This is a genomic window from Mesorhizobium sp. M0968 (assembly GCF_040319065.1).
In the GTDB taxonomy this organism is placed as follows: Bacteria; Pseudomonadota; Alphaproteobacteria; order Rhizobiales; family Rhizobiaceae; genus Mesorhizobium.
The window spans coordinates 272302-327381 of sequence record NZ_JAMYNL010000005.1 but is presented as its reverse complement, the minus strand read 5'-3'; the positions used below and the strand labels follow the sequence as shown (position 1 = coordinate 327381).

59 protein-coding genes, 1 tRNA gene and 1 pseudogene (2 of these 61 cut by a window edge) are annotated in these 55080 nt (G+C 62.1%); 38 read left to right on the top strand and 23 right to left on the bottom strand.

Annotated features, from left to right (window positions below; all coding sequences use genetic code 11):
• The 12 genes from glyA to NKH67_RS12010 all read left to right on the top strand — a co-directional run.
• Window positions 1-981 carry the 3' portion of a serine hydroxymethyltransferase gene (gene glyA / locus NKH67_RS12065; RefSeq protein WP_352449301.1) on the top strand. The gene continues 333 nt to the left of window position 1, outside the view, so the window shows 981 of its 1314 coding nt (coding positions 334-1314); the start codon falls outside the window, past its left edge; it ends in the stop codon at window positions 979-981.
• A gap of 69 nt (window positions 982-1050) precedes the next feature.
• Complete coding sequence (locus NKH67_RS12060; protein WP_352501512.1) at window positions 1051-1635, top strand: hypothetical protein; 585 nt, start codon at window positions 1051-1053, stop codon at window positions 1633-1635.
• 153 nt (window positions 1636-1788) lie between these two features.
• Entirely contained in the window at window positions 1789-2298 is a 510-nt protein-coding gene (gene nrdR, locus NKH67_RS12055; RefSeq protein WP_352501513.1) for a transcriptional regulator NrdR, read from the top strand.
• Window positions 2299-2300: 2 nt separating this feature from the next.
• Entirely contained in the window at window positions 2301-3431 is a 1131-nt protein-coding gene (ribD, locus tag NKH67_RS12050; protein WP_352501514.1) for a bifunctional diaminohydroxyphosphoribosylaminopyrimidine deaminase/5-amino-6-(5-phosphoribosylamino)uracil reductase RibD, read from the top strand.
• 30 nt (window positions 3432-3461) lie between these two features.
• Window positions 3462-4079 carry a riboflavin synthase gene (locus NKH67_RS12045; RefSeq protein ID WP_352501515.1) on the top strand — a complete coding sequence of 206 codons (618 nt, stop codon included), beginning with the start codon at window positions 3462-3464 and terminating at the stop codon, window positions 4077-4079.
• Window positions 4080-4209: 130 nt separating this feature from the next.
• A complete protein-coding gene (gene ribH, locus NKH67_RS12040) occupies window positions 4210-4704 on the top strand; it encodes a 6,7-dimethyl-8-ribityllumazine synthase (RefSeq protein ID WP_352501516.1) in 495 nt (164 codons plus the stop codon).
• A complete protein-coding gene (nusB, locus tag NKH67_RS12035; protein WP_023674496.1) occupies window positions 4701-5201 on the top strand; it encodes a transcription antitermination factor NusB in 501 nt (166 codons plus the stop codon). The genes ribH and nusB overlap by 4 nt, the downstream gene beginning before the upstream one ends.
• Window positions 5198-6415, top strand: a complete 1218-nt coding sequence (locus NKH67_RS12030) for an MFS transporter (protein ID WP_352501517.1) — start codon at window positions 5198-5200, stop codon at window positions 6413-6415. Before nusB ends, NKH67_RS12030 begins: the two co-directional genes overlap by 4 nt.
• 159 nt (window positions 6416-6574) lie before the next feature.
• Window positions 6575-7486 (top strand): glycine betaine ABC transporter substrate-binding protein OsmF, encoded by a 912-nt coding sequence (gene osmF, locus NKH67_RS12025; RefSeq protein WP_352501518.1) that lies wholly within the window; start codon window positions 6575-6577, stop codon window positions 7484-7486.
• Window positions 7487-7529: 43 nt separating this feature from the next.
• Window positions 7530-8705, top strand: coding sequence for an ABC transporter permease (locus tag NKH67_RS12020; protein WP_352501519.1), 1176 nt, complete (start codon window positions 7530-7532; stop codon window positions 8703-8705).
• A complete protein-coding gene (locus NKH67_RS12015) occupies window positions 8702-9640 on the top strand; it encodes an ABC transporter ATP-binding protein (protein WP_352501520.1) in 939 nt (312 codons plus the stop codon). Before NKH67_RS12020 ends, NKH67_RS12015 begins: the two co-directional genes overlap by 4 nt.
• The gene (locus NKH67_RS12010) at window positions 9637-10386 is read left to right on the top strand and encodes an ABC transporter permease (protein WP_352501521.1); all 750 of its coding nucleotides are present in this window, start codon (window positions 9637-9639) and stop codon (window positions 10384-10386) included. The genes NKH67_RS12015 and NKH67_RS12010 overlap by 4 nt, the downstream gene beginning before the upstream one ends.
• 27 nt (window positions 10387-10413) lie before the next feature.
• On the opposite strand, the gene NKH67_RS12005 is transcribed toward NKH67_RS12010, so the two are convergent.
• The gene (locus NKH67_RS12005; RefSeq protein WP_023674502.1) at window positions 10414-10647 is read right to left on the bottom strand and encodes a hypothetical protein; all 234 of its coding nucleotides are present in this window, start codon (window positions 10645-10647) and stop codon (window positions 10414-10416) included.
• A 79-nt stretch (window positions 10648-10726) separates the two neighbouring features.
• Between NKH67_RS12005 and NKH67_RS12000 the strand changes: the two genes are divergently transcribed.
• Entirely contained in the window at window positions 10727-11227 is a 501-nt protein-coding gene (locus NKH67_RS12000; RefSeq protein WP_352472005.1) for a DUF2165 family protein, read from the top strand.
• Window positions 11228-11478: 251 nt separating this feature from the next.
• Window positions 11479-13620, top strand: coding sequence for a sodium-translocating pyrophosphatase (locus tag NKH67_RS11995; protein WP_352501522.1), 2142 nt, complete (start codon window positions 11479-11481; stop codon window positions 13618-13620).
• Window positions 13621-13743: 123 nt separating this feature from the next.
• On the opposite strand, the gene NKH67_RS11990 is transcribed toward NKH67_RS11995, so the two are convergent.
• Entirely contained in the window at window positions 13744-14277 is a 534-nt protein-coding gene (locus NKH67_RS11990; RefSeq protein ID WP_352472003.1) for an outer membrane protein assembly factor BamE, read from the bottom strand.
• Window positions 14278-14391: 114 nt separating this feature from the next.
• Here NKH67_RS11990 and NKH67_RS11985 point away from each other — a divergent pair, with 114 nt between their 5' ends.
• The 7 genes from NKH67_RS11985 (at window position 14392) to NKH67_RS11955 (ending at window position 19327) form a co-directional block, all read left to right on the top strand.
• Window positions 14392-14931 carry a ubiquinol-cytochrome C chaperone family protein gene (locus NKH67_RS11985; protein ID WP_352501523.1) on the top strand — a complete coding sequence of 180 codons (540 nt, stop codon included), beginning with the start codon at window positions 14392-14394 and terminating at the stop codon, window positions 14929-14931.
• A gap of 40 nt (window positions 14932-14971) precedes the next feature.
• Complete coding sequence (locus NKH67_RS11980) at window positions 14972-15520, top strand: YceD family protein (protein WP_352501524.1); 549 nt, start codon at window positions 14972-14974, stop codon at window positions 15518-15520.
• A gap of 123 nt (window positions 15521-15643) precedes the next feature.
• Window positions 15644-16714 (top strand): phosphate acyltransferase PlsX, encoded by a 1071-nt coding sequence (gene plsX / locus NKH67_RS11975; RefSeq protein ID WP_352472001.1) that lies wholly within the window; start codon window positions 15644-15646, stop codon window positions 16712-16714.
• 9 nt (window positions 16715-16723) lie between these two features.
• Window positions 16724-17695: a beta-ketoacyl-ACP synthase III gene (locus tag NKH67_RS11970; protein WP_352501525.1), complete on the top strand. Its 972-nt coding sequence runs from the start codon at window positions 16724-16726 to the stop codon at window positions 17693-17695.
• 104 nt (window positions 17696-17799) lie between these two features.
• Window positions 17800-18123 carry an integration host factor subunit alpha gene (locus NKH67_RS11965; RefSeq protein WP_023717292.1) on the top strand — a complete coding sequence of 108 codons (324 nt, stop codon included), beginning with the start codon at window positions 17800-17802 and terminating at the stop codon, window positions 18121-18123.
• 245 nt (window positions 18124-18368) lie between these two features.
• Window positions 18369-18911 (top strand): MerR family transcriptional regulator, encoded by a 543-nt coding sequence (locus NKH67_RS11960; RefSeq protein WP_023674511.1) that lies wholly within the window; start codon window positions 18369-18371, stop codon window positions 18909-18911.
• A 74-nt stretch (window positions 18912-18985) separates the two neighbouring features.
• Window positions 18986-19327 (top strand): hypothetical protein, encoded by a 342-nt coding sequence (locus NKH67_RS11955; protein ID WP_352501526.1) that lies wholly within the window; start codon window positions 18986-18988, stop codon window positions 19325-19327.
• A 126-nt stretch (window positions 19328-19453) separates the two neighbouring features.
• Here NKH67_RS11955 and NKH67_RS11950 read toward each other — a convergent pair whose 3' ends face one another.
• Entirely contained in the window at window positions 19454-19645 is a 192-nt protein-coding gene (locus NKH67_RS11950; protein ID WP_023674514.1) for a hypothetical protein, read from the bottom strand.
• Between the two features lie 317 nt (window positions 19646-19962).
• Between NKH67_RS11950 and NKH67_RS11945 the strand changes: the two genes are divergently transcribed.
• Together NKH67_RS11945 and NKH67_RS11940 are read left to right on the top strand one after the other, a co-directional pair.
• Window positions 19963-20241, top strand: coding sequence for a helix-turn-helix domain-containing protein (locus tag NKH67_RS11945; protein WP_352471998.1), 279 nt, complete (start codon window positions 19963-19965; stop codon window positions 20239-20241).
• A gap of 119 nt (window positions 20242-20360) precedes the next feature.
• Window positions 20361-20819: a YbaK/EbsC family protein gene (locus tag NKH67_RS11940; RefSeq protein ID WP_352501527.1), complete on the top strand. Its 459-nt coding sequence runs from the start codon at window positions 20361-20363 to the stop codon at window positions 20817-20819.
• A 38-nt stretch (window positions 20820-20857) separates the two neighbouring features.
• Here NKH67_RS11940 and NKH67_RS11935 read toward each other — a convergent pair whose 3' ends face one another.
• The 7 genes from NKH67_RS11935 to NKH67_RS11905 form a co-directional block, all read right to left on the bottom strand.
• Complete coding sequence (locus NKH67_RS11935; protein ID WP_352501528.1) at window positions 20858-21052, bottom strand: hypothetical protein; 195 nt, start codon at window positions 21050-21052, stop codon at window positions 20858-20860.
• Between the two features lie 147 nt (window positions 21053-21199).
• Window positions 21200-21433 (bottom strand): hypothetical protein, encoded by a 234-nt coding sequence (locus tag NKH67_RS11930; RefSeq protein ID WP_352471996.1) that lies wholly within the window; start codon window positions 21431-21433, stop codon window positions 21200-21202.
• A gap of 765 nt (window positions 21434-22198) precedes the next feature.
• A tRNA-Pro gene (locus NKH67_RS11925) sits at window positions 22199-22275 on the bottom strand.
• Between the two features lie 36 nt (window positions 22276-22311).
• Entirely contained in the window at window positions 22312-23601 is a 1290-nt protein-coding gene (locus tag NKH67_RS11920) for an O-antigen ligase family protein (RefSeq protein WP_352501529.1), read from the bottom strand.
• Window positions 23598-25133: an undecaprenyl-phosphate glucose phosphotransferase gene (locus tag NKH67_RS11915; protein WP_352471993.1), complete on the bottom strand. Its 1536-nt coding sequence runs from the start codon at window positions 25131-25133 to the stop codon at window positions 23598-23600. Before NKH67_RS11915 ends, NKH67_RS11920 begins: the two co-directional genes overlap by 4 nt.
• Before the next feature lie 116 nt (window positions 25134-25249).
• Window positions 25250-26374, bottom strand: coding sequence for a glycosyltransferase family 4 protein (locus NKH67_RS11910; protein ID WP_352501530.1), 1125 nt, complete (start codon window positions 26372-26374; stop codon window positions 25250-25252).
• A 12-nt stretch (window positions 26375-26386) separates the two neighbouring features.
• Window positions 26387-26950: a polysaccharide biosynthesis/export family protein gene (locus tag NKH67_RS11905; RefSeq protein ID WP_352471991.1), complete on the bottom strand. Its 564-nt coding sequence runs from the start codon at window positions 26948-26950 to the stop codon at window positions 26387-26389.
• A gap of 255 nt (window positions 26951-27205) precedes the next feature.
• Between NKH67_RS11905 and NKH67_RS11900 the strand changes: the two genes are divergently transcribed.
• Window positions 27206-29455, top strand: a complete 2250-nt coding sequence (locus NKH67_RS11900; RefSeq protein WP_352501531.1) for a GumC family protein — start codon at window positions 27206-27208, stop codon at window positions 29453-29455.
• A gap of 23 nt (window positions 29456-29478) precedes the next feature.
• Here NKH67_RS11900 and NKH67_RS11895 read toward each other — a convergent pair whose 3' ends face one another.
• On the bottom strand, window positions 29479-30711 hold the full coding sequence (locus NKH67_RS11895) for a GNAT family N-acetyltransferase (RefSeq protein ID WP_352501532.1): 1233 nt from the start codon (window positions 30709-30711) through the stop codon (window positions 29479-29481).
• 90 nt (window positions 30712-30801) lie between these two features.
• Here NKH67_RS11895 and NKH67_RS11890 point away from each other — a divergent pair, with 90 nt between their 5' ends.
• Window positions 30802-31860, top strand: a complete 1059-nt coding sequence (locus NKH67_RS11890) for a polysaccharide deacetylase family protein (protein WP_352501533.1) — start codon at window positions 30802-30804, stop codon at window positions 31858-31860.
• Here NKH67_RS11890 and NKH67_RS11885 read toward each other — a convergent pair.
• Window positions 31857-32084, bottom strand: a complete 228-nt coding sequence (locus NKH67_RS11885) for a DUF2842 domain-containing protein (protein ID WP_023674629.1) — start codon at window positions 32082-32084, stop codon at window positions 31857-31859. The two genes, NKH67_RS11890 and NKH67_RS11885, sit on opposite strands and share 4 nt — an antisense overlap.
• 151 nt (window positions 32085-32235) lie before the next feature.
• Here NKH67_RS11885 and NKH67_RS11880 point away from each other — a divergent pair, with 151 nt between their 5' ends.
• Window positions 32236-33324 carry a COX15/CtaA family protein gene (locus NKH67_RS11880; protein WP_353030958.1) on the top strand — a complete coding sequence of 363 codons (1089 nt, stop codon included), beginning with the start codon at window positions 32236-32238 and terminating at the stop codon, window positions 33322-33324.
• 7 nt (window positions 33325-33331) lie between these two features.
• On the opposite strand, the pseudogene NKH67_RS11875 reads toward NKH67_RS11880, so the two are convergent.
• From NKH67_RS11875 to speB, 3 genes and pseudogenes are all read right to left on the bottom strand, one after another.
• Window positions 33332-34159, bottom strand: a pseudogene (locus NKH67_RS11875) (aminoglycoside phosphotransferase family protein); the annotation flags it as partial.
• Window positions 34160-35086 carry an N-acetyl-gamma-glutamyl-phosphate reductase gene (gene argC, locus NKH67_RS11870; protein ID WP_352501535.1) on the bottom strand — a complete coding sequence of 309 codons (927 nt, stop codon included), beginning with the start codon at window positions 35084-35086 and terminating at the stop codon, window positions 34160-34162. It lies immediately after the preceding pseudogene.
• 29 nt (window positions 35087-35115) lie between these two features.
• Window positions 35116-36123: an agmatinase gene (gene speB, locus NKH67_RS11865; protein WP_352471982.1), complete on the bottom strand. Its 1008-nt coding sequence runs from the start codon at window positions 36121-36123 to the stop codon at window positions 35116-35118.
• Between the two features lie 305 nt (window positions 36124-36428).
• On the opposite strand from speB, the gene NKH67_RS11860 reads away from it, so the two are divergent.
• Window positions 36429-37487 carry a glycerophosphodiester phosphodiesterase family protein gene (locus tag NKH67_RS11860; RefSeq protein WP_352501536.1) on the top strand — a complete coding sequence of 353 codons (1059 nt, stop codon included), beginning with the start codon at window positions 36429-36431 and terminating at the stop codon, window positions 37485-37487.
• A gap of 355 nt (window positions 37488-37842) precedes the next feature.
• Here NKH67_RS11860 and NKH67_RS11855 read toward each other — a convergent pair whose 3' ends face one another.
• Window positions 37843-38721, bottom strand: coding sequence for an aldo/keto reductase family oxidoreductase (locus NKH67_RS11855; RefSeq protein WP_352501537.1), 879 nt, complete (start codon window positions 38719-38721; stop codon window positions 37843-37845).
• Window positions 38722-38798: 77 nt separating this feature from the next.
• Here NKH67_RS11855 and NKH67_RS11850 point away from each other — a divergent pair, with 77 nt between their 5' ends.
• Window positions 38799-39707 carry a LysR family transcriptional regulator gene (locus NKH67_RS11850; protein WP_352501538.1) on the top strand — a complete coding sequence of 303 codons (909 nt, stop codon included), beginning with the start codon at window positions 38799-38801 and terminating at the stop codon, window positions 39705-39707.
• A gap of 87 nt (window positions 39708-39794) precedes the next feature.
• Here the strand turns inward: NKH67_RS11850 and NKH67_RS11845 are convergent, their stop codons facing one another.
• From NKH67_RS11845 to NKH67_RS11830, 4 genes are all read right to left on the bottom strand, one after another.
• Complete coding sequence (locus NKH67_RS11845; protein ID WP_352501539.1) at window positions 39795-40322, bottom strand: hypothetical protein; 528 nt, start codon at window positions 40320-40322, stop codon at window positions 39795-39797.
• Between the two features lie 224 nt (window positions 40323-40546).
• Window positions 40547-41029: a 30S ribosomal protein S9 gene (gene rpsI, locus NKH67_RS11840; protein ID WP_023674644.1), complete on the bottom strand. Its 483-nt coding sequence runs from the start codon at window positions 41027-41029 to the stop codon at window positions 40547-40549.
• A 1-nt stretch (window position 41030) separates the two neighbouring features.
• A complete protein-coding gene (gene rplM, locus NKH67_RS11835; protein ID WP_023674645.1) occupies window positions 41031-41495 on the bottom strand; it encodes a 50S ribosomal protein L13 in 465 nt (154 codons plus the stop codon).
• Window positions 41496-41708: 213 nt separating this feature from the next.
• Window positions 41709-42173, bottom strand: a complete 465-nt coding sequence (locus NKH67_RS11830; RefSeq protein ID WP_352471978.1) for a PaaI family thioesterase — start codon at window positions 42171-42173, stop codon at window positions 41709-41711.
• Window positions 42174-42329: 156 nt separating this feature from the next.
• Between NKH67_RS11830 and NKH67_RS11825 the strand changes: the two genes are divergently transcribed.
• From NKH67_RS11825 to NKH67_RS11805, 5 genes are all read left to right on the top strand, one after another.
• Window positions 42330-43151 carry an enoyl-CoA hydratase gene (locus NKH67_RS11825; protein ID WP_352501540.1) on the top strand — a complete coding sequence of 274 codons (822 nt, stop codon included), beginning with the start codon at window positions 42330-42332 and terminating at the stop codon, window positions 43149-43151.
• A 9-nt stretch (window positions 43152-43160) separates the two neighbouring features.
• Window positions 43161-43583 (top strand): VOC family protein, encoded by a 423-nt coding sequence (locus NKH67_RS11820; RefSeq protein ID WP_352471976.1) that lies wholly within the window; start codon window positions 43161-43163, stop codon window positions 43581-43583.
• A 76-nt stretch (window positions 43584-43659) separates the two neighbouring features.
• A complete protein-coding gene (locus NKH67_RS11815) occupies window positions 43660-44181 on the top strand; it encodes a CoA-binding protein (RefSeq protein ID WP_352501541.1) in 522 nt (173 codons plus the stop codon).
• A gap of 152 nt (window positions 44182-44333) precedes the next feature.
• Window positions 44334-45614, top strand: a complete 1281-nt coding sequence (locus NKH67_RS11810; RefSeq protein WP_352501542.1) for an O-acetylhomoserine aminocarboxypropyltransferase — start codon at window positions 44334-44336, stop codon at window positions 45612-45614.
• A gap of 5 nt (window positions 45615-45619) precedes the next feature.
• Window positions 45620-45970, top strand: a complete 351-nt coding sequence (locus tag NKH67_RS11805; protein ID WP_352501543.1) for a cupin domain-containing protein — start codon at window positions 45620-45622, stop codon at window positions 45968-45970.
• Between the two features lie 155 nt (window positions 45971-46125).
• Here the strand turns inward: NKH67_RS11805 and NKH67_RS11800 are convergent, their stop codons facing one another.
• Window positions 46126-47583 carry an LVIVD repeat-containing protein gene (locus NKH67_RS11800; protein ID WP_353030955.1) on the bottom strand — a complete coding sequence of 486 codons (1458 nt, stop codon included), beginning with the start codon at window positions 47581-47583 and terminating at the stop codon, window positions 46126-46128.
• Between the two features lie 109 nt (window positions 47584-47692).
• On the opposite strand from NKH67_RS11800, the gene NKH67_RS11795 reads away from it, so the two are divergent.
• On the top strand, window positions 47693-48607 hold the full coding sequence (locus tag NKH67_RS11795) for a LysR family transcriptional regulator (RefSeq protein WP_352471971.1): 915 nt from the start codon (window positions 47693-47695) through the stop codon (window positions 48605-48607).
• Window positions 48608-48767: 160 nt separating this feature from the next.
• Here NKH67_RS11795 and NKH67_RS11790 read toward each other — a convergent pair whose 3' ends face one another.
• Window positions 48768-50015: a cytochrome P450 gene (locus tag NKH67_RS11790; RefSeq protein ID WP_352501546.1), complete on the bottom strand. Its 1248-nt coding sequence runs from the start codon at window positions 50013-50015 to the stop codon at window positions 48768-48770.
• Between the two features lie 97 nt (window positions 50016-50112).
• On the opposite strand from NKH67_RS11790, the gene NKH67_RS11785 reads away from it, so the two are divergent.
• Window positions 50113-51216 carry an NAD(P)/FAD-dependent oxidoreductase gene (locus NKH67_RS11785; protein ID WP_352501547.1) on the top strand — a complete coding sequence of 368 codons (1104 nt, stop codon included), beginning with the start codon at window positions 50113-50115 and terminating at the stop codon, window positions 51214-51216.
• A gap of 7 nt (window positions 51217-51223) precedes the next feature.
• Here NKH67_RS11785 and NKH67_RS11780 read toward each other — a convergent pair whose 3' ends face one another.
• Window positions 51224-51814 carry a hypothetical protein gene (locus NKH67_RS11780; RefSeq protein ID WP_352501548.1) on the bottom strand — a complete coding sequence of 197 codons (591 nt, stop codon included), beginning with the start codon at window positions 51812-51814 and terminating at the stop codon, window positions 51224-51226.
• A gap of 374 nt (window positions 51815-52188) precedes the next feature.
• On the opposite strand from NKH67_RS11780, the gene NKH67_RS11775 reads away from it, so the two are divergent.
• The 3 genes in view from NKH67_RS11775 to NKH67_RS11765 are tightly spaced (at most 14 nt apart) and all read left to right on the top strand, a layout consistent with a single transcriptional unit that may run on beyond the window.
• Entirely contained in the window at window positions 52189-53583 is a 1395-nt protein-coding gene (locus NKH67_RS11775; protein ID WP_352501549.1) for a TackOD1 domain-containing metal-binding protein, read from the top strand.
• A complete protein-coding gene (locus NKH67_RS11770; RefSeq protein ID WP_352501550.1) occupies window positions 53580-54854 on the top strand; it encodes a glycosyltransferase family 2 protein in 1275 nt (424 codons plus the stop codon). The genes NKH67_RS11775 and NKH67_RS11770 overlap by 4 nt, the downstream gene beginning before the upstream one ends.
• Window positions 54855-54868: 14 nt before the next feature.
• A protein-coding gene (locus NKH67_RS11765) for an HlyD family secretion protein (RefSeq protein WP_353030952.1) crosses the window boundary here: on the top strand, window positions 54869-55080 show its start. It continues 799 nt past the right edge of the window; only the first 212 of its 1011 coding nucleotides appear in the window; it begins with the start codon at window positions 54869-54871; its stop codon lies beyond the right edge, outside the window.

Sequence of the window (55080 nt, the reverse complement as noted above, 5' to 3'; positions counted from 1 at the left end):
ATGAACCAGGCGGTGTTCCTGGCGTTGCTGCAGCCCGGCGACACCTTCATGGGCCTCGACCTCAATTCCGGCGGACACCTGACACATGGCTCGCCGGTCAATATGAGCGGCAAATGGTTCAAGGTCGTCTCCTATGGCGTACGCCGGGACGATCATCTGCTCGACATGGATGCGATCGAGAAGACCGCCCATGAGACCAGGCCGAAATTGATCCTGGCCGGCGGCACAGCCTATTCACGTGTCTGGGACTGGAAGCGTTTTCGCGAGATCGCCGATTCGATCGGTGCCTATCTGATGGTCGACATGGCCCACATCGCCGGCCTGGTCGCCGGCGGCATGCATCCGTCGCCGCTGCCGCATGCCCATGTGGTCACCACCACGACGCACAAATCGCTGCGCGGGCCGCGCGGCGGCATGATCCTTTGCAACGACGAGGATATTGCCAAGAAGATGAATTCGGCCGTCTTCCCCGGCCTGCAGGGTGGACCGCTGATGCATGTGATCGCCGCCAAGGCGGTGGCTCTGGGCGAGGCGCTGAAGCCGAGCTTCAAGATCTATGCGGAGAGCGTCGTCGCCAATGCCAAGGCGCTGGCCTCCAGTCTGCAGGAAACCGGTCTCGACATCGTCTCCGGCGGCACCGACAACCATCTGATGTTGGTCGACCTGCGTCCCAAGAACGCAACCGGCAAGCGCGCCGAGGCTGCCCTTGGCCGCGCCAACATCACCTGCAACAAGAACGGCATCCCCTTCGATCCGGAAAAGCCTTTCGTGACATCGGGCGTTCGGCTCGGCACGCCGGCCGGCACCACGCGCGGCTTCGGTCAGGCCGAGTTCCGCGAGATCGGCAAGCTGATCGCCGAAGTGCTGGATGGACTGAAGGTCGCCAATTCCGACGAAGGCAACGCGGCCGTCGAGGCAACCGTGAAGGCCAAGGTGGCGGCATTGACGGATCGTTTTCCGCTTTACCCGTACCTTGGTTGACGCAGGGCGTCAGCCCCCAACTGTGACGGCGCCGATCAACTGGCCACGGCTGCATCTCGGAGACGTTTGATGATGATGCGAATTTTCCGTTTCACCAGTGTTGGCGCTGCCTTGCTCACCTTAGCGACCTCTCAGCTACTCGGCGCGGCCTTGGCGCAGACCGAGCCGACGCCGGCAGCACCCAAGACAGAGACTTTTGGCAGGTGGTCCACCACGGTGGACGAGGTCAACACCGGTGAGGACGTGCGCAAGACCTGCGCCGCCTCGACGGTCTTTTTCGACGCTAACGGCACCAGTGGCACCCTCACGCTGGCCATCTCGAATGGCGACGTACTGCCACCCGAGGGCTATCCGAGCCTCATCGTCGCCGTGAGAAACAGTGACTTGCCCAAGGGGGACAACATCCCGGCGGTGTTCCGCGACGTCAACGACAAGATCAAGGCTGGCTTTCATATTATCGCCGACGGACAGTGGATGATGGACAACAAACCCGAGACCACGGTTGCCATACTGCGTGCCATGCGCCGTACCAGCGCCCTCGATGTCAGCTTCGCCGACAAGCCGGTCGCGACGATATCGATGGACGGCTTCACCAAGGCCTATCGCTATCTCGGCACGTCCTGCGGCTTCCCGACCGGCGACGTCGCTCCCTGATTGGCGTATTGCCGTCCAACTAATTGCCGCTCTCGCAATTTTCCTCGTGCCTCGCTATCTCTGAGACGCGATCGGTCATCGGCCATACTTTGCCATCGTGGCAAAAACCTCTAAGCCGTTCGCACTACGAGAATCGCGAACCGAAGGCTCTCCATGCGCTGTCCCTACTGTCAGTCCGAAGATACGCAGGTGAAGGATTCGCGCCCTGCCGAAGACGGTGCAGCGATCCGCAGGCGGCGCGTCTGCCCGGATTGCGGCGGCCGCTTCACCACTTTCGAGCGCGTCCAATTGCGCGATCTCGTCGTGGTGAAGAAGTCTGGACGCAAGGTGCCGTTCGACCGCGACAAGTTGCTGCGCTCTGTCGAGATCGCGGTACGCAAGCGCAATGTCGACCCGGAACGTATCGATCGGGCGGTGACCGGCATCGTGCGCCAGCTCGAAAGCTCGGGCGAGACCGAGGTGGCCTCGGGGGAAGTCGGCCGGCTGGTCATGGAGGCGCTTAAGTCGCTCGATGATGTCGCCTATGTGCGCTTTGCCTCCGTCTACCGCAATTTCCGCGAGGCCAAGGATTTCCACGACGTGTTGGGCGAACTCAAAGGCGACGAGCTCAAAGCCGACGAGCTCAGGGGCGAAGAGCTGAAGAGCGAAGAGGACGCCAGCTGAGCATGGCAGGGTCCGGACGCCGCACGGCTGAACAAGAGGTCCTCGATCGCCGCTATATGGCGGCAGCCCTCAGGCTGTCGCGCAAGAATGCCGGGCGGACCTCGACCAACCCTTCCGTCGGCACGCTGATCGTGCGCGATGACGGCGACGGGCCGATGATCGTCGGCAGCGGCGTCACCGCCGTCGGCGGCCGGCCGCATGCCGAGACCGAGGCTTTGGCAGAGGCCGGCGAACTGGCGCGCGGCGCCACCGCCTATGTAACGCTGGAGCCCTGCGCCCATCACGGCCGCACGCCGCCTTGCGCCAATGCGCTGGTCAGTGCCGGCGTGGCGCGTGTGGTCGGCGCTGCCAGCGATCCTGACCCGCGTGTTTCCGGCAAGGGCTATGCAATCTTGCGTGCCGCCGGCGTCGAAGTGGTGGAAAAAGTGTTGGCGGCCGAGGCTGCGGAGCAGATGGCCGGCTATTTAATTCGATCTCTGAAAAAACGCCCGGAAGTGATCCTGAAACTTGCGCTTTCGAGCGACAACAAGATCGGCGTGAAAGGCGAGGGACAGCTCTCCATCACCGGCGATATCGCCCGACGCGAAGTCTATCTGATGCGCGCCGAAGCCGATGGCATATTGATCGGCATCGGCACGGCACTGGAGGACGATCCGGCGCTGACGGTTCGGCTTCCGGGACTGGAGAGCCGTTCGCCGGCGCGCATCGTACTCGACCGTCAGATCAGGCTACCCGAGACTTCGAAACTGGTCGCCGGCGTCGACCGTGTGCCGCTCTATGTCGCTGCCTGCGCCGAGGCCGATCCGCACCGGCGCGCCGCGCTCGAACGTGCCGGCGTTCGCTTCATCGGTACTGAGACCTATGAAGGCGATATCGCGCTGCCGGAACTGTTCGAGGATCTGGCGGCGCTCGGCATGGCAAGCGTCCTGGTCGAGGGCGGCGCGAGGGTGGCCAAGGCGTTCCTCGACGAACAACTGGTCGATCGTATCGTGCTGTTTCAGGGGCCGGACGCGATCGGCGAGGGCGGCATTGTATCGCCGATCGATGCCAACAATATCCCGCCGGGATTTCGCAAATTGCGCAACATGCGTTTCGGCGAAGATACATATGCGGAATGGATAAGAGACATCTAGGACCGACCTGATGTTCACGGGGCCAAACTAATGTTCACTGGAATCGTCACCGATGTCGGCACCGTCGCTGCCGTGAAGCCGCTCAGGGAAGGCGTCGGTTTGCGTATCGACACCGCTTACGATCCGCAGACCATTGCCATCGGTGCCTCGATTTCCTGTGGCGGCGTCTGCCTGACGGTGACGGGATTGCCGGAAGACGGCGCCAACGCACGCTGGTTCGAGGTCGAGGCCTGGGAAGAAGCACTCAGGCTGACGACCGCGATGGGCTGGAAATCCGGCACGCGCATCAACCTGGAGCGGGCGCTGAAGATCGGCGACGAGCTTGGCGGCCATATCGTTTCAGGCCATGTAGACGGCATGGCCGAGATCGTAGGGCGCAAGGAGGAAGGCGACGCCGTTCGCTTCACCCTGGATGCACCGCGAGAGCTGGCCAAATTCATCGCCCCCAAGGGCTCCGTCGCACTCGACGGCACTTCGCTGACCGTCAACAAGGTCGAAGGCAGCCGCTTCGACGTGCTGTTGATCCACCACTCACTGACGGTCACCACCTGGGGCGAACGCCAGGTCGGCGATCGCGTCAATCTCGAGATCGACACCATGGCCCGCTATGCGGCGCGACTGGTGGAGGCGGCTAAAGAGGGGCTTTGAGGCGCTCGTCCATAAAGCCCATTCCCTGGTGCGACCGCCGCCGAGTTGGCCTTGAAAGTTCCTTCGGCAATCTTCCGCTTGCGATCAAACCGGCTTCGGCCTAAGTCACCGGCGATCCCCGGAGACATCTATGGCAGGCACATCCCAACACGGCAAAGCGTTCATCCGTCCGAAGAAGAAGGCCCACGTTCTTGTCATCGAGGCGCGCTTTCACGACGACCTTGCCGACGCGTTGCTCGAAGGCGCGACAAAGGCCCTCGAGGAAGCGGGCGCGACATACGATGTCGTCACCGTTCCGGGCTCGCTCGAAATCCCGGCGGTGATTTCCTTCGCGCTCGACGGTGCCTCCGAAGGCGGGACGAACTATGACGGCTTCGTCGCCCTCGGCACGGTGGTCCGCGGCGACACCTATCATTTCGATATCGTCGCCAATGAATCCAGCCGTGCCCTGATGGACCTGTCCGTGCAGGATGCGGTCTGCATCGGCAACGGCATCCTGACCACCGAAAACGACGAACAGGCCTGGACACGGGCCAGGCGTTCGGAAGGCGACAAGGGCGGCTTTGCGGCGCGTGCGGCGCTGACCATGATCGCTCTAAAGGAACAGCTGGGAGCGCCCTCGTGAGCGAACCCGCTTCGCCCGGCCAGCCCACGGTGCGCCACGCCAACAAGCGCGGTGCTGCCCGTCTGGCCGCCGTGCAGGCGCTCTACCAGATGGATGTCGCCGGCAGCGGCGTCTTCGAGATCACCGCCGAGTACGAGGCGTTCAGGCTCGGCAAGGAAGTCGACGGCGCGCTCTATCGCGAGGCCGACGCGCAATGGTTTCGCGCCATTCTTGCCGGCGTTGTCGAGCACCAGAAGACCATCGATCCAGTCATCCGACAGGCGCTGACCGAGGACTGGCCTCTGTCGAGGCTCGATTCTACATTGCGCGCCATATTGCGCGCCGGCGTCTACGAGCTGATGCAGCGCGAGGACGTGCCGGTGGCGGTTATCGTCTCCGAATATGTCGACATCGCCAAGGCATTTTACGAGGAAGACGAGCCGAAACTGGTCAATGCGGTGCTTGATCGCGTGTCGCGCCGGGTGCGTGGCGAGGGCCGCGGCAAGGACGCCTCATGACTGCTATCGTCGCCGTTGGGGCGGGCAAGGAAGCGCGTCGCACCGCCTTCATCCTCGCAGCCTCGCAGGCGATCATCGGCTCGGCCGCACCCATCGCCATTTCCATGGGCGGATTGGCGGGGCAGTACCTGCTCGATGCTGACAAGTCGCTGGCAACCGCGCCGATCACCGGTTTCAATGTCGGCGTGGCGCTCGGTTCCTTGCCGGCCGCGGCGATCATCCGCCGGCTCGGCCAGCGCGACGGCTTCATGACCGGCACAGCGGTCACGGCGCTTGGCGGGCTGGTCGCCACGCTGGCGCTGTTTCATGCCAGCTTCTGGCTATTCGCTTTCGGCTTGGCCGTGATCGGCATCGGAGGCGCCTTCGTCCAGCAGTTCCGCTTTGCCGCCGCCGACAATGCGCCGCCTGAATTCAAGGCGCGCGCCATCTCCTTCGTGCTGGCCGGCGGCATCGTCACCGCCATCCTTGGACCGCAGATCGTCATCTTCACCGGCGACCTGTTCTCGCCGGTGAAGTTTGCCGGCTCGTTTGCGTCCATCCTGGTGCTGGCGGCGGTCGGCGCCGCCATTCTCTCTTTGTTGCGCATCCCGGCCAAGGCAACCGACAAGGTGGAAATCGCCGACAGCGACGCCCGGCCGCTCTCGGAAATCGTCACCAGGCCGCGCTTCGTCGCAGCGCTGTTTTGCGCCGTCGGCAGCTACGCGCTGATGAGCTTCGTCATGACGGGCGCGCCGCTGGCCATGGTCGGCTGCGGCCTTTCGACCGACGACGCCACGCTCGGCATTTCCTGGCATGTGATGGCGATGTTCGCGCCGAGCTTCTTCACGGGGTCGCTGATCTATCGCTTCGGCGCTGAGCGGATCGTGGCGATCGGCCTGGTGCTGCTGATTGGCTGCGCCACAGTGGCGCTGTCAGGGTTGGCACTGTGGCAGTTCTGGACGGCGCTGATCCTGCTCGGCCTTGGCTGGAACTTCAGCTTCATCGGTGCCACCGCCATGGTGGCCGACAGCTACCAGTCATCCGAAAAAGGCAAGGTCCAGGGGTTTCACGATTTCGTCCTGTTCGGCTCCGTCGCCTTCGCCTCGCTGATGTCGGGGGCGGTCTACAATGCCTGGGGCTGGGAGATGTTGAACTGGATGATTTTCCCGGTCGTCGTGCTGTGCTTCGTGGCACTGGGCGTGTTGAAGATGACGGGCTTGCGCGCGGCCAGCTGACGTCACGCTGTCGGGACGAGGCAACGGCGGAGTCACTCGCATCCGAACAAAATTATTGCGCCCATCCCCTTTCTTATGAAACCGTGTACCCCGACGGGGCATCGAAGCCATGCTCATATGCGGCAGCCGTATTCCGGTTCACAGCAAGGGATTTGTGAGATGTTTTCAATCAAGGTTCTGGCCGGCGCTGTACTGGCGCTCGGAGTTGCGTTGGCCTCGGCGAGTGCCCAGGTGGTGGTGTCGTCGAAGATCGACACCGAGGGCGGCGTGCTCGGCAATATCATCCAACTGGTGCTGAACGCCAACAATATCCAGACCGCCGACCGCATCCAACTCGGCGGCACACCTGTGGTACGCAAGGCGATTACAGCCGGCGAGATCGACATCTATCCGGAATACACCGGCAACGCCGCCTTCTTCTTCGAGAAGGCCGACGATCCGGTGTGGAAAGACGCCGCCAAGGCCTACGAGACTGCCAAGAAGCTCGACTACGACGCCAACAAGATCGTCTGGCTGTCACCGTCACCGGCGAACAATACTTGGGCGATGGCCCTGCGCAAGGAGGTCGCCGATACCAATAAGCTCGTCACCCTTTCCGACTTCGGCAAATATGTCTCGGGCGGCGGCAAGGTGGTGCTGGCGGCCTCCGCCGAGTTCGTCAATTCGGCGGCCGCGCTGCCCGCTTTCCAGAAGACCTATGGCTTCACGCTGAAGCCGGACCAGTTGATCACGCTGTCGGGCGGCGACACGGCGGCGACAATTGCAGCCGCAGCCAACCAGACCAACGGCGCCAACGCCGCCATGGTCTATGGCACCGACGGCGGCATCGCGCCCTCCGGCCTCGTCGTGCTTGAGGACGACAAGGGTGTGCAGCCGGTCTACCAGCCGGCGCCGATCATCCGCGAGGCGGTGCTGAAGGAGCATCCGGAGATCGAGACGCTGCTGAAGCCGGTGTTCGCCAAGCTCGATCTCGTCACGTTGCAGGAGTTGAATGGTCGCGTGCAGGTTGGCGGCGAGCCGGTCAAGGGCGTCGCCGAGGACTTTTTGAAAAAGAACGGCTTCCTGAAGTAAGGCGATTCCGGCGCTCCGCTTTCGAGGTGCGCCGGATCGGCCGATGGGGGAGGGCGTGCGCATCCGGTTCGACAAGCTCGGCGTGGTCATCGCGGCGATATCGGCCTATGCGGCTTTTGCGGCGCCATTCGCCACCTTCCGCGCCAATCGCATCGTACCCGGCGAGGCGCGCTCGATCCTCGAATCTTTGCCTGCGACGGTCGGTCCGCTGTTGATGGCGATTGTCGTCGCAGCGGCGCTCATTGCGCTGCTGAAAACGCCGCTTGCTCTGCGCCTCGCCGCCAGTGTGGTTGCGCTTGCAGCGCTGGCGCTGCTGATCGGCGTCGCCGGCAGTTTCCTGACACCCGCCGGCAACACCTTCGCCCGTATCTCGCCGGCTTCGGGCTTTTGGCTGCTTATCTTCGCCTTCACGCTTCTGCTCGCCGACGTGCTTACGCGGCTGAACCTGTCGCCGCAGGCACGGATCGGCGTGCTTGTTGTCGCCGCCGCGGCGATCGGGCTGCTGCTCGTCTCGGGAAGCTGGAACAGCCTGTCGATCCTCAAGGAATATTTCAATCGCGCCGATAGTTTTTGGGCGGAAGGCTCCAAGCACGTGACGCTGGCGCTGGGTTCGCTGGCGGCAGCGGTGATTATCGGCCTGCCGCTCGGCATCCTCTGCCATCGCGTCGAGAAATTGCGGGCCGGCGTGCTCAACGTGCTGAACATCATCCAGACCATTCCTTCGATCGCGCTGTTCGGCCTCTTGATTGCACCGCTCGGCTGGGTCGCTTCGCATGTGCCGGGTGCTGCCGCGCTCGGCATTCGCGGCATCGGTACAGCGCCGGCTTTCGTCGCTTTGTTCCTCTATTCACTGCTGCCGGTAGTGGCCAACACCGTGGTCGGCCTTGCCGGTGTGCCGCGTGCCGCCAACGACGCAGCGCGCGGCATGGGCATGACCGACCGCCAGCGGCTGTTCGGCGTCGAGTTTCCGCTGGCCTTCCCGGTGATCCTCACCGGCATCCGCATCGTGCTGGTGCAGAATATCGGCCTCGCCACGATTGCCGCGTTGATCGGCGGCGGCGGCTTTGGCGTGTTCGTATTCCAAGGGGTCGGCCAGACGGCGATGGACCTGGTGCTGCTCGGTGCCGTGCCGACGGTGGTGCTGGCCTTCGCCGCTGCCATCATCCTCGATGCAGTGATCGAAATGAGCGCCAGCAAGCGCAGGGTTGAAACGGCATGATCGAGATCGAAAGCGTCACCAAGCGCTTCGGCGAGACGACAGTCGTCGACGACGTGTCGATAGTAATCGAGCCGCGCAGCATCGCCGTCATCGTCGGCACCTCCGGCTCCGGCAAGACGACGCTGCTTCGCATGATCAACCGGCTGGTCGAGCCGACATCGGGCGTGATCAAGCTCGATGGCGTCGACAACCGCTCGGTGCCGGATTATGAGCTGCGCCGCAGCATAGGCTATGCCATCCAGGGCCACGGGCTGTTTCCGCATCGCACGGTGGCGCAGAACATCGCCACTGTGCCGGTATTGCTCGGCTGGGACGCCAACCGCATCAAGGCCCGCGTCGACGAGCTGATGACGCTATACCAGCTCGACCCGCAAGCCTACGGGCCACGCTATCCGCATGAGCTTTCCGGCGGTCAGCAGCAGCGCGTCGGCGTCGCCCGGGCGCTTGCCGCGGAACCCAACGTGCTGTTGATGGATGAGCCCTTCGGCGCGCTCGATCCGATCATCCGCAACAAGGCGCAGGAGGATCTGCTGGCGATCCAGAAACGCTTCGGCACCACCATCATCCTCGTCACCCATGACATGGAAGAGGCCGTTCACATGGGCGACAAGATCGCGGTGATGGATGGCGGCAAAGTAGTGCAATATGCCGCGCCGGCCGAGATACTGGCGAAACCGGCCAGCGCGTTTGTCGAGACCCTGGTTGGCGCCAGTGAAAAACCGTTCCGGCTGTTGTCGCTTGGCCGGGTGCGCGACGCGGTGGAAAAAGGCACGGCCGAAGGCGAGGCGATCCCCGGTGACGCCAGCCAACGCGACGCGCTCGCCGAACTCCTGTGGTCGGGCCGCCCGGCACTTCCGGTGAAAGATGCCGACGGCAAGCCGCTTGGCCGCGTCACTGTGGACGGGCTGGTTAAGCGCGCGGCGAGGCCTGCATGAAAGCCTGGCCTCCCTTGCTGCTCAGGCTTGCCCTGGTGGTGGTGCTTATTGCCTTCGTCACCAATCCCGGCTGGTTCGAACCGCTGCTGAAGCCGCTGACAGAGAACAACGCGCCGGTAATCTACAATCAGGGCAGCCTTTTGACGTTGACGCTGCTGCATCTGCGGACCGTGCTGATCGCGACCGTTGCCGCGACGGTCGTTGCGGTCGCGCTCGCCATTCTGGTCACCAGGCCAGCCGGCGCCGAATTCCTGCCGCTGTCGCGCAGCCTGGTCAATATCGGCCAGACCTTTCCGCCGGTGGCGGTGCTGGCGCTTGCCGTGCCGGCCGTCGGCTTCGGCGAAAAGCCGACGCTGATTGCGCTGTTTCTCTACGGACTGCTGCCGATCTTCGAGAATGCGCTGACCGGCCTGACGACGCTGCCGGCCAACGTAGTCGAGGCGGCGCGTGGCGCCGGCATGACCGGCTGGCAAAGACTGGTCAAGGTCGAGCTGCCGCTCAGCGCGCCGATCATTCTCGGTGGTATCCGGCTGTCGGTGGTGATCAGCCTCGCCACCGCGACCATCGGCTCGACGGTAGCGGCGAGGACACTGGGCGAGGTGATCATCGCAGGCCTGCTGTCGAACAACCTCGCCTTCATCCTGCAGGGTGGCCTGATCGTCGCCGCCCTTGCCGTGCTGATCTATGACGGGCTGTCGGCGGTCGAGCGCTACACCGCCCGGCGCATGGGACGCGAGCCCGAGTAGCGTCTCGGGGCGAAGTTCGCTCTTTTTTCAGTGGCCGGTCGACCGCGTCGGATGATCGAGCGTCAGTTCCAGCGTTGTGCCAGTCTCGCCGGTGATCCAGCGGCGGCGGATGATGGCGAAATCGTGCTGTGTGTCGGCTCTAACCACAGAGACCAAGTCGCCCACCGCGCAATCACTGTCGAGATCGAGGGCTTCGACAGTCTCGGCAATGTCTTGCTTGCCGGCATAATGTCTCGCGATGGCTGTGAGCACGATGATCACTGGCCCACCCGTTGCGCGATCTTCGGGACTCGGCGATTGATGAGTGCGATGCCCCGATCTTTCAGCAGGAGTTCTTGCCATGACCGCGCGTTTCTCCAAGATCGTCATGTGTTTGTGTCTGGCGGCTTTCGCCTTCCTCGTCGCCTTCGGCAACATCACCGATTACGGCTCAAACTTCGCCTTTGTCCAGCATGTGCTGAGCATGGACACGACCTTTCCCGGCAATGCACTGATGTACCGCTCGATCACCAACCCGTCGCTGTGGACGGCTGGCTACTGGCTGATCATCATTGGCGAGGCGCTGACCTGCCTGCTTTACCTAATCGCCGCCTGGCAACTCTGGCAGGCGCGCAACGCCAGCGGACAGGCTTTCAACGATGCCAAGAAGTTCGCCATCATTGCCGCCACAATGGGCTTCCTCGTTTGGTATTTCGGCTTCATGGTCGTTGGCGGCGAGTGGTTCGCCATGTGGCAGTCTTCGACTTGGAATGGTCAGGAGGCGGCGTTCAAATTCTACATCACCATGCTGCTGGTGCTGGTCTTCGTCGTCCAGCCGGACGGCGACCCGCGTAAAGCCTGACCACTGTTCGCCGATTTCAACCGATCTAACCGGATGGCAGTGTCGACAGGCGCTGCCGTCCAGCCTTTTGGGCGAAACCCGGGATCTTTTGGGCGAAAGCCGGACAGGAACGGAACAATATCTTGACGTTCCGAGCCCTGTTTCGCATAAGCCGCTGCGAAGGGACGGATTCCGGTTGCGGAAAATTCGTCCCCTGTCTCAACGGCCCGGGGAGGGGTTCTTTTGGGCCACCAATCGAGGAAAATTCGGCAATGACCATAATTTCAGCTGTCATCGCCTGCGGTCTGCTTTCAGTCCTTTACGCCATCTGGGCGACACGTTCGGTCCTCGCGGCCGATCAGGGCAATGCACGCATGCAGGAAATTTCCGCGGCCATCCGCGAAGGCGCTCAGGCTTATCTGGCGCGCCAGTACACCACCATCGCCATCGTCGGCGTCGTGGTCCTGCTGCTTGCCTGGTGGCTGCTTTCGATCACCGCCGCCATCGGCTTCCTGATCGGCGCCGTTCTATCGGGTGCCGCTGGCTTCATCGGCATGCACGTCTCGGTGCGCGCTAATGTGCGTACCGCGCAGGCGGCTTCCAACAGCCTCGCTGCCGGCCTCGAGATCGCCTTCAAGTCGGGCGCCATCACTGGCATGCTGGTTGCTGGCCTGGCCCTGCTCGGCGTCTCGATCTACTACCTGATCCTGACCCAGTTCATGGGTCTGCAGCCAAACGATCGCGTCGTCATCGACTCGCTTGTTTCGCTCGGCTTCGGCGCCTCGCTGATCTCGATCTTCGCCCGTCTCGGCGGCGGCATCTTCACCAAGGGCGCCGACGTCGGCGGCGATCTTGTCGGCAAGGTTGAAGCCGGCATTCCCGAGGACGATCCACGCAATCCGGCCACCATTGCCGACAACGTCGGCGACAATGTCGGCGATTGCGCCGGCATGGCCGCCGACCTGTTCGAGACCTATGCGGTGACCGTGGTCGCCACCATGGTCCTCGCCGCCATCTTCTTCGGTGGCACCGACGTTCTCGGCGCGGCCATGCTCTATCCGCTGGCCATCTGCGGCGCCTGCATTCTCACCTCGATCGTCGGCACTTTCTTCGTCAAGCTCGGTTCCAGCGGCTCGATCATGGGCGCGCTCTACAAGGGCCTGATCGTCACCGGCCTGCTGTCAATTGTCGGCCTTGCCGTGGCCACCTCGGCATGCATCGGCTGGGGTGAGATCGGCACCGTCGCCGGCATGACCATCACCGGCACGAACCTGTTCATCTGCGGCCTTGTCGGCCTTGCGGTGACCGGACTCATCGTGGTGATCACCGAATATTATACCGGCACCAACAAGCGTCCGGTGAACTCCATCGCCCAGGCCTCGGTCACCGGTCACGGCACCAATGTCATCCAGGGCCTCGCGGTCTCGCTGGAAGCGACGGCGTTACCGGCGATCGTCATCGTCGGCGGCATCATCTCGACATACCAGCTCGCCGGCCTCTACGGCACGGCGATCGCGGTGACGACGATGCTTGGCCTCGCCGGCATGATCGTCGCGCTCGATGCCTTCGGCCCGGTCACCGACAATGCCGGCGGCATTGCCGAAATGGCCGGCCTGCCCAAGGAAGTGCGCCAGTCAACCGACGCGCTCGACGCTGTCGGCAACACCACCAAGGCGGTAACCAAGGGCTACGCCATCGGTTCGGCCGGCCTCGGCGCGCTGGTGCTGTTCGCGGCCTACTCTAACGACCTGAAGTTCTTTGCCGCCAATGGCGACAAATACCCCTACTTCCAGGGTATGGGCGACGTCTCCTTCGACCTCTCCAATCCTTACGTCGTCGCCGGCCTGATCTTCGGTGGCCTGATCCCGTATCTGTTCGGCGGCATCGCCATGACCGCCGTCGGCCGCGCCGCGGGTGCTATCGTCCAGGAGGTGCGCAAGCAGTTCCGGGAGGATCCGGGCATCATGGCAGGCACCTCGAAGCCGAACTATGCGCGAGCCGTCGACCTTCTGACCAAGGCAGCGATCCGGGAGATGATCGTTCCGTCATTGCTGCCGGTGCTGGCGCCGCTGGTGGTCTATTTCGGCGTCCTCCTGATCTCCGGTTCGAAGGCATCCGCCTTTGCCGCGCTCGGCGCCTCGCTGCTCGGCGTCATCGTCAACGGCCTGTTCGTCGCCATCTCGATGACCTCCGGCGGCGGCGCCTGGGACAACGCCAAGAAGTCGTTCGAAGATGGTTTCGTCGACAAGGACGGCCTCAAGCACATCAAGGGCTCCGAAGCGCACAAGGCTTCGGTGACCGGCGACACGGTCGGCGATCCCTACAAGGATACTGCCGGCCCAGCGGTCAACCCGGCGATCAAGATCACCAACATCGTCGCGCTGCTGTTGCTGGCCGTTCTCGCGCACGGCTAAGCTCGGCCGCTATGGCCTTAAAACAAAACCCGCGGGATCGCTCCCGCGGGTTCTTCATTGCCTGAGATATGCCGCTTACAGGGAAGCGAAAGGAATGGAAGGAAGCCGACACCCTCGGGTGGATCAGCTGCCGCCGAGCGTGCTGCCGCCGCTGGCGCCGGGAATACCAGGCGCCAGCTTGCTGGCGCCACTGATGATCTGGCTGAGGAAGTTCTGGTCCTTGCCGCCGGTCGGCGTGGTGCGCGAGATGAAGTCGAACACCTTGCCGTCTTTCAAGCCGTAATTGGCGATCTGGGTGACGCGCCCGTCATCGCCAAAATAGACCGCCAGCACATGCTGGTCGACCAGCCGCGGCTTGTCGAAGGCGACATAGCGCTTGCGCGTCTGCGAAATGTAATAAAAGGCCTCGTTATCGAAGGTCGCCTTCGTCGAGGGAGTGCCGAGCGCCAGCAGCACCTGTTCGCGGCTTGAGCCGACCGGCACCAGGTCGATCGCCTGCTGGTCTATGACGTAGCCTTGCGTCAGCGTCTCGCTCGGATTGAGATCGCCGATCATCTTGGACGAATTGCAGGCGGAAAGTGCCGCAGCGATCACCAGCAGCGAAACCGCACCGCCGGGCTTGGGCAGGAAAGTCGACTTGAATTTCAGCGCGCGCAACTACAACTCCATAAGCTGGCCGCAACTTGCGCTGGGCCGCAAAACCGGTAAACCAGCTTGCTTGCCGATGCAACAAGGCCACTTCAACAAACGGTCCCGGGAGACCACCCTCAAATGTTCCAGCGCCTCTTTGGCCGCGAACGACATGCCAACCGCGCCATCACCGAGGCGCTTTACGCACAAATCGTGGCGGCGGCGCGGCAAACGGTGTTTTATTCCGCCTGGAACGTACCGGACACGCCGCTCGGCCGCTTCGAGATGCTGTCGTTGCACATGTTCCTGTTTCAGCACCGGTTGCGAGGCGAGGGCGGTGCTGCGGCAGAGGTTGCGCAGGTGCTGATCGACGAGTTCTTCATGGATGTCGAACATTCGTTGCGTGAATTGGGCATTGGCGACGTCGGCGTGCCGAAGCGAATGCGGAAACTGGCGAAAATGTTCTATGGCCGTACCGCCGCCTATGATGATGCGCTGCAAAGAAATGACCATGATGCACTCGCCGTCGCCCTTGCCCGCAATGTCAGGCCGGATGCCGGCGCCTGGCCGCAAGCGTCGCAACTGGCACTCTATGCCGCCGATGCATCAAGGCAACTCGCGGAACAGCCGACCGAATCGATCGTTTCCGGAACGGTGTCATTTCCCGTGGCCAACGCTTGAGCGACGGCAGGCCGATGAAGGTGGCGAAGTGGAGGCGAAGATGAAATACCCTGATACCCACAGCCCAGTGTCATTCCTGGCAAATGTCGCCCGGCTGCCGCAAAAGGGGCTGCCGGTGGTGATCGATGCCGACGCTGGCCAGCGCGCCCTGCTGGCCGTCGAGCACGAGCTGCTTTCGGTCGAGAACTATCGCGCCGAACTCCTGGTCGAGCCCTGGAAACGCAACGGGGTGAAAGTCAGCGGCCATGTTGAGGCCGATATAACGCAGGCCTGCATCGTCACCCTCGACCCGGTCGAGGCGCATATCGACGAGCCGGTCGAAGCGCTGTTCCTGCCGGAGCAATCCAAGCTCGGGCGGCAAGGTTTCGACGGCGGCGGTGAGATCCTGCTCGACGCCGAAGGCCCGGACAGCCCGGAAACCTTTTCCGGCGATGCGATCGACGTCGGGGCGCTTGCCGAGCAGTTCTTTGGCTTGGCGATCGATCCATATCCGCGCAAGCCGGGTGTATCGCTGGAGGCCGCCGGCGATGCCGAGCCTGTGGAGAATGAATTCCAGCAAAAGCTCAGATCACTGTTGGGAAAATCCTGATGGCTGACCCAATTTGAGAAAAGTTGGTTGTGCGGCAGCCCAAAACCGTTATTTTCGCCGAACCTTCGCGAGCCCCGCACCTTGGCAAGCCCGCTGGCCAATCAACCGTGAGATGAACACCGCGTGATCAGGATTTCCATCGATGCCATGGGCGGCGATCACGGGCCAAGCGTGGTCATCCCGGCGCTCATGACTGTCGCCACCCGCCGTCCGGATATACGCTTCGTCATTTATGGGCGCGAAGAAGTGGTACGGCCCGAACTCGCCAAATTCCCCAAGCTGGCGGAAGTGAGTGAGTTCGTGCACTGCGAGATCGCAGTGCGGATGGACGACAAGCCGAGCCAGGCGCTGCGCCATGGCCGCTGGAAGTCATCGATGTGGAAGGCCGTCGAGGCGGTCAAGGCAGGCACTGCCGACGCCTGCATCTCGGCCGGCAATACCGGCGCGCTGATGGCAATGTCCAGATTCTGCCTTCGCACCATGGCGACCATCGATCGCCCGGCAATCGCGGCGCTCTGGCCTACATTGCGCGGCGAGAGCGTGGTGCTGGACGTCGGCGCCACCATTGGCGCGGATGCGCATCAACTGGTTGACTTTGCCATTCTGGGCACCGGCATGGCGCGCTCGGTTTTCGGCATCGAACGGCCGAGCGTCGGGCTGCTCAATGTCGGCGTCGAGGAGATCAAGGGTCAGGAAGAGGTCAAGGAGGCGGGTCGTATGTTGCGCGAGGCCAACATGGCCTCGATGAACTACCATGGCTTTGTCGAGGGTGACGACATCGGCAAGGGCAGTGTCGACGTCGTCGTTACCGAGGGATTTGCCGGCAACATCGCGCTGAAGACGGCGGAAGGCACCGTTAGGCAGATCGCCGGCTATCTGCGCGCGGCGATGAACCGGACGCTGATGGCCAGGATCGGCTATATCTTCGCCAAGACCGCCTTCGATCGCCTGCGCGAGAAGATGGATGTCGGCCGCTCCAATGGCGGCGTCTTCCTCGGATTGAACGGCATCGTGGTGAAGAGCCATGGCGGGGCTGATTCGGATGGCTTCGCGGCGGCGATCGAGCTTGGCTACGACATGGTGCGCAACAATCTGCTTGACCGCATCGAAGCCGATCTCGACCTGTTCCATGCCCGCAATCCGAATGCCCAGACAATCCGGAAATCCGACGTCGTCATCGACGCAAAGGAATAGGAAAGAGCATTGATCAGATCCGTCGTGCGCGGCACGGGCGCCGCGCTGCCCCGCCGCATTATGAAGAATGCCGATTTCGAAGGCATGGTCGAGACGTCGGACGAGTGGATCGTCCAGCGCAGCGGCATTCGCCAGCGCCACATTGCGGCCGACGACGAGACGACGGCCTCGCTGGGCGAGGCGGCAGCGCGCGCGGCCCTCGACAGTGCCGGCCTGACGGCTGACGACATCGACCTGATCGTGCTGGCGACCTCGACGCCCAACAACACCTTTCCCGCGACCGCGGTCGAGATCCAGAACCGGCTCGGCATGCACCACGGTTTTGCCTTCGACCTGCAGGCGGTCTGCTCCGGCTTCGTCTATGCAGTGACGACCGCGGACCTCTATATCCGCGGCGGCTTGGCCAGACGGGTACTGGTGATCGGCTCGGAAACATTTTCGCGTATTCTCGACTGGAACGACCGCTCGACCTGCGTTTTGTTCGGCGACGGCGCCGGCGCGATGGTGCTGGAAGCAGGCACGGGGGCAGGCGGCATCGCCGACCGAGGCGTTCTGGCGGCCAGCCTGCGCTCCGACGGCATCCACAAGGACAAGCTTTTTGTCGACGGTGGGCCGTCGACCACCGGAACCGTCGGGCACCTCAGGATGGAAGGCCGCGAAGTGTTCAAGCATGCGGTCGGCATGATCACCGACGTCATCGAGGCGACGTTCGCACAGGCCGGCATCGGCGCCGCCGATCTCGACTGGTTCGTGCCGCATCAAGCCAATAAACGAATTATTGACGCTTCGGCCAAAAAGCTTGGGATAGAGGAGCGGAAGGTGGTGGTGACCGTCGATTTGCACGGTAATACCTCGGCGGCTTCCGTGCCGCTGGCACTGTCCGCAGCCGTCGCCGACGGTCGCATCAGAAGGGGTGACCTGGTACTGCTCGAGGCGATGGGCGGCGGCTTCACCTGGGGTGCCGTCCTGCTCCGCTGGTAAGTGCCGAACTATCGGGTTCGGGTCCTTGACCTTGACGGATCAATTACTTAGGTTCTGCCGTTGCTTGTATCGATTTATGTTTTTGAGCTGATGGGACGGTTCGTATGGGGGGAAAGACACTTACGCGCGCCGACCTCGCCGAAGCCGTTTACCGCAAGGTTGGGCTGTCACGTACTGAATCGGCCGAGCTTGTCGAGGCGGTGCTGAATGAGATCTGCGAGGCGATCGTTCGCGGCGAGACGGTGAAGCTGTCGTCCTTCGCGACCTTCCACGTCCGCTCCAAGAACGAGCGCATCGGGCGCAATCCCAAGACCGGTGAGGAAGTGCCGATCCTGCCGCGCCGGGTGATGACCTTCAAGTCGTCGAACGTACTGAAGAACCGTATCCTGCGCTCCCATCAAAACAGCAAAGCCAAGGGTAGCAAGTAGCCGCCCAATCCCCCTTTGCCAAGAATCATGCTCCAGGCTTCGGTTGAAAAATGAACCCTGCTTTTGCGCCGGGCTTGAATATTGTTTCATAAACCGCTGAAATAAGATGCGATTCGGTAGGCCGGATCGGTATTTGGGTGTGATCCGTTCCGCCGGGACGGAAAGCTGCTCTCTTTGTTAAGCGTGATGTCGCCCGAACCCGGTTCCCGCCTTTTGCGATCATGCTCTAGCGTGAGGATTCGTCCATGGACAAGAGCCCTGATGCTTTCCGCACCATCAGCGAGGTCGCGGAGGATCTGGATTTGCCGCAGCACGTGCTGCGCTTCTGGGAGACGCGTTTCAACCAGATCAAGCCGATGAAGCGCGGCGGCGGTCGCCGCTACTACCGTCCGCAGGACGTCGAACTGATCAAGGGTATTCGTCATATGCTCTACGACCAGGGCTATACGATCAAGGGCGTGCAGAAGCTGTTGCGCGAGAACGGCAACCAGTTTCTGATCGCCGTCGGCAGTGGCGACATGGCGGCGGTCGAGGCGATCTCGCAGCGTCGACAGGCCGACACGGTACCGCTGACGCAAGCGGCGCAGCCGCGCGGCCCGGACGACGAAATGCTGGTTGGCCAGCCGAGGGTGAAACCCAGCCGTCGTTTTTTCGGTATAGGCAAGACCGACGAGGAAGGTCCGGTTCCGCCGGACACGTCAAAACTTTCCCGTGACAATCGCGCGTTGCTGCAGGAGGCGCTGTTCGACCTCCTGGAATGCAAGCGCCTGCTAGATCAGGTTCGCTAGAGCCCGCCGGGTTGACCGGAACGGTCTTCAGGGTCATGCGTTAGGCTTCCTTCTGCAGATGAAGGAAGCACGTCATGGCATCGCTTTCGAGCATCTCCGACACCGATCTCAACAAGCAGGTCGCGGCCTTGGCCAGGGAACTGGCCACCTTGAAGAAAGCCGTGTTGAAGCAGGGCGGCGCCTTTTACGAAGACGGGCGCGATACCGCGTCGGATTACTATTCGGATATCACTGAGCGGCTCGGCAACGCCTTGCCGGCAATCAGAAGGCAAGGCCGGGCGATCGAGAAGACCGCCCGAGATCACCCGGCGACGGCGGCCGCTGTCGGGCTGGTTCTGGTCGGGCTCGTCGCCAGTCTGTTCCTCGGCGGCCGACAGCAAAACGCGCCGCGAGCGCGTTCAAGGTCGGCACGTTAAGAAAAGCAAATGGCGGTGGTCAGCGGACCGCCGCCATTTTTCGCCGACACGGCAAACCCGGCAAGCGCGCCGCCCTTGATCCAGGGCCAGAACGCCTGACTGCGGGTTGTTCGCCCGAGGGTGTTTTCAGTACTTCTTCGCGACAACCTTCTTGTGATGGTGGCGGTAGTGGTGGACGCGGTGATGGTAGTGATGGCGGTGATGCTTCTTGACGGTGGTGTGCATCGTCGTCGCATTCGCGCTGCTTGCGCCGATGATCGGCATCGAGAGTGCAAGTGCGATTGCAAGTCCAAGAGCGGAGAGAAGAGGCTTCTTCATGACATCGTTTCCTTTTTGCGCAGGCGGAATTTGAGCGTCACTGACTCAGGTCGGTGACTCGAGCGCTGCGGTTGGGACTATCGCCTTGGAGTTTTTCGGCAGTTTCTCCGGCCTGTAGAATTTTGTTTCCGAACTGTGTCTGCTGAGGATCCGGCCAGATGTCAGCTCGCCGGCATCCGCCATCCATTCCGGCGTCGGTTCACGATGCCGTGACGCTATCTTTGATGCTTGGCAAATCACCGGCGAGCGGGCATTCTCCCGATCGTCTCAGGCAACAACATGATTTGATCTAACTCTTTCATCCCACGGAGTTGCCAATGCCCCAAATAGCAAAACGCGAACCTTACTCCGAACTGGCGGCGAGCGCGGTTACGCCTGAACGCAGTGCCGTCCGAACCGCCCGGGAAGCCCGTGGATACAGCATCGAAGAGCTGTCCCTGGCGTGCGGGCTGGCAGCCTATGAGATTGCCGATGTTGAAAGCGGCAAGGATGCCGATCCCTCGAAACGTCGGCGTATTGCCTCCGCGCTTCAACTTCCGGAAAGCGCTCTGTTTGACGAAGCCGTGTTGCCTGCCAAAAGGCGATCCGTGTCGTAGCGGCGTGTCATGCTTTTATTCCACGAGCTCGCCATGGGTCGCCCTGGCGGGCTTCGTTTTTTCGGCCACGTAGTGGACTTGCCGGCCGCCACGGCGACGCCAGACGGAAATTGCTGGAGATGAGCCTCGAATCCGTTCGCGCCTTCTTCGCCGCACACGCGCCCGACATTGACGTCATCGTCACGGAGGCAAGCTCGGCGACGGTGGCTCTGGCCGCCGAAGCGCATGGCGTGGCGCCGGCGCAGATTGCCAAGACGATCTGCTTGCGCGCCGGCGACCAGACGATGCTGATCGTGGCCAGCGGGATCTCCAGGCTGGACAATCGCAAATTCAAGGACCGGTTTGGTGGCAAGGCGCGAATGCTGGACGCCGAGCAGGTGCTCGCCGCGACCGATCATCCCATCGGTGGGGTGTGCCCGTTCGGCCTACCGGCGCCGCTCCCGGTCTACTGCGACATCTCGCTAGGCGCCTTTGACGAGGTCGTCCCGGCGGCAGGCGCGACGAATGCCGCCGTGCGGCTCAGCCCGCAACGCCTGGCCGAACTCGTCGACGCCGAGTGGGTGGATGTGTGCCAGTAGCCATTTATCCGGGTCGTGGGATCCGCTGAGCGTTACCGCTACTCGGTCTTCTGTGGCTCTTCTTTTTTGATCGCCTGAACGTCCGTGACAGTCGACATATCGGCGTTCTCGACGCTTGCTGTCTTCGTCTGCGTGTCGACCGATGCCTGGACCTTGGAATGCGCGGGGCAATCCGCAGAGGCAGCTGATATGGACATGGTCAGTGCCGCGACTATTGCGAGGAATGTCTTCATGATCATTCTCCTCTTTCGTTCGATGGGTAAAGTTAGCCCGTCTGGCACCGGCCGCAAAATCACATTTGTTCACACGCGCTCCTGCGCACACGGAAGCCGACGCCGGGCCAGTGATTCAAATGGCTGCGCGGATAGCCGCTTGCCGTATCAAGGCCCACTGGCTCCGGCCGGAGGATTTTTGGCGTTAAAGATCTCGCCGCTCAGAGCCAGTCTCAAATCTTCGGCGCTGAGCTGACCACTTTCAAATAAATCCATCACTCTGCGGCCGAGCACTTCTCTGCCTGGATCTCCATCAGCGAGGCCTAGTTCACGGCATCGGGCATCAAGTGCCTTGGTCAACATGGTCAGCTCGGCAGGACAGGCAACTCCTTGAAGCGACATTGCATCTCTCCCGAAAAGGGCGAAAGCGCGTGGCATCTTCGTAGCGTCCGCTCGCCCTTACAACTGCGGACGACGGTAATTCAACTAGAGCCAACCTTTTTCGAACTCAACATTCAAACGTACCAAAACGCCGCGCGCTCCAATGGGAGGATCCTGCTACAATACGGTATGGCCGTCCGAATAGCGGTTGTCCTCGCGCTTCTTTTCGCCTTCGCCTACGGTTTCGCAAAACTCGCGGAACATTATCGCAGCGTTGGCGACAGGCCCTCTCCGTGTGAAGAATTGCCCTATCCTGATTGTCCTGACCAAAAAGCTCCTCCCCGGGAAGAAACCGAGCCTTGAGCGCGCGCCTGTTCAGGCCAGGCCAGCCGTCCGGATGAATTAGTTCTTTCCAACCGACGGTTGGTGGACGCATTGCAGCTGATGCGCCTAGGGTTCACTACGATCCGCGCGCACCGGGCATGCCCAACCCCCGAGTCACCCCTGCCTGATGCAAGGCGCCTGATCGAGTCCCGCCGTTCTGGCATGTGCGGCGGGACCTTTTCTCACGATAAAGGCTGGCGTACGCAGCAAAGCTTACCTAGCCATTACCGCGCGGTTTCTCGGTGGCTTCTGGCTAGACGCCAGCCTCCGTGCCTCGCGCACGAGTGATGCGTGATCGGTTCCCTCGATGAGATCACGCCTGCGTATGTTGCGCTGCTGCAGTGCGGCTATCGTCTGTACAGCCAGTTTTGGGGGAAAACTGGCTAAGCCTTTGGATTTTAATGGTCGGAGTGGCCGGATTCGAACCGACGACCCCTTGACCCCCAGTCAAGTGCGCTACCGGGCTGCGCTACACTCCGGACCGGTCGCGATGTATCGTGATAGACCGGGTCCGGTCAACCGAATTCGGTTGCTGTCTTGCCTGAAGCAACCGCGACGGGGATTGCCGGTCGCTGCGTCGCCCGCAGCTGCCACTGGTGGCGGTATTCGAGCGCGATGGCACCCCAGATCAAGCCGAGCAGCAGGTAGACATGGCGCCAGTGGTCGATGTCGATGAAGGTGCCGAGCCCGATATTGCCGATGAAGGCGACGTAGGCGCATAGAAGATAAGGCTGCCACGGCCGGTCGCGCAGCAGAATGCGGAAGCCGGCGGCGATCGTCCAGCACGTCAGCGTCAGGAACGACACGAAGCCGAGCCAGCCGTAATCCATCAGCATCTTCAGCCAGATGTCGTGCGTGTCCTCGCCGAAGATCTTGCCGAAGACGAGCGGGCCGATGCCGAACGGATGCTCCAGTGCCATCTGAAAGCCGATCGTATAGCGGGCGAAGCGGCCGAGCCGGGCGGTGTCGTAGCTTTGTTCGAGCTGTGCGCGGTTCGAGAACATTTCGGCGACTCCTGGCAGTTGCAGGATGACGATCATTGCGATGACCAGCAGTCCGACGGCGGCGATGGTCATGACGACGACGCGCAGCCTGAACTTGCCGCTGGCGCTCTGCAGGAACAAGGCACCGGTCAAAAGGATCGCCGAAACGGCGAACATGCCCCAGGCGCCGCGCGAAAAGGAAAAGAAGATGCCGGCGGTGATGATCAGCAGCGGCATAGCCATTTGAGGCATGCGCGCGACCGAGCCGGTAAGCAGCAGATAGAGCAGGTAGATGCCCGGCAGCACCAGGAACGGACCGAACACGTTCGGGTCCTGGAAGGCGCCGGCGGCACGGTCGTATTTGGTGAAGATCTCCGCTCCTGGAAAGGCATGGAAATAGCCGGCTATGCCGACCAGCGAAGTCAGCACTGCCGATACCACATAGGCGACGAAGATCACCCGGTAGAGACTGGGCCGGACCGCCGTTACCGAAGCGAAAAAAACCGCGGTTAAGGCCAGGAACAGCGAGACGGCGAGATAGAGCGGCGTGCCGGCGAGGTCCGACATCTGCGTCATCGAGATCATACCGCCGATGTTCATGATAGCCAGCAGCACCAGAAGTGGCACCGCCGCCCGCTGTACACGCATGCCGAACAAGGGCCACACCACGATCAGTCCGATCATGTAGAGATCGTACGGCGCCGGCTCGGCAATGACGAAACCGGACAGGAAAACGCCGAGGAAAACCGCCCCCGACGCAATCAGTGCAATCAGCTTGGCGTTGACCGCCGCCGCCGGCAATTCATAGGCTGTCGCGATCAATACGCGTTTTCCGTATTGAGCAGGCGGATCGGCGTCAGGAACAGGATTCTGAGGTCGAACAAGAGCGACCAGTTCTCGATGTAATAGAGGTCGTATTCCGTCCGCATGCGAATCTTCTCGTTGGTGTCCATCTCGCCGCGCCAGCCATTGATCTGCGCCCAGCCGGTCACACCGGGTTTGACCTTGTGGCGGGCGAAATAGCCGTCGACCACTTCATTGTAGAGGAGGTTGTGCGACTGCGCGGCAATGGCGTGCGGGCGCGGCCCGACCAGCGACAGCGAACCGAACAGCGAATTGAAGAACTGCGGCAGTTCGTCGATCGAGGTCTTGCGGATGAAGCGGCCGACGCGGGTGACGCGCGGATCGTTCTTGGTCACGGTCTGTTTGGCCGTCGGGTCCGCCTTGTCGGTATACATCGAACGGAACTTGTAGACGTCGATGATCTCGTTGTTGAAGCCGTGCCGCTTCTGATGGAACAGCACCGGCCCCTTGCTGTCGAGTTTGATCGCGATTGCGGTCGCCAGCATCACCGGCGAGAACACGATGATGCCGATGATCGAAAAGACAATGTCGAAGGCGCGCTTGGCGACCGAATCCCAGTCGTTGATCGGCTTGTCGAAGATATCGAGCATCGGCACCGAGCCGATGTAGGAATAGGCGCGCGGCCTGAACTGCAGCGCGTTCGAATGCGCCGATAGCCGGATGTCGACCGGCAGCACCCACAGCTTCTTCAATAACTGCAGCACGCGCGATTCGGCGGTCAGCGGCAGCGATACGATCAGCATGTCGATGCGCGCGATGCGGGCAAATTCGATGAGTTCGGAAATTGTACCGAGCTTGGGATAACCGGCGACAACCGGCGGCGACCGCTTGTCGCCGCGGTCGTCGAAAATGCCGCAGATGCGGATGTCGTTGTAGGGCTGCCTTTCGACCGAGCGGATCAATACCTCCGCCGCCTTGCCGCCGCCGACGATGACGGCGCGGCGCTCCATCCGCCCGTCGCGCGCCCAGCGCCGGATCAGCTTCGACATCACCAGTCGGAGACCCAGGATCAGCACGAAACCGACGACGAACCATGTGCCGAAGAGCAGGCGCGAATAGTCTTCCGACATTTTCATGGTGAAGGCGGTGAGCGCCATCAAGGCGAATGTTCCGGCCCAGACCAGCAGGAGACGGCCGAAATTGGCGATCGGCCGCATCAGCGCGACGATCTGGTAGCGGTCGGTGACGTCGAACAGAACGACCGCGAGGAACGAGGTGGCGGCGATCGTCAGTGAGTATTGCCAGGCAAGATAGTTGAAAAAGCCGACATAATAGAAATAGACGGCAAGACCTGACACCAACAGCAGCGCGAATTCCACCATGCGCAGGACGCCGCTCACCATGATCGGCGACATCGTATCGCGCCGGTATTGCGAGGCGACCTGGCGGGCAACATCGTTCATGCCGCCGGCCGTATTGTTCTCGGCAGGGGCGTCGAATTTGCGCACCGCGTCTAGCGAAAAACGGCGCGCTGGGTCGATTTCGTTCATGGGGCGTCCGCAGGTTTCCCTCAGGTGAATAGCAAAAGAGAGCTAAGAAACCCTTGAAACAACGGATGGCTTTGGAGACGCTTTCACCAGGAGCAGCCCGGTGGAAACCCGTTGTTCTATTTTTTGAGCGCGGCGAAATAGGCCTTTTCGATTTCGGCGGCCATTACATCGGCGCCGAAGCGTGCCTTGAGGTCGGCGAGGCCGGGCATCAGGCCTTTGTAGGTGTCGAGATCGGCCAATGCGGCGCTTATCTTGTCGCCAAGTTCGCGCGGGTCGGGCCGGATCAGGACAGGCGAGCCGGTGTCGAAGATTTCCGGTATGCCGCCGACCGCCGTCGCGATGATCGGCTTGCCGGCGGCGAGCGCTTCCAGAACTATATAGGGCATGGCTTCCGCGCGCGAGGGAACGACGACCAGTTCGGCCAGCCTGAAGGCGAGCCTGGCCGGCATCGGCGCCAGGAAGCTGACCTCGAGGCCGAGCTGATCTACCTGGGCGCGATAGCGCGGCAGGTCGTCGCCGTCGCCGACCATCAGCGCTTTCAATGGGCGGCCGAGTCGTGTCGCGGCTAGCCCCAGCGCATCGATGAAGATGTCCGGGCCTTTGAGGTCTCGCATCATGCCGATATAGAGGAGGTCAACCGCATTGTGCTCGGTCCGCACCGGCTCGAACTCGGCGGCGCGCAGGCCGTTGTGGACGAGAGCGTTCGGAATGGGTGGCTCGCCGACCTTCCTGCGATAAGTCCGCCGCTCATAATCGGAAACAAACAGCAGGCAATCGGTGAAGCGAGCCATGAAGCGCTCGAGCGCGAAGAACAGCTTCCCCATGGCGGTGGTCTCGTCATAGTGAAGCGAGCCGCCATGCGGCGAATAAAGGCGGGCTACGCGAGACCTGGATACCCGTAACAATGAGCCGAACAGACGGGCATAGGCGCCACCTTTGGCGCCATGCCCGTGCAGCACGTCCGGCCGCAATTCTTTTATGATCCTGTAGGTGCGCCGGGCCGAGGCGAGATCGCCTGGCCCGACATGCCGCTGCATCGGGGTGCGGTGAATGCCGAGCGCCAGGCTGCCTTTCATCTGTTCGAACAGCCGTTCCTCGAAATCGCCGCCCGTCGTCGAATCGCAGACGATGCCGACGGCATGGCCGGCGGCGACCTGAGCCTCGGTCAGGTCGCGCACATGCCGGAAGATGCCTCCGACCGGTGAGCGAAAGCAGTGGACGATCCTGAGTGTGTCCGCCACTTTGTCAGCACATCAAAACAGGCGTTCGCGAACATAGACTGTATCGCCGGGCAGCAGCGGGTCGGAGGTCACCACGCGTCCGGTTATCACCTTGCCGTTGATGTCGCGGGTAATGTCGACGCTTTCCTGGTTGGCGCGTGGCGTGAACCCGCCGGCGATGGCGACGGCTTTCTGCACGGTCAGGCCTGGAACGTAGGAATACTGCCCCGCCGCACCCACTTCACCCATGACGAAGATCGGCCGGTAGCGATCGATTTCGACCGAAACATCGGGATCCCGCAAATAACCCTGGCGCAGTTTCTCGGCGATCTCCCTTTCAAGCTGTTGGGCGGTGTGGCCGCGCGCCGGCACGTTGCCGACGAGCGGCAGCGAGAGATAGCCGGACTGGTCGACGCTGTAGGTATTGGTCAGTCCTTCCTGCTCGAACACGGTTACGCGGACGCGGTCGCCGGCGCCGAGGCGATAGGGCTGGTCGAGAACTTCATGGAATGCGGCCGGCGTCGGCCGGTAGCTGGAGCAGCCCGAAAGCATCGATACGGCAAGCAGCGCGCGGAAAAGGGGAGCAGTGCTTTTCATGAGCGGACACGTACCTTTGAATAGCCGGCGACTCTGCGGCAAACCTTAACGATCGAGCTCGGTTATCATCCTGTTAGGGTTAATGGCCGGTAAAGGCGCGCGGCCGATGCGGGCCGGATCGACGAATGCAGATGGTTTTCAGCCTCTTGTTTGCGGCTTGTTAATAGAGCCTGACAGGTTCTTACCGCGATATTAACGGCTGAGTTACCATAGTTGTTTACGGTGCATGCTGACTCAGTACCGGAGCAGGGATGCATGTCCGTTCAATCCGCGGCCGCAGATGTCGACGTCGATCTCAGGCAGCTTTTCGCCAGCCTGGCGCGAAACTGGCTGCGCATCCTTGTCGTCGCACTGGTTGTAACCGGCCTGGCCTTTGCGCTCGCCTGGCTTGCAACGCCCGAATACAAGTCGGCAGCCAAGCTGGAGATCGGGCCTCGAGAATCGGAGTTCACGCGGCCAGCCGGGGCCAACGGCAACGAGCGGTCGATTCCCGACGAAGAGGCTGTGGCCACCGAGGTCCAGATCATCTCGTCCCCCGACATCCTCAAGCAGGTGGCGGCGAAGCTCAACCTGGCGAAATTGCCCGAATTCGACGAGGCGCTGAAGATGTCGGCGCTGAGCCGCGCCCTTGTCCTTGTTGGCTTGAAAAGCGATCCGTTCGAGATTCCGCTGGAAGAGCGCGTGCTGGACGCAATGCATGAGAAGCTCAACGTCTATGGCGTTGAAAAAACCCGCGCGATCGCAATCGAGTTCTCGTCAGAGGATCCAAAGCTTGCCGCCGCGATCCCGAACGCCATTGCAAACGCCTATATCGCCTCCAAGGGCAATGCCAAGCTCGAATCGAATTCCGCCGCCACCGACTTTCTGGCGCCGGAAATCGCGGATCTGCAGAACCGGGTGAAGGAGGCGGAAGCCAAGGTTGCCGCATTCCGTGCGCAGTCCGATCTTTTGATGGGCGGCAACAATTCGGTGCTTGCCACCCAGCAGCTGTCCGAATTGTCGAGCGAACTGTCACGCGTGCGCGCCAATCGCGCTTCGGCGGAAGCGACCGCTGACAGCGTGCGCAGGGCGTTGCGCAATGGCGGCTCGCTGGATGCCGTTCCGGAGGTGTTGTCTTCCGAACTGATCCAGCGCCTGCGCGAGCGGCAAGTCGAACTCAAGAACAACATAGCCGACCTTTCCACCACCTTGCTCGACAACCATCCGCGCATCCGCGCGCTGAAGTCGCAGCTCGCGGATCTCGACCGCCAGATCCGCAACGAAGCGGAAAAGATCATGAAAGGTCTGATGGCGCAGGCCGAGACGGCGAAGGCGCGAGAGGCTCAACTCGTGGCAGACGTCAACACGCTGAAGGCGGCGTCCGCCCGCGCCGGCGAAGAGCAGGTGGAACTCGATGCGCTGCAGCGTGATGCCGCGACCAAGCGTCAGCAGCTCGATCTCTATTCATCCAGCTATCTCCAGGCGGCCGCACGCAAGGATCGCAACTATCTGCCCGTCGACGCTCGCGTATTTTCGGAGGCCCAGGTGCCGGCCGAACCTTATTTCCCCAAGATTGGTCCGATTGTCAGTGCGGCCTTTGTCGGCTCGTTGCTCATCATGGCGATCGTCACGCTGCTGCAGGAACTGTTTTCCGGCCGCGCCATGCGTCCGGCCGCCGGTGCCCATTTCGAGCGCATCGAGCAGGTTGCAATGCCGGCTGTCCAGGCCGAACGCGTGATGGCCGAGCCCGACCCGTCGGTTGGCCGGTCCGAACCGGCAGTCGTTGAGATCGATGAGGCCGACGACGACAATATCATTGAAAGCAAAGTGGAGTCGGAACCCGTCGCGGTGGCGGAAGCGGCTGCCGAGAAAATCGAACCGGAGTACTCTGAAATGGCTGCTGGAGACATTGAACCGGCACGTTCTATCCTCGGCGAGGTCGACATCGACAAGGCCGCGGAAAAACTGATCGCCACCGGTGCCGCCCGCGCCATATTCGTGTCGCCGGAAGGCGACGAGGCGGCTGCCTCGGCAGTGCTGGTGGCGCGCGCAGTCTCCGACGCCGGGCTACGCGTGCTGCTGCTTGATCTCACCGCTTCGGGTGCTGCCTCGCGGCCGATGCTGGACAGCGGGCTGTTTCCGGGCATCACCGATCTGCTCGCCTCGCAAGCGCAGTTCAGCGATGTGATCCACCCCGATCTCTATTCGGACTGCCACGTTATTCCCGTCGGCACAGCCGATCCGGTCCGCGCCATGCGCGCCGCCGACCGGCTGCCGATCATCATGCAGTCGCTGACCACCGCCTATGATTTGGTCGTGGTCGAATGCGGACCGGCCGACGCGCAAGGCATCAGCCGCCTGGTGGGCGAGGGGACCGAGGTTTTGCTCTCCATGCTTGAACCGGACGACGAGGTGACGCAGGCCGCGGTCGCGCTCATCGAGAGTGGCTATCCCGACCTGACGCTGGTCACGCCCATCGGCCATGTGGCGCCGGGCCCAATGCCGGGACGGCGCTCGGCCGCCTGAGGCAGTTTTCTCTCAAATCGAAATCAGCTGTCGTCTTCGCCTGCGGCCGGTGCTGTCCTCCGCCCCACGGCTTTACGGCGCAGCAGCTTGGTCAGCTTCCAGACCATTGGGCTGTGCTTGATGAATGCCTTCAGGCTTGCGCCGTGCCTGAGCGCAAGCGCCAGCGCACGACCTTTCGGCGTCAGCGGAACCAGCACCTCGAAATGCTGCGTTTCGATATCGCACCACAATCGCTTGTAGGGTTCGTCGCCGACCGAGAAATCATAGATTTCGAAACCCGCCTCGCAGGCTTCCTGGATGTTCTCGAAGAACAGGAAGTCGCCCGGGCTGGTGTGTGCGAGGTCGTCCTCGGCAATCGCCCCGAACTCGCAGATCAGCCGCTTGCCCGAACGGCTCGACCCGGTGACTGCACGAAGTTTGCCGGCGACTTCCAGCCCATGCAGGACGAAGGACGGATCTTCCTCTTGAAGCGCGTCGGCAAACAGCGAGCGGAAAAAAGCGCGCACCTCCGCCTCACCGAAAACATTGGCGATGCCCATCTTGCGGAAGCGGAATTCCTTCATCTCGAAAAAGGCATCGAGCAGCATGTGCACCTCGTCCGCAGTTCTCGCCTCGATGCGACGATAGCTGCCAACGGCCTCGAACTTGCGCGCCTGCGAGCGATGCTTCTTGCGCCTGCGCTTGCCGCTCACGCGGGTGAGCAGTGCGTCAAATCCTCCCACAAGACCGGCGGCCAGCGACAGATTGGGGCTCGAAAAATGCGGCAAGGCGGAGAGCGGGTTGGCAACGCCGTCGAGATCGGGCAGCAACCGCTCCAGCGCAACAAGATCGATGTCGCGCCGCGCCTTGGCAATCGCAGCCAGCATCGAGCGGATCGCCGTGCTATCGGCATTCGCCAGCCATTGCGGGTCGGCGGCGGCAAAATTGCCGTTTGCATGGCGGCCGCCCATGAACCGGGCGACGCGGAACGCTCCACTGCGAGTGACCTCCAGCGCCAGTGAGAAAACCGGCCTGTCCTCGGCGCGCAGCGTCGCAACGACAACGTCGGCGCCGGTATGTGCGGCCCAGTTCAGGATCCAGCCGGCGCTTTGCGCAGGGGCAAAAAGCGCGGAATGGCAGAATTCTGCGTACGCCGCCAACGCCGCACTATCGGCGACCGAGGTTGACAGGCCGGCTTTGCCGGCCGGCAAGGCACACGGCGACGCCTCGCTGCTTGCCAGCCGATTGCCGTCAAATGACGCGGTGGCGTCAACCATACCTCAATCCTTAGGGCGTATTCGTCGCGATTGGGGGTCCCGCGCAGGCGCATTCCATGCTTGATGAGCTTAGGCGCAAAAGGTGAATGAATGATCGACGGGGGCGAGGCAATCCGCAAACTGGCGCTCAATCTCGCCCGCTATTCCGGTCTCGCGCCGCTGGCCAAGCCGTTTATCGGCGGCCTTGGCGCCATCCTGATGCTGCATCGGGTTACCGCGACACCGGAAAAGCCGAACGGCGTCAACCGCCACTTGAACATCGCGCCCGGGTTTCTCGATATCGTGATCGCCGACATGAAGGCGAACGGCTACAGTTTCGTCACGCTTGACGAGGCGATCGAGCGCATCAAGGCCAGCGACAAGGACGGCCAGTTTGCGACGATCACCGCCGACGACGCCTATCGAGACAACATGACCGAGGCGCTGCCGGTGCTGGAGAAGCACGGCGCGCCGATCACCATCTACGTCGCGCCGGGACTGATCGACGGCGCTGCCGATTTGTGGTGGGACGTGGTCGAGGACATCGTCAATGCGCGCGATCGCCTGACGCTGACGACGCCGGATGGCCCGGTGACAATCGACTGCTCGAGTCCGGGAAAAAAGGTCCAGGCCAATGCGCGCCTGCACGCTCATCTGACGCTGAAGGTGCGCGAGCAGGACCAGCGTGCGGTGTTGCGGGATCTGGCGCGCTCGAACGGCATCGAGTTGGGTGGTCCGCGCCCGAGCACGCTGATGAACTGGGACGAGATCCGCACCATGGCCGGGCACCCGCTGGTGACGATCGGCGCACATAGCGTCAATCACTGCAATCTGAAGCGGCTTTCCGAGAGCGATGCGAGACATGAGATCGGCGACGTCAAGCGCATATTGCAGGCCAAACTCGGCGAGGAGCCGCGCCATTTCGCCTATCCCTACGGTTATGCCAGTGCCGTCGGCCGCCGCGAAGTAGGCCTAGTCCGCGATGCCGGATACGCCTCGGCGGTGACGACCCGCCACGGCATACTCCGCGCCGAGCATGCCGGCTTCCTGCACGCCCTGCCGCGCATTTCGGTCAATGGCCGCTATCAGAGCGTCGCCCACATCCGAACAATGTTGTCGGGCGTGACGACGCCGCTGGCCAATGCCGGCAAGACGGTGGTGACGATCTAACTGTTGCCTCGCCCCTTCGGTCGCGGCTCCAGGATCAGCCATTTGATGATGCCCATCGCCGGCAGCACCCACAAAAGCCCGCTGAGCAGGAAGAAAATGAAGTGCGCCAGCGGCCCGGACTGCGACAATTGGGCGACCGCCACGATCGAGGCGACCAGCGCATAGACTATGACCAGCACTACCAGCAGGAAGCTTCCGATCAGCTTTTTCAGGCGAATGGGCATGGCGCGATCTCGTTGATCGCTATCGCTTAGGCCGAACAGCCAATACGCGCAACCCGCCAGAAACGGCGCGACGGCGTGCCGCGCTGTCCGGTCTTGCAAGCCGGGTTGCGATGGTTCACCAATCCGCGACTTCAACTGCCGGGACAAATCCATGGCTGCTGCCATATCCGATGCCGCGCCTTTCGCCGCCCGCGATCGCGACCTTCGCAACCGCGCGCTGGTACGCGGTTGGCTCTATGTCGTGCTCCTGGTGCTGTTTGCGCTGGTACTGGTTGGCGGCGCTACAAGGCTCACCAATTCCGGCCTGTCGATCACCGAATGGCAGCCGATACACGGCGTCATCCCGCCGCTCAATGATGCCGAGTGGCAGGAGGAGTTCCTGCGCTACCAGCAGATCCCGCAATATGCCGAACTCAACAACGGCATGAGCATCGAGGCGTTCAAATCGATCTTCTGGTGGGAATGGGTGCACCGCATCCTGGCGCGTAGTGTCGGCGTGGTCTTCGCCCTGCCGCTGCTGTTCTTCTGGGCGACGCGCCGCATCGAGCGCGGGCTCGGAACGAAATTGTCGGGCATCCTCCTTCTCGGCGCCCTGCAGGGCGCGATAGGCTGGTGGATGGTGGCGTCCGGGTTGGTTGACCGGGTTTCGGTCAGCCAATATCGGCTGGCGACGCATCTGACGCTGGCGGCGCTGATCTTCACGGCGACGATGGTGGTCGCGCGCGGATTGGCCCCACACTCCGAACCGGCCGCCAACCGCTCGACACAGCGTCTGGCCGGCTTCCTGGTGCTGCTGGCGCTGGTCCAGATCTATCTCGGCGGGCTGGTCGCAGGGCTAGACGCCGGCTTGAGCTACAACACCTGGCCGCTGATGGACGGCAAGCTGGTCCCCGGCGACCTGCTGCTGCTGGAGCCGGCATGGCGCAATTTCTTCGAAAACCCGAAGACGGTGCAATTCGTCCACCGGGTCGGCGCCTACACGATCTTCGCGGTCGCGCTCTGGCACATGATTGCGACACGCCGGCGCCTGCCGGGCACGACGCATGCCCGACGTGCGACGCTTCTGTTCCTGATTGTCGTGGTGCAGGCATCGATCGGCGTCGGCACCCTATTGATGCAGGTGCCGCTGCACATGGCCCTGACGCATCAGGCATTTGCGCTGTTCCTGCTCGGCTTCGCCGCCGCGCATTGGCGCGGCACCAAGGGCGCTTATCCGCTGCCTCATGAGATTGCTCTCTGAGGCTGAGCCGCACCCGCCGGATTGCTGTGGCAATAGCCAGCTCGCGGTTTTCGTCGACCGCATTGCGATCTTCATGGTGCCATGCAGCCGACAGGCAGCCATAGGCGATGGCGTGGTCCAGTATCGCGGGCGGCGACTGGCCGAGCGTTGCGGCAAAGACATGCGCCATATGCGCGATCCGCCGCGGATCGATGCAAAAATCGTCTCGGTCGAGTGGGTTGTAGAACACATTGGCGGCATCGAAGCCGGGGTCGCCGAGAACGCCCTTCGGATCGATCGCCAGCCAGCCGCGCGGACCGTGCATGATGTTGTCGTGATGCAGGTCGCCATGCAGCGGCCGTACGTCGTGCGGATTGGACAACAGCCGTTCGGCGATTTCGGCAGCTTCGACATACAGGCTCTTTTCGCCGGCGGCGCGATCGGCCTTCGCCTTTTTGAACAGGCTGGAAAACCGGGTCCGCAACGGCTGAAGGTCCGGTGGGGCAGGGTGCTTCGACGGCGAGAACAGCTTGGCCATTACCTCCGCCGCGATCGCGGTGGCGGCATTGTCGCCCTGATCCGCAATCATCTGTGACAGCGAGGTTTCGCCGGCATACTCGAGCAGCATGCGGTGGCCATCGCGGCCCAGCAGCCGCACCGCGCCTTCGCCGCGTCGCCAGGCGAGGAAATGCTCGCCGCGCAACTCGTCCTCGACATCGTCGAAAGGCTTTAGATCCTTGACGATTGCCGGTGAGCCGTCTTCGCGATCAACCTTCCAGATGCGGCTGCTGAACGTTTCGGCGATGAGTTCGGGCGCGCCGACCTTCCAGCGCTTCGGAAATGCTGGCGCATCCATTCAGAGGCCGAGCATCAGATCCATGTTCTGCACGGCAGCGCCCGAGGCGCCCTTGCCGAGATTGTCGTAGACGGCAAGCAGCAGCGCCTGCGCCCTGTTATCATTGGCAAAGACATAGAGCTTCATCCGGTTGGTGCCGTTGTAGATCTCCGGATCGATGTCGGGCATGCGTTCCTGATGCAGATACGGCGCCACCTCGACCACGCCGCCATCGATGGAAGCGAAATGATCGGCGATCGCCGCGTGAAGCTCGGCGCCGGTCGGCACATGGTCGAGGCCGCCGAGTTGCAGCGGCACCACCGTGATCATGCCTTGCGCGAAATTGCCGACTGCCGGCTGCATGATCGGATCGTGCGAAAGCCTGGCATAGGTCCTGAGTTCCGGCACGTGCTTGTGCTGCAGCGTCAGTCCGTAGGGCAGGAATTCCGGCGCATCCTCGCCCTTGGCGACATAATCCTCGATCATCGGCCGGCCGCCGCCGGAATAGCCGGAAATGCCGTTGACGGTGACCGGAAAATCGGCCGGCAGCAGCCCCGCCGCAACCAGCGGCCGCAGCGTCGCGATTGGTCCTTGCGGCCAGCAGCCCGGATTGGCGACGCGCTTCGCCGAAGCGATCTTCTTCGCCTGGTCCTTGTCCATTTCGGCGAAACCATATTCCCACCCATCGGCGACACGATGCGCCGTCGAGGCGTCGATCACTTTGGTGGTGTCATTGGCGATCAGCGAAACGCTTTCCTTGGCGGCCGCGTCCGGTAGGCAGAGAATCGCGACATCGGCGGCATTGAGGAACTCGGCGCGCGCTGCCGTTTCCTTGCGGCGCTCGGTCGGGATGGAGATGATTTCCAGGTCGCCACGCTCGGCAAGCAGCGCCCTTATCTGCAGACCGGTGGTGCCGTGCTCGCCGTCGATGAAGATTTTCGGTTTCATTGCGTGCCAAAATTCCTGTTAGCTCAAAGCTATATGCCGCTCGCCTGATTCAATCCGGCAACGCTGTGATTGCCTTGGTTCATTTCCTCGAGCCGGGCCTTTCGTTCCGCCAGCAGCCCGAGATAGTGCATGGCCACCATCGAGCCGGCAATCGCCGTTATATCGGCGTGATCATAGGCTGGCGCAACCTCGACGACGTCGGCGCCGACGATATCGAGCTGGTTGATCTGGCGCAGCACCGACAGGATCTTTGCCGAAGACGGGCCTCCCGCGACCGGCGTTCCGGTGCCGGGCGCAAAAGCCGGGTCCAGGCAATCGATGTCGAAAGTGACATAGGTCTTCTTGCCGCCCGTACGGTCGACGATGGCATACGCGATGTCGGACGCACGCATTTCCTCCACTTCATGGCCGTACAGGATCTTGATACCGAACGTGTCGGGCGCATGGGTGCGGATGCCGATCTGGATCGACCGGTCGGGGTCGATGATGCCCTCCTTGACTGCACGGCCGACGAAGGAGCCGTGATCGATGCGCTTGCCGTCGTCGGGCCAGGTGTCCTGGTGTGCGTCGAACTGCACCAGAGCCAGCGGGCCATGGATGGCGGCATGCGCCTTGAGCAGCGGCCAGGTGACGAAGTGATCGCCACCGAGTGACAGCAGAAAGGCGCCGGATTTCAGGATCTTGGCCGCTTCGCGTTCGATCGTGGCAGGCGTCTTCTGGTGATTGCCGCTGTCGAGCAGGCAGTCGCCATAATCGACCACGGCAAGCTGTTCGAACAGATCGCGCGAAAACGGATATTGCGGGTCGTTGTCGAGGATGGCCGAGGCGCGGCGGATTGCCTGCGGCCCGAAACGGGCGCCCGGCCGATTGGTGACCGCAGCGTCGAAGGGAATGCCCCACACCACCGCATCGGCGTCCTTCACGTCCTTCGAATATTTGCGCCGCATGAACGACAGGGCGCCGGCATAGGTCGGCTCGAACGACGCACCCGTCCTGGAGCGGGTGGTGAAGGCATGATCGATGGTCCTTGGCGGCATGAAGCGATCTCCTGTGCGTCGACGCGCAACCTTATTGGACATAATTCTCAGAATTGCGACCCCTGCGGAGGATCATGGCCATTCGATCCGGTCACAAATCCTTGCTCGCCAGGCGAACCCGGCATGGCTCGCCATGAGATTGCCTGGCAAGCAACCGAAAGTAGCCGCCGAAGACTGCTTCGGCCGGCGCTGACCTGATTTTCCGGCATTTTGCAAGCCGGCTTCGTTCACCTGCCTGTCACGGGCATCGCTTAACCGGGGTGCGATCCCGGTACGGAGCGATTCTCGTGCGAATGACCTGTCTCATGCGAACGATTTGGCTGAGCCTTCTGCTTTCCGCGGCGCTGGCGCTCTCCCTTGGCCAGGCATCGGCAGGCGAAACGCGGGCCAGGCAGATTCTCGACCGCTTCGAGCACGCCAACCAATGGCGCGACCATGTGATAGTGGCCGCGCACCGCGCCGGCGGCATGCAATCCGGCAAGACGCTCTATCCCGAAAATTCGATCGCCGCCGCCGAGGCGTCGATCGCAATGGGCGCCGAAATCGTCGAGGTCGATATAAGGCGCTCGAAGGACGGACAGTTCGTCGTCATGCATGACAGTTGGCTCGACCGCACGACGAATTGCAAGGGTGAGGTGGTCAACCGCACGATGGCCGAACTCAAGACGTGCCGTTTGGTGATCGAAGGCACCGGCGCCGTTACGGGCGAGACGGTCTCGACATTGCGCGAGATGTTGATGACGACCAGGGACAGGATCCTCATCAATCTCGACAACAAGCTCGACACCGAAAGCCTCGTCGGCATGGTCGCGGTTGCGCGCGACCTCGACATGGCCGAACAGGTGATCGTCAAGGAGAACCTGTGGAATGCGGAGCGGATTGCCAGTGTCAAGGCCGCCATGGACGCGATCGGCAGCGGCTTCCAGTTCATGCCGATTATCGCCGATGACGCGGTTCGCGACGCCATGTTTGCCGAGAAAGTGGGCCGGGCCTTCCCGATGCGCGCGGTCGAGATGATCAACTGGCGCACGGGATCAGAGACACTGACCGAGACCGGCGGCCCGCTGTTCAGCCCGCGCATGCGCGCGCTGGCGGTGAGGGGCGACTGGCACATCTGGGCCGACACCTATGCCATCGTCAACAAGCCGGGAGGCTTCCTCGCCGGCGGTCGCGGCGACGAGCTGGCGGTTGCGGCCAGCCTGCCGCGCGAGACTTATGGCTTCTGGGTCGAGCGCGGCGCCACCATCATCCAGACCGACGAACCGAAGGCCGCCATCAGTTGGCTGGCGGCGAACGGTTTTCGCGTGCCCTATGCCGGTGAGAAGCGCCCGGCCGAGCCGGCCAACACGGCCAGCATCAACTAGACCGGCGCGGCGAGAATTGGATCTCCCTCTTGTGGTGACGATGCCCGGCAGGGCAGAAGGGCGCTGTCCCGCCGACCCCAGGCCGGCAGCGCCAAACTTTCGAAGGAACCCAGAAACAGAAAACCCGCCTCTGTGGGCGGGTCGTTGGAGCCAATTAGCACCATACCCAAATTAGTAGCATAGCTGCCGGCACAAAGCAAGAACAAAATGTGGCGTAGTGGCAGAAAAATGCGACGATCCTTCAGCGCCTCGGCTGTCCCGCCTGCAAGGTCGCGCGCCTTCGCTGTCCTGCCGGCAATCTCCCCCGCAAGGGAACCCACTTGTGAGAGATTGGCTCATCACTGCCTTCGGCAATCTACCCGCAGGCCGCCATTGCCACACCATCCAGCTCCTTGATGACATCGTCCGACAGTTCGAGGCCGGCAGCGGCGAGGTTCTCTCTGAGATGCGCGACGGAAGACGTGCCGGGAATCAGAAGAATGTTGGGCGCGCGGCGAAGCAGCCAGGCGAGCGCGACCTGCATGGGCGTGGCGCCGAGGCGTGCGGCGACCTTGGACAAGGTCGACGACTGCAACGGGTTGAAGCCGCCAAGCGGGAAGAACGGCACATAGGCGATGCCGTCGCGGGCGAGATCGTTGATCAAGGCATCATCGCCCCGATGCGCCAGATTGTACTGGTTCTGCACGCAGACGATCCTGCATATCCTGCGGCCTTCGGCGATCTGTGCGGCGGTGACGTTGCTCAGCCCGATGTGGCGCACGAGGCCCTGTCGCTGGAGCTCGGCAAGCGTCGCAAGCGGCGCCTCGATCGACCCTTCGGCGGGGCCATGCGCGTCGAACATGACCCGAAGGTTGACCACCTCCAGCACGTCGAGTCCGAGATTGTGCAGATTGTCGTGCACCGCCTGTGTCAGCTCTTCTGCCGAGAAGGCCGGCAGCCATGAGCCATCCGTGCCGCGTCGGGCACCGATCTTGGTGACGATAACGAGGTCGTCGGGATAGGGTGCGAGCGCTTCGCGGATCAACAGGTTGGTCACGTGCGGGCCATAGAAGTCGCTGGTGTCGATGTGGTTGACGCCTTGTGCAACGGCTTCGCGCAGTACGGCCAATGCCGCGTCGTGGTCCTTTGGTGGGCCGAAGACGCCTGGCCCTGCGAGCTGCATGGCGCCGTAGCCGAGCCGTCTCACTGGGCGGTCGCCGAGGATGAATGTGCCGGACTGGTCGACGCTGGACATGGTCTTTCTCCTTCAGGAACGGTGCACAGATAGACGCTGTCCGATCTCATGATAATTGGGTACAATTCGCACGGGCTGTGCAGATTGATCTCGGGGACCTGAACGCCTTCGTGGCCGTTGCGCGCGCCAAAGGTTTTCGGGATGCGGCACGCGCCAGCGGCGGCAGTGCGTCCGGCTTGAGCGAGGCGGTGCGGCGCCTGGAGACGCAGCTCGGTGTCAGGCTGCTCAACCGGACGACCCGCAGCGTTGTCCTGACGGAAGCCGGCGAAGGCCTGCTGGCGCGGCTCGGTCCTGCCTTGACCGAGGTGGAGTCGGCCCTCGACGTAGTGAACGGCTTTCGCGACAGGCCGGCAGGTACGTTGCGCCTCAATGTGCCGGTCAGCGCGGCGCGGCTGGTACTGCCCAGCATCGTTCCGCCTTTTCTCGCCGCCTATCCGGGCATCCGGTTGGAGGTGATCTCGGAGGAGAGCTTCGTCGATGTGCTGGCGGCGGGGTGCGACGCCGGCATTCGCTATGAGGAGCGGCTGGAGCAGGACATGATCGCTGTGCCGATCGGACCGCGCGTGCAGCGCTTCGCCACCGCCGCCAGCCCGGCCTACCTGGATCGTCATGGCCGGCCGCAACACCCGAGCGACCTGCTCGGCCATGCCTGCCTGCGCGGCCGCTTTGCCAGCCGTGCGATGCCGCCATGGGAATTCGAGCGCGACGGCGAGGTGGTGCGGGTCGACCCGACGGGGCCGCTTGTCGTGACCCTGGGCGGGGCGACTGACCTCAAAGTCGATGCAGCCATCGCCGGCACCGGCATCATCAGCCTGTTCGAGGATTGGCTACGCCCTCACTTCGAGAGCGGGGCGCTCGAACCGCTGCTCGAACCCTGGTGGCAGAGCTTCTCCGGGCCGTTCCTTTACTATCCCGGCCGGCGCCTCGTGCCGGCACCGTTGCGGGCGTTCATTGACTTCATCAAGGCGTCCGCCGGCCAGCCCTGACACCCGGGAGAGCCGCGCCCGAAAACAAGCGCGGCTCGCTTCCCTCAGGTGACCCGCCACTACGCTTCGCGGCAGCTCTTGCTTGATCTATTTGACTGGAATCATCAGGTGCGCGTAGGGCGTGTCGGGGAACATGACGTATGGCTGTGTGGGGTTCGGCTCGTGGGGATACAAGGCCATCATGTCTGGTGCGTTCATGACCATCACGTGCGGACCATCATGCAGCCATTCGGCCCCCTCCGGCGGCTTGGTTGCAAAGGGGTCGGTATTGCTGGCCGCATCGCCTCCTTTTAGCATGTAGGCGAAAGCAACTTTCCCTGCAGGCGGCTCCTTCTTGGACATGATCGCGTGCATCCACGCCATCCCGTTCTCATCCGTGCACATTGGGTCGTCGGCGGGAGTGCTCGGGTCGTCCGGGATGCAAGTGCCGTTGGTGCCCTTCCTCAACGTCTTCATCTCCCAATTCACGACGGCGGCGTTTTTGCCGACAGCCTCCGGTGCCGCTGTGATCGCATTCTCGATCAGCTGCTCGTCGCTTTTGTCGGCCGCAGGCGCGGCGAATGCCCAAGTGGCGGCGACAGCTGCCAGAAACACACTGCTGGAATGGATGCGCATTGCCTCCTCCTTCGCGAGCGTCGGGTTACCGGCGCGTCGCAACGTGCACAGCTCCCGCTCTGTGGAGTTGGCTGCTGCCCTGGGATCTGGAACGCGCCTGTAATTAAGATACTACTAATATTACTTAGGGTCACCTGAAGATGCGGGATTGCTATGTCGACAAAGAAAAGGGGGCTGCGAATACGCAGCCCCTCTGAAAAAATCGATAGAAAACCGGTCTTTGTTTAACGCTTCGAGAACTGGAAGGAGCGGCGGGCCTTCGCCTTGCCGTACTTCTTGCGCTCGACGACGCGGCTGTCGCGGGTCAGGAAGCCACCCTTCTTGAGCACGGCGCGCAGCGCCGGCTCGTAATAGGTCAGCGCCTTGGAGATGCCGTGGCGCACGGCACCGGCCTGGCCGGAAAGGCCGCCGCCGATGACGGTGGCAACGATGTCGTACTGGCCGGCGCGATTGGCGGCGATGATCGGCTGGTTGAGGATCATCTGCAGCACCGGACGCGCGAAATATTCGGCGAACACCTTGTCGTTGACGACGATCTTGCCGGAGCCGGGCTTCACCCAGACGCGGGCGATGGCGTTCTTGCGCTTGCCGGTGGCGTAGGCGCGGCCCGACTTATCGAGTTTCTGGACGTGGACGGGTGCGGCCGGCTGGGTGTTGGTATTGCCGGTGGCAGCTCCGAGTTCTGCGAGCGAGGAAAGCTCAGCCATCTTACGAAACCTTCTTGTTCTTGGCGTTCAGCTTGGCCACGTCGAGGACGACGGGCTGCTGGGCGACATGCGGATGTTCCGTGCCTGCATAGACGCGGAGGTTCTTCATCTGGCGACGGCCGAGCGGGCCACGCGGGATCATGCGTTCGACGGCCTTCTCGACGACACGCTCGGGGAAACGACCCTCGAGTAGCTGGCGCGCGGTGCGCTCCTTGACGCCGCCGGGGTGGCCGGTGTGCCAGTAATAGACCTTGTCGGTGAACTTCTTGCCGGTGAACACCACCTTGTCGGCATTGATGACGATGACGTTGTCGCCGTCGTCGACGTGCGGGGTGAAGGTGGGCTTGTGTTTGCCGCGAAGATGATTGGCGATGACAGTGGCGAGACGGCCGACGACGAGACCCTCGGCGTCGATCAGCACCCACTTCTTCACCACATCCGCAGGCTTCTGCGAAAAGGTTGCCATGGATTGTTGCTTTCGGTTAGGACCTTCAAAAGAAGGCGTTTCTTGTTGCTTGGATTGGCGAAAGGCGCTTGCCCGCCGCCAATAACAAAACGGCGGCCTTTGCGGGCCGCTGTTCCGTGAGGGCTTATAGGAGAGGACGGCGACTGCGTCAAGGCGCGTGAAATGTCGGCGAGCTATCAAAATCCAGCAAAACAATGCCTTGGATGAAAGGTATTATTTTACCACACCGTCAATCCGCTTTGGCGGGATCGAATAGGTGCCCGTTGCGTGCGCTACCGTGTGTCCCTCCGGGCCGGCGACGATGTCGATATCGAACACCATCAGGCTCTTGCCGAGCTTGAGGATGCGGCAATGGCCGTCGATCGGCCCGGCCTCGGCCTTGCGGACGAAATTGATGTTGAGACTGGTGGTGACCGAAAGCGCATCCGGTCCGGCATGCGAGAGCACGCAGACATAACCGCCTATGTCGGCCAGCGTGAACAGCGCCGAACCCGACACGGTGCCGCCGGGACGCAAATGGCGCTCGTCGGCGTTGAGCCGCACGACACAGCCGCCTGGAAACACCTCCAACGCCTCGTAGAAGGTGAACTGGTCGTTGAGCTGCGGGAAAATGGTCGCCATCAGCGCGTTGATTTCGGCAGCCGTCAGCACCGGCTTGAGATTGCTGTGGGCGGGCATTTCAGTCTCCCGGTTTGCGCCCTGCTTGTATGAACGCGACGTGGCGTTTCTGGCAACAGCCATTCATTAGGGCAGTAGCGGACGAGGGAGTTGGACGAAGCGAGACGGCATACTAGATTAGTCCATCATCGATCCGGAATCGCGGAGGAACGACCTATGGCCGAAATCGTCGCCATCAAGCCTGCCGTTGCCGAAGGGCCGGTCGTCTCCAGGCTGGACAACGGTGTGCTGCGCCTGACGCTCGCCAATCCGCCGGCCAACGCTCTTTCGCTTGCAGTGATGGCGGCGCTGACGGCGGAACTCGACCGCGCCAAGGCCGACAAATCCGTCCGCGTCATCGTCCTTGGGGCGACCGGCAAAGTGTTCTGCGCCGGGCACGACCTCAAGGAGTTGAGCGCGCACCGCGCCGATGCCGATCGCGGCAGGGGCTTCTTCGAAAAGACGTTTTCCGCCTGCGCCGCGCTGATGCAGGCGATCGTTCGCCATCCTAAGCCGGTGATCGCCGAAGTCGACGGTCTGGCGACGGCGGCCGGATTGCAGTTGGTCGCCAGCTGCGATCTCGCCATCGCCTCGCACGAGGCGACCTTCTGCACGCCTGGCGTCAATATCGGACTGTTCTGCTCGACGCCGATGGTGGCGCTGTCGCGCAACGTTTCGCGCAAGCACGCCATGGAGATGCTTTTGACCGGCGAGACGATCGATGCGGCAACCGCCAAGGAATTCGGCTTGGTCAACCGCGTCGTGCCGCGCGAATATCTGAATCAGATTGTCACCAAATACGCGCAAACCATTGCGTCCAAATCCTCTCTGGTCGTCAAGATCGGCAAGGAAGCCTTCTACGAACAGGCAGAAATGGGGCTGGCCGAGGCCTATGATTACACCGGGCGCGTCATGGTCGAGAACATGCTGGCGCGCGATGCGGAAGAGGGCATTGGCGCCTTCATCGGCAAGCGCAAGCCGGAATGGCCGGAGGAGTAGGAGGCGGATATGGAACCGCGCATCTCCATCGTCACCATCGCCACCGACGATCTCGACCGTGCGACGCGCTTCTATGAGGCGATGGGCCTGACCCGCCATGCCGGGATCACCGACGGCGTTGCCTTCTTCCAGATGGGCGGCGCCATTCTTGGCTTGTTTCCGCGCCCAAGCGCCGAAGAGGATTCGGGCGTCAGCTTCTCGAAGGCGCCGTCGGCCGTCTACCTCGCCTACAACACCCGCTCTGACGCCGAGGTCGACGAAGTGCTTGCGGCGGCTGAGAAGGCTGGCGGCAAGATCGTCAAGCCGGCCGGGCGCGCCTTCTGGGGCGGCTGGTACGGCTATTTCGCCGATGCCGACGGGCATGTCTGGGAAGTCGCGCACAATCCGGCTTTTCCGATCGCGGAAGACGGATCGATTTCGCTGCCGGCCTGACGACGTTCTCCCTGGCCCATTGCAAGCCACTTGCTCGGCTGTTGGCACCTCACTCTGAAGCGCTGTATGACGAGGCATGAACCACGACGCCTACGACAACGCCTATATCGCCGGCATCCTCAATTCGGTGAAGACCATCGCCATGGTTGGCGCGTCGGCCAATGACGTGCGGCCGAGCTATTTCGTGCTGAAATATCTGCTCGGCAAAGGGTTTTCGGTGTTCCCGATCAATCCCGGCCAGGCCGGCAAGGAAATCCTCGGGCGGATGACCTATGCCAGGCTGGCCGATGTTCCAGAGCCAATCGACATGGTCGACGTCTTTCGCGGCTCCGCTGCCGTGCCGGGCATCGTGGACGAGGTGTTGCGGCTCGATCCGCTGCCGAAGGTCATCTGGATGCAGCTTGGTGTGCGCAATGACGAGGCCGCCGTGCGCGCCGAGGCCGCCGGCATCAAGGTGGTGATGAACCGTTGCCCCAAGATCGAATATGGCAAGCTGTCCGGCGAGATCGGCTGGACCGGCGTCAATTCCGGCGTTTTGTCGTCGAAGAAGCCGCTGATGCGGCCGGGATTCCAGAGTTTCGGCGTTCGCCAGAAGTAGGTAGTGAATAGTGAATGGTGAATAGAAAGATTTTTCTGGAAGGCGGGCAAGGCGGCATATGAGCCGCTTGCAATCAGGGTGGGGCTGGCCGACTTTGCCATTCACCATTCACCATTCACCATTCACCATTCACCATTGAGGGAGGTTTTTCGATGGCCCGCACGCCCGGTTTCAACACGCTCGCCGTCCATGCCGGCGCCAAGCCGGATCCGGCGACCGGCGCGCGAGCGACTCCAATCTACCAGACCACCTCCTTCGTCTTCGACGATGCCGACCATGCCGCCTCGCTGTTCGGGCTGAAGGCGTTCGGCAACATCTATACCCGCATTATGAACCCGACGCAGGCGGTGCTGGAAGAGCGCATCGCGGCACTCGAAGGCGGCACGGCAGGCCTTGCGGTCGCCTCCGGCCATGCCGCGCAGGTGCTGGTCTTCCACAATCTGATGCAGCCCGGCGACAATTTCGTTTCCGCGACAAAGCTTTACGGCGGCTCGATCAACCAGTTCGGCCACGCCTTCAAGAATTTCGGCTGGCAGGTGCGCTGGGCCGACACCAATGATATCTCGACCTTCGAGAGCCAGATCGACGACAGGACCAAGGCGATCTTCATCGAGAGCCTGGCTAACCCTGGCGGCGTCTTCGTCGATATCGAGAAGATTGGCGACATCGCCCGCAAGCACGGCCTGCCGCTGATCGTCGATAACACGCTGGCCTCGCCCTATCTGCTGCGGCCGATCGAGCATGGCGCTGACATCGTCGTGCATTCGCTGACCAAGTTCATCGGCGGTCACGGCAATTCGATCGGCGGCGCTATTGTCGACGGCGGCACGTTCGATTGGTCGAAGTCGGGCAAGTATCCGATGCTGTCGGAGCCGCGCCCCGAATATGGCGGCCTCGTCCTGCACGAAACCTTCGGCAATTTCGCTTTCGCCATTGCCGCCCGAGTGCTCGGGCTGCGCGATATCGGCGCGGCGATTTCGCCGTTCAATGCATTCCTGATCCTGACCGGTCTGGAAACCTTGCCGCTCAGGATGCAGCGCCACTGCGACAATGCGTCGGCGGTCGCCGGATGGCTCTCCAACCATCCCAAGGTCGCTTGGGTTTCCTATCCCGGCTTGCCCGGCGACAAGAACAACGCGTTGCAGAAGAAGTACTCGCCGCTTGGCGCCGGCGCGGTGTTCACCTTCGGGCTGAAGGGCGGCTATGCGGCGGGCATCAAGTTCGTCGAGGCGCTCGAACTGTTCTCGCATCTGGCCAATGTCGGCGACACCAAGTCGCTGGTCATCCACCCGGCATCGACCACGCATCGCCAGCTTTCCGACGAGCAGAAGATCAACGCCGGGGCAGGGCCTGACACGGTCAGGCTTTCGGTCGGCATCGAGGACGTCAACGACATCGTCGCCGATCTGGAACAGGCTCTCGCCAAGGTTTGATCGCCATGACCACGCCGAAATTTCTTTCCGTCGGCGTCGACACCGTCGAACCGGAACTTGGCGCACCAGCGCCGGATCGCCTGATTTCGGGCGATCCGAAATTCCGCACCTGGAATGTCGAGGAACAGGACGGCGGCCTCTATGCCGGCATCTGGGAAGCAACGCCGGGCAAATGGCGCATCGAATATGACGAATGGGAGTTCTGCCACATCCTGTCAGGGGTCTCGGCGATCGCCGAAGACGGCGGGAAGGCGCGCACCGTCAAAGCCGGCGATAGTTTCGTGCTGAGGCCGGGCTTTAAGGGCAGCTGGGAAGTGCTTGAAACGACGCGCAAGGAGTATGTGATCAAGCTTTGATCTCGCATCGCGCCGGACTTTACAAAAGGCGATCGATGTCCGTGTCGGAAAATCCGTATCGGCTCATAATGCCGCGGTGCCATGAAACTTTCCCAGCAAATCATGACTGCCTCCGCTTCCGCGCTCCGACTAAGGCTTCAGGGTGAATGTGACCGTCACGTTCGATCCGTTTCCGGCCGCGGGCCGGTGTAGCGGAGAATCCAGAGCCCCTGGTTCTTGTCAGTTATGTAAATGAAGCCGCGCCGGTCCACGACCACGTCCTCGGTCTGAACAACCAGCTTGTCTTCCGGCATAGGGCCGTAGCGTCGGACTGGCTCCGGCGGGATGAAGTAGCCGACCTCGCGCGGAAGCCGAGTATTCGAGACGTCATAGACCCTGAGCCCGGCGTTGAAGTGCGCGATATAGAACAGATCGCCTTGTTTCTGGACATCGGGATGATGCTGGTGGTGGTTGATGTTGTGCGGTCCGCGCCAGCCGCCACGAGTTGTGAAATCCGAATAGGGAGCGCCTTCGGGTGGCACTGGTTCGGGCAACAGCGACAGCAGAAAGGGTTCACTGGAATCGGAAATATCGACGATCGAAGCGTGATGCATCGGACCAAGTCCATAGGTGACGTTCTCCGAATTGGCGAAGGCAATGCCGCGCTCTGGAATCGGCAGCACGCTATGCACACCGAAGCGCGAGTGAAACGGAGGGCTGAAGCTCAGGCCGCCGACCTGCCTCGGCTGGGAGACATCGCTAATATCGAGCACAACGATTCCCGCCGCACCATAAGGCAAATAGACAAGATCGCCAGTGACATAAGGCGGGCCGTGCAGCGAGACATCCTCGCCCGTGCTGGCGCAGAAGGCGCCGCACATGCATTGCGGCTTCAGTCGCAACCGGTAGCGATCGGCGGTCTCCTGGTCGGCGGCGGGCTTCGCAGCCGCAAAGCTCTCGCCGCCGGCCTCGTGCTGGCCCGGCACCCACCAGCGTCCGGCTTCGCGCGGATTCGAGCGATCCGAAATATCGAGGATGACGTAGATGTTGCCCCTGTAACCCGGCATGCCGGCGGCAAGGTGGACATAACGTCCACCGGGATAGAGGTTACGATGCGTGCCGTTTCCGCCGGTGCGGTAGTGACTGAGTTGTTTCGGATTGATGGGGTCCGCGATATCCCAGATCAGAACGCCTTCGCCGAACGGTGCGTCGGGGTCACCGCCGAAATTAGCAAAGGGCTTTTCGAGGGCGGTCACCATCGTGTCGCCGGACAAATCTATTTGTAGAGTCCAAGTATTCGTGCCGAGATAGGGCACGAACTTGACCGTCTCGGGCTTGGCCGGGTCGGTCACGTCCACGATGCTCCAGCCGGAGTGCCAGAAGTGCCCAGTGTAGAGATACCAACGTTCGCCAACCTGCCTGATCGCCATTTTGAAGGCTGGGCGATGATCGAGATCGGTATAGCCCACAGCTTCGACATTGTGGGCGAAAGCGCCAGGGGGCGCTGGCGACGAAGCTGGAACGGGTTGGGCAAGGGCCTCGCAGACAAGGCCGGATTGAGATGTCGCGGCGACCGTCGCGCCGATGAGCGGCACTTTCAGCATCTGGCGGCGTGAAATCTCGGAATTTTTCAAAGCGCGTCTCCCGGATTTTGCAGCTTTCCGGATTTTGCAGATTCCGATACTTTCCGTCCAATATCGTTTGAGCCATGGGTAATTCTATTTGGGAAATTAAAGGCTGAAGATGAACCACAAGCTGATGCAGTCCTTCATGGCCGTCGCCGAAGAGCTGCATTTCGGGCGCGCGGCAGCGCGCTTGCATATCTCACAGCCGCCCCTGACAAAGCAGATCCAGCAACTGGAACAGGCGATGGGTGTGCGCTTGCTGGAGCGCACCAAGCGCAAGGTCGAGCTGACTGCGGCGGGGCGTGTGTTCCTTGATGAGGTTAGGGCCGTGCTTCAGCAGACAGAGCAGGCGGTGGAGCTTGCTCGCAAAGCCGATCGTGGCGAAACCGGCCATCTTGCTGTCGGATTCATCGACGCGGCTATCTACAGCGTGGTGCCTTCTGTCGTCCAACGCTTCACCAAGCGCTATCCCGAGGTCGAGTTGAGCCTGACCGACCTGCGCATTCCCAATCAAGTCAGGGCTGTGGCCGAACGCCAGCTCGATATCGGTTTTGTTCATCCTCCCGTCGTTCACAAGGCATTGAAGGTCGAAAGCATACTGGTCGAACCCCTGATCGTGGCCTTGCCGGAAACGCATCGGCTAGCCTCGGAAGCAGAGGTCGCGCTAGCCGACTTGGCCTCCGAAGCGTTGATTCAGTTCCCGCGCAGCATCAATCCATCCCTCTATGACGAGATCGTCGGGTTGTGCCGTTCATCCGGGTTCAGCCCGAGGATCGTTCGAGAAGCGACGCCGAAGCAGACAATCATCGGACTTGTATCCGTCGGGCTGGGCGTCTCGCTGCTGCCCGCCTGTCTGCAAAATTTGCGCCGGAGCGGCGTCGTTTATCGCCCTATCCAGGGACGAACCTTGTCTATCGACACTTCAATCATCTACCGGCATGAACAACCCTCGCCGGTGCTGAAGGCCTTCCTCGACATCGTCCGCGAGACGACGCAAAAAGATTCAAATCCCGTCTCTCTTCAAGCTTCATGACCGAATTTCTATAGGCATCCGGGATTGTTAGTGTGAGGTCCTGCTTCCGGTAGCTTCATCGTTCGATCAGCGATTATTTGGCACTCGCGGCCTTGAGATGTTACCTATTTGACCGGAATTCGCCGGAGCCGGCTTCGAAGCCTGTCGTCGGAAGCCGTCCTCAGATTCTGACGGCAAGCGTTTCCAGCCCGTGGAAATGATACGTGTCACGGAAGCGCGGCTGTTCGGCCATTTGGAGCCGCGGCAGGCGTTCGAACAAGGTTTTCAGCGACACCTGCAGTTCGAGCCGGGCGAGCGGCGCGCCGATGCAGAAATGGATGCCGGCGCCGAACGACACGTTCTTCTGGTCGGCACGGTCCGGCCTGAAGGCGAGGGGCTCGGCAAACGCAGTAGGGTCGCGATTGGCCATGCCGAGCAGCAGACCGATCGTCTCGCCCGGCTGGACGATGATCCCCGGCCCGGCCTCGGCCTCCTGATAGGCGTAGCGCGTGAACATGTGTAGCGGCGCGTCGAAGCGCAGGCACTCTTCGACCGTCGCGGCTGTTGCTTCCGGTGAGGCGAAGAAGCGGCGCGGGTCGCCGCCTTGCGCAAGGATCGAGCGCACCGCATTGCCGGTCTGGTGGACAGTTGCTTCATGGCCGGCATTGAGCAAAAGGATGGCCGAGGATACCAGCTCGTTCTCCGACAGTTTCTGGCCGTCCTCCTGTGCCGCAATCAGCAGCGACAGAAGATCCTCGCCCGGCCTCTTTCGCCGCTCGGCGACGTAGCCGCGCAGAAAATCGGAAAAGTCGCGCGCGGCGCGATTGGCCGTGTCCTCCGTCTCGCGGGTGCGGCCATGCATGTACATGGCGACCATCCGATGCGACCAGTCGAGCAGCTGCGGCCCCATGTCGACCGGCACGCCGAGCATTTCCGCAATGATGGTGATCGGCAAGGGAGCTGCGAATGCCGGCAGCAGGTCGACTCCTCCTGGTTCGAAACGGTCGATCAGTTCGTTGGCCAGCGCCTCGACACGTGGCCTGAGCCGCTCGACCTGGCGCGAGACGAAGGCGCGGTTGACCAGCGTTCTGAGCCGTGTGTGGACAGGCGGCTCCAGCTCCAGCATCGAATTGGCCTCGATGCCGTCGAACGCGCTGAGGTGCGTGCGGTCCTGACCGATGCCTCGGCTGTCCGGAATGCCGGCCGGGTTCTGCCGGCCGAAGCGGCGATCGCGCAGCAGCCGGTTGACGTCGTCGAAGCCGCCAAAGCACCAGAAACCAAACTCCTCCCAGAAGAAGGCGTTCGATGCGCCATGCAGGAAGGCGTAGGTTTCGTACGGATTCTGGAAGAACGCCGGCTCGTGCGGATCGAGCCGCAGGCGACGCGTGGCTGGATCAAAAGCAAGGTAGGGCGGCTTCAATTCGGTCATGCCAGATCATTAGCGCGGCTTGCCAGTCTGGTGCCAGACCGTATGTTGGCCCTCCAGTGAGGTGAGCCGCCGAAGCGGTTGCGGAAGGACGGTTCTCATGAATGTGATCGTGGTCGGTGCAGGCATTGCCGGGCTATCCACGGCGTGGTCACTGGTCAGGGCCGGGCACCTCGTCTCGATCGTCGAGCAGGGACCGATCCCCAATCCGCTCGCCGCCTCGGGCGATCATCACCGCATCATCCGCCGCGCCTACCGGGCCGGAACGGGCTACGGCCGGCTGATCACCGAAGCCTATGAAGCCTGGGATGAGATGTGGGCCGATCTCGGTGAAAGCCATCTCGATCCGCGCGGCTTCATCTGCATTTCGCGCCAGCCGGGAGATGAGGCCGAGGAATACCGAGAAGGCATGGAAGCCGGGAACTACCCGTTCGAATTGTTCGAGCCGGATGCCGCGGTCGAACGCTGGCCGTTCCTGCAGCCTGGTTCATTCCGCTATGCGTATTTTTCGCCGGACGGCGGCGCGCTGCACTGCCGCAAGATCGCTGCCGGCCTCGCCAGGTGGCTGCGCGCGAACGGCGCCAATGTCTACGAGAACAGCAAGGTGGTCGAGATCGACGCCGAGGCCGGGCATATCGTGCTGGCAGGCGGCGAAACGATGCAGGCCGACCGGATCGTCGTCGCTGCCGGCGCCTGGGTGCTGAAACTGTTCCCGGAGCTGGACGGCGAGCTGAAAACCTGGCGCACCGCGCTCGCCTATGTCGAACCGCCGGCGGACCTGAAAGCAGCCTGGCAGGCAGCGCCGGTTGTCCTCGACATTGGCGGCACTGTCGACGGCTACGCAATCCCGCCGACAGGCGGCGCCGGCATGAAATTCGGCTCGGGCCTGCACAGGGTGCCGACCAGCGATGCCGACTGGAACCGTCAGCCGGTGCCGGGCGAGGGTGAGGCGATCCGCAACCTGTTTTCGCCGCCGCTTGCCCGTATCGAGGAGTATAAGGTCACCGAGGTGGTCACCTGCGCCTACACATTCACCGCCGACGAGAAATTTCTGGCACACCAGAAAGGCAGATGCCTGGTCGTCTCGGCCTGCTCCGGCCACGGCTACAAGTTCGGCGCGGCAGTCGGCAGAAGGGTTGCGGCCTGCGTCGGCAATGGCGATGTCGACGGCCTGAAGAAATGGCTCAGGGCAGAGGTGGCCTGAGCGGCTGCTAGTACCGGCAGTGGCGTGGGATGTGCAGGCGCCGCCAGCTGGATGAGCCCTCCCTGACCACCACGCGGCGAGCCACTGTCTGATAAGACGCCGGAATGTCGACGATGCGCTGTTGCTCCGGCCGCACGAGAACCTCTTCGGCGACGCTCTCGTATTCGGCGGGCAGGACAACGCGCCGCCGGCGTTCCGGCTCAATCACGACGATCTCGGCCACGCGTTCATAGCGCGCCTTGTGCCTGACCTTGCACAGCACCTTGCGGCCATTGATGATGCGCCATTCCCAGGAATAGCCGCCGTCATCGACCCTCACGGACCGGTAGATGGTGCGGGTGGTGGCGGGCACGATCTCGTAGCTGACGCGCGCCGGCGCGATCTGCACCACGCGCTCGCGCGTCCCGTAGATTGGCGCCTCGTATTCCACCTGCTGGCCGGCTGGGCTGACGAGCACATCCTCGTAGACGGTGTCGTAGACGGCCGGCCGATTGACCTGCTCGTAGCATTCGACCGCGCGTCCGCCGGCCGCCGTTTCCGACATTGTGCCGAGCATGGTCAGGCCGGCAATGGCGAAGCAAGAAGCTTTCCTGGTCATGGAACTCCCCCTGTTCGAACCGCATGAAGCGGGTTCAACGTTGAACTGTAGGGAAAGCCATGTCGTGGAAAAGGCGATTCATCAAACTTCGTTAATTCGACTACCTGAGTCCGACAGACAAATTCTTGCTGCCAATTAAGCATCCGCTAACAATCAACGAATAACATTTGACGTATTCGAGTTGATTGACTTGGTCGCTGGTCAGGAACGTCGTGGGGGGACGTAGCTGGCCATCCGGTGTCGCATGCGATCCCGCGTTTTCCGCATATCTCGTCCTGCAATAATCCTTTCAGTAAATGTGACGTTGCCCTTGGATCCTCCACCCAGGCTGCAAGTCGTACCTGTGGCGGCGTTCCTTTGCGAGCGCCGGGCAAATGGAGGCCGACATGCCCGCAGAACTTGTTGCGAAATCCGTTGTGCAACTGCCGGCACCGACGGCTTCCACCGCAAGCCATGAACTCACCGACCTTTGCCTGGCACTCTGGGCCAGAATGGGATTGTCCTGGAAGCCTGCCGTCGAATGGTTCCCACGCGTGGTCGTTCTGCATTCGGCGATCTACCGCACGATGTTCGACTCCTCGTCGGAAGGGGACATCGATGCCGTTCTTCTGGCCGATGAGCGGCGTAACTCGCCGCTGGACAACCTGCGTGACCACATTCCGCTGGCGATGGTGCCTGTCATCGATCTGGGCGGCCGTGCCGGCCGGTTCGCGGATGTACATTTCGATCTGATGCAGCAAACGACTTGGGCGGAGACGGCAAAATGCATACTCGATTTTCGCCGCCGCCGCGAACAGCTTGCCGCGCACATCCGTTCGACAAATACGCCCGAAACGCGCTTTCTTGCGCATGCCTTCGTCGCCGGCAGAAGCATCGAAGCCAAGCGCTATCCGATGACGTCGGCCTCCATAAGCTATCCGGGCTTTCCGTCGGCGGCCAAGACGATCCCGATCGCCGAAGATCTCTCCCATCGCGGACTTCTGCTTAAGACCTTCTTCGACCGCGTGCATGAGTGCGGCGCCTGCGGGTCGCGGCGGCTTACCGTTCGCGAGGAATGTCCCTCCTGCCGTTCGGCCGATATGTTCGAGGCCGAGCTTATTCATCATTATCGTTGCGCGGCTCTTCGTCCTGAAGGCGATTTTCGGCAGGGAAGCGCACTGGTCTGCCCCAAATGCAGCCAGCAATTGCGTCACTATGGAAAGGACTATGACAAGCCCGGCCACTCGCAAATCTGCAGGAGGTGCAAGGATTCGACATCGGAGCCGGCTGTTGGATTCGTCTGCCAGGATTGTGATGCGCGGGCTGATGGCGACAGCGTTAAACGTATCGACTTTTTTTCCTACGCACTCACGGATCAGGCGCTGTCTCTGCTCACCAGTCCGGAGAAAAAGCTGCCAACGTCCTTGTTGGGGTTGCCGCCATCCCTGGTTCAGGAACTCGACCGCGCACGCATGACCGGAGCGAAGGGCCCGCCGTTGGCGGTCACGGAATTGCGTTACGGAGCACGAGATTCGCTCATAAAATCAAAGGGCCAGGACGTCTTTGAGAAACTGCGCCGTCTCTTCATCGAAAACCTGAGCAATTACCTTGCGGAGACAGGATCGGTGCACAAAGGCGCCGCCGCCGACTATTTCATCATGACGGCGAAGGGCGACGAGACATTGTCGGAGCAGATATCGGCAATGCTTTCAATCTGCGAGGCGTCTTTGGGCGAAAAGCTTGATCCTCGCCCTCGGGTGGCGACCAAAACGGGGCAAGCCTCGCGTTGAATGATCTCGAACTCGGATTTGCATTCCTGCTAGCTCAATCGACGGCGAGCCTGGCCTCCGTTTTCTGGTACACGCTGGTCTTTGAGTTCCCCCGTTACATCATTCCGTTTGTCGCGGCCGCTGTGACCATGCGTTCGGGTGATGCCGCGGGTTCGATTGACCATGAGCGTCCATTACGGCCCAATGTAAGCGTCATTCTGGTTGGCCATAATGAGGCTGAGTCCATCGAAACCTGCGTCCGCTCGTTGCGGGAACAGTCTTTCAATGACTTCGAAGTTGTCATTGTCAGTGATGGTTCGACCGATCGGATGAGCAGGGTCTCGCAAGCTCTGGTCAAGAGAGGTTATGCCTCGCGCATCATTTCGACGGATCTGAGGGGCGGCAAGGCGAGCGGGATCAATCTGGCGTGCCGCGTAGCCAAAGGCGACATACTGATCAATGTCGATTGCGACTGTTCGTTTGATCGGTACGCGATCGAGAATATTCTCGGTCCCTTTTCGGATCCAGCGGTTGGAGCGGCATGCGGCGATATTGCACCGCGCAACGGCCACGCGAGTATCGTCGCCCAGTTTCAGGAGATCGAATATTTACAGTCGATTTCGGTCGGAAAGCGTATTGCTGGAGCTCTCGATCAGGTCGTTTGCATTTCGGGAGCGTTCAGCGCCTTCAGGCGCAAAGCCCTTTTGGGGGTTGGGGGGTTCGACGTAGGCGGTGGCGAGGATCTGGATGTCACGCTGAGATTGCGGCGGGCGGGCTGGCGCATGGCCTATGTCCCGGATGCGATCTGCTATACGGACGTCCCGATAACCGCATACCAATATATCCGCCAGCGATTGCGCTGGGAACGCGATGCCATTTGGCTACGCTTTCGCAAACACTACCGCCTGTTTCGTGTCTCGGACTCGGGTTTCCGGCTTCCGGAGGCCCTACACCAATGGGATTTCCTCCTTTTCAACGTCGTTGGTGCCGCGATATTCCCGCTCTATCTCGTCTGGCTTGCCCTCCAGTACGGCTCTTTCACGCCCGCGATCCTCATCGGCATGCAGTGCGGCCTCCTGGTTCTCGACGTGTTTGTGCTGGCGCTGGCCAGTTGGACCACCGAGCGACGGGGGTTCTGGCGAAGCATATGGTTCCTGCCCGGCTACTCCCTGTTCATGACCTATGTGATGAGACCCGTTCGATTGATCGCCTATATCGATGAATGGGTGTTCTCAGGTTCACATCGCGACAACTACACGCCGATCAAAGTTCGGCTAGAGCGGCCCTGGTAGAGAACGAGTTTCAGATGAAATACATTCGAAAACATGTCCGAGTGGACAATCTGGGAAAACAGCAGCGCGCGAGTGTGGGAAGTTGGGGTCGCATCGTTTACCTCGCTCTCCTCGGTTTGTTTTCCTCTTCGATCGTCTACTACCTCATTGGTGATGCGGTCGTCTTGTCAGCGGACGGTATTGTCCTGAAGGATCGGTATGCCGTCGATGCCGCCTATCCGGCCAA

Bases quoted from the DNA above. Each gene is read 5' to 3' on its own strand.
- NKH67_RS12060 (WP_352501512.1), top strand. From the start codon at position 1,051: ATGATGATGCGAATTTTCCGTTTCACCAGTGTTGGCGCTGCCTTGCTC.
- nrdR (WP_352501513.1), top strand. From the start codon at position 1,789: ATGCGCTGTCCCTACTGTCAGTCCGAAGATACGCAGGTGAAGGATTCG.
- ribD (WP_352501514.1), top strand. From the start codon at position 2,301: ATGGCAGGGTCCGGACGCCGCACGGCTGAACAAGAGGTCCTCGATCGC.
- NKH67_RS12045 (WP_352501515.1), top strand. From the start codon at position 3,462: ATGTTCACTGGAATCGTCACCGATGTCGGCACCGTCGCTGCCGTGAAG.
- ribH (WP_352501516.1), top strand. From the start codon at position 4,210: ATGGCAGGCACATCCCAACACGGCAAAGCGTTCATCCGTCCGAAGAAG.
- NKH67_RS12030 (WP_352501517.1), top strand. From the start codon at position 5,198: ATGACTGCTATCGTCGCCGTTGGGGCGGGCAAGGAAGCGCGTCGCACC.
- osmF (WP_352501518.1), top strand. From the start codon at position 6,575: ATGTTTTCAATCAAGGTTCTGGCCGGCGCTGTACTGGCGCTCGGAGTT.
- NKH67_RS12020 (WP_352501519.1), top strand. From the start codon at position 7,530: ATGGGGGAGGGCGTGCGCATCCGGTTCGACAAGCTCGGCGTGGTCATC.
- NKH67_RS12015 (WP_352501520.1), top strand. From the start codon at position 8,702: ATGATCGAGATCGAAAGCGTCACCAAGCGCTTCGGCGAGACGACAGTC.
- NKH67_RS12010 (WP_352501521.1), top strand. From the start codon at position 9,637: ATGAAAGCCTGGCCTCCCTTGCTGCTCAGGCTTGCCCTGGTGGTGGTG.
- NKH67_RS12000 (WP_352472005.1), top strand. From the start codon at position 10,727: ATGACCGCGCGTTTCTCCAAGATCGTCATGTGTTTGTGTCTGGCGGCT.
- NKH67_RS11995 (WP_352501522.1), top strand. From the start codon at position 11,479: ATGACCATAATTTCAGCTGTCATCGCCTGCGGTCTGCTTTCAGTCCTT.
- NKH67_RS11985 (WP_352501523.1), top strand. From the start codon at position 14,392: ATGTTCCAGCGCCTCTTTGGCCGCGAACGACATGCCAACCGCGCCATC.
- NKH67_RS11980 (WP_352501524.1), top strand. From the start codon at position 14,972: ATGAAATACCCTGATACCCACAGCCCAGTGTCATTCCTGGCAAATGTC.
- NKH67_RS11965 (WP_023717292.1), top strand. From the start codon at position 17,800: ATGGGGGGAAAGACACTTACGCGCGCCGACCTCGCCGAAGCCGTTTAC.
- NKH67_RS11960 (WP_023674511.1), top strand. From the start codon at position 18,369: ATGGACAAGAGCCCTGATGCTTTCCGCACCATCAGCGAGGTCGCGGAG.
- NKH67_RS11955 (WP_352501526.1), top strand. From the start codon at position 18,986: ATGGCATCGCTTTCGAGCATCTCCGACACCGATCTCAACAAGCAGGTC.
- NKH67_RS11950 (WP_023674514.1), bottom strand. From the start codon at position 19,645: ATGAAGAAGCCTCTTCTCTCCGCTCTTGGACTTGCAATCGCACTTGCA.
- NKH67_RS11945 (WP_352471998.1), top strand. From the start codon at position 19,963: ATGCCCCAAATAGCAAAACGCGAACCTTACTCCGAACTGGCGGCGAGC.
- NKH67_RS11940 (WP_352501527.1), top strand. From the start codon at position 20,361: ATGAGCCTCGAATCCGTTCGCGCCTTCTTCGCCGCACACGCGCCCGAC.
- NKH67_RS11935 (WP_352501528.1), bottom strand. From the start codon at position 21,052: ATGAAGACATTCCTCGCAATAGTCGCGGCACTGACCATGTCCATATCA.
- NKH67_RS11930 (WP_352471996.1), bottom strand. From the start codon at position 21,433: ATGTCGCTTCAAGGAGTTGCCTGTCCTGCCGAGCTGACCATGTTGACC.
- NKH67_RS11915 (WP_352471993.1), bottom strand. From the start codon at position 25,133: ATGAACGAAATCGACCCAGCGCGCCGTTTTTCGCTAGACGCGGTGCGC.
- NKH67_RS11905 (WP_352471991.1), bottom strand. From the start codon at position 26,950: ATGAAAAGCACTGCTCCCCTTTTCCGCGCGCTGCTTGCCGTATCGATG.
- NKH67_RS11900 (WP_352501531.1), top strand. From the start codon at position 27,206: ATGTCCGTTCAATCCGCGGCCGCAGATGTCGACGTCGATCTCAGGCAG.
- NKH67_RS11895 (WP_352501532.1), bottom strand. From the start codon at position 30,711: ATGGTTGACGCCACCGCGTCATTTGACGGCAATCGGCTGGCAAGCAGC.
- NKH67_RS11890 (WP_352501533.1), top strand. From the start codon at position 30,802: ATGATCGACGGGGGCGAGGCAATCCGCAAACTGGCGCTCAATCTCGCC.
- NKH67_RS11885 (WP_023674629.1), bottom strand. From the start codon at position 32,084: ATGCCCATTCGCCTGAAAAAGCTGATCGGAAGCTTCCTGCTGGTAGTG.
- NKH67_RS11880 (WP_353030958.1), top strand. From the start codon at position 32,236: ATGGCTGCTGCCATATCCGATGCCGCGCCTTTCGCCGCCCGCGATCGC.
- argC (WP_352501535.1), bottom strand. From the start codon at position 35,086: ATGAAACCGAAAATCTTCATCGACGGCGAGCACGGCACCACCGGTCTG.
- speB (WP_352471982.1), bottom strand. From the start codon at position 36,123: ATGCCGCCAAGGACCATCGATCATGCCTTCACCACCCGCTCCAGGACG.
- NKH67_RS11860 (WP_352501536.1), top strand. From the start codon at position 36,429: ATGCGAACGATTTGGCTGAGCCTTCTGCTTTCCGCGGCGCTGGCGCTC.
- NKH67_RS11855 (WP_352501537.1), bottom strand. From the start codon at position 38,721: ATGTCCAGCGTCGACCAGTCCGGCACATTCATCCTCGGCGACCGCCCA.
- NKH67_RS11845 (WP_352501539.1), bottom strand. From the start codon at position 40,322: ATGCGCATCCATTCCAGCAGTGTGTTTCTGGCAGCTGTCGCCGCCACT.
- rpsI (WP_023674644.1), bottom strand. From the start codon at position 41,029: ATGGCTGAGCTTTCCTCGCTCGCAGAACTCGGAGCTGCCACCGGCAAT.
- rplM (WP_023674645.1), bottom strand. From the start codon at position 41,495: ATGGCAACCTTTTCGCAGAAGCCTGCGGATGTGGTGAAGAAGTGGGTG.
- NKH67_RS11830 (WP_352471978.1), bottom strand. From the start codon at position 42,173: ATGCCCGCCCACAGCAATCTCAAGCCGGTGCTGACGGCTGCCGAAATC.
- NKH67_RS11825 (WP_352501540.1), top strand. From the start codon at position 42,330: ATGGCCGAAATCGTCGCCATCAAGCCTGCCGTTGCCGAAGGGCCGGTC.
- NKH67_RS11820 (WP_352471976.1), top strand. From the start codon at position 43,161: ATGGAACCGCGCATCTCCATCGTCACCATCGCCACCGACGATCTCGAC.
- NKH67_RS11815 (WP_352501541.1), top strand. From the start codon at position 43,660: ATGAACCACGACGCCTACGACAACGCCTATATCGCCGGCATCCTCAAT.
- NKH67_RS11810 (WP_352501542.1), top strand. From the start codon at position 44,334: ATGGCCCGCACGCCCGGTTTCAACACGCTCGCCGTCCATGCCGGCGCC.
- NKH67_RS11805 (WP_352501543.1), top strand. From the start codon at position 45,620: ATGACCACGCCGAAATTTCTTTCCGTCGGCGTCGACACCGTCGAACCG.
- NKH67_RS11795 (WP_352471971.1), top strand. From the start codon at position 47,693: ATGAACCACAAGCTGATGCAGTCCTTCATGGCCGTCGCCGAAGAGCTG.
- NKH67_RS11790 (WP_352501546.1), bottom strand. From the start codon at position 50,015: ATGACCGAATTGAAGCCGCCCTACCTTGCTTTTGATCCAGCCACGCGT.
- NKH67_RS11785 (WP_352501547.1), top strand. From the start codon at position 50,113: ATGAATGTGATCGTGGTCGGTGCAGGCATTGCCGGGCTATCCACGGCG.
- NKH67_RS11780 (WP_352501548.1), bottom strand. From the start codon at position 51,814: ATGACCAGGAAAGCTTCTTGCTTCGCCATTGCCGGCCTGACCATGCTC.
- NKH67_RS11775 (WP_352501549.1), top strand. From the start codon at position 52,189: ATGGAGGCCGACATGCCCGCAGAACTTGTTGCGAAATCCGTTGTGCAA.